Annotated in this window: 45 protein-coding genes, 1 tRNA gene and 2 pseudogenes; 20 read left to right on the top strand and 28 right to left on the bottom strand. The window is 73.3% G+C overall.

Annotation, left to right across the window (positions count from 1 at the left end):
- Positions 1 to 301: 301 nt before the first annotated feature.
- Positions 302 to 376: transfer RNA gene (locus ACZ4UB_RS04290), tRNA-Ala, on the top strand.
- 240 nt (positions 377 to 616) lie between these two features.
- Here the strand turns inward: ACZ4UB_RS04290 and ACZ4UB_RS04285 are convergent.
- The 3 genes from ACZ4UB_RS04285 to ACZ4UB_RS04275 all read right to left on the bottom strand — a co-directional run bounded on the left by ACZ4UB_RS04285 (position 617) and on the right by ACZ4UB_RS04275 (position 2,519).
- The gene (locus tag ACZ4UB_RS04285) at positions 617 to 1,147 is read right to left on the bottom strand and encodes a hypothetical protein (RefSeq protein ID WP_468068133.1); all 531 of its coding nucleotides are present in this window, start codon (positions 1,145 to 1,147) and stop codon (positions 617 to 619) included.
- A 129-nt stretch (positions 1,148 to 1,276) separates the two neighbouring features.
- Positions 1,277 to 2,050, bottom strand: coding sequence for a glycosyltransferase family 2 protein (locus ACZ4UB_RS04280; RefSeq protein ID WP_468068132.1), 774 nt, complete (start codon positions 2,048 to 2,050; stop codon positions 1,277 to 1,279).
- A gap of 331 nt (positions 2,051 to 2,381) precedes the next feature.
- Entirely contained in the window at positions 2,382 to 2,519 is a 138-nt protein-coding gene (locus ACZ4UB_RS04275; protein ID WP_468068131.1) for a hypothetical protein, read from the bottom strand.
- A gap of 179 nt (positions 2,520 to 2,698) precedes the next feature.
- On the opposite strand from ACZ4UB_RS04275, the gene ACZ4UB_RS04270 reads away from it, so the two are divergent.
- A complete protein-coding gene (locus ACZ4UB_RS04270; RefSeq protein WP_468068130.1) occupies positions 2,699 to 4,954 on the top strand; it encodes a tetratricopeptide repeat protein in 2,256 nt (751 codons plus the stop codon).
- 10 nt (positions 4,955 to 4,964) lie between these two features.
- On the opposite strand, the gene ACZ4UB_RS04265 is transcribed toward ACZ4UB_RS04270, so the two are convergent.
- The 4 genes from ACZ4UB_RS04265 to fusA form a co-directional block, all read right to left on the bottom strand.
- Positions 4,965 to 5,747 carry a TIGR04222 domain-containing membrane protein gene (locus ACZ4UB_RS04265; RefSeq protein ID WP_468068129.1) on the bottom strand — a complete coding sequence of 261 codons (783 nt, stop codon included), beginning with the start codon at positions 5,745 to 5,747 and terminating at the stop codon, positions 4,965 to 4,967.
- A 63-nt stretch (positions 5,748 to 5,810) separates the two neighbouring features.
- On the bottom strand, positions 5,811 to 6,563 hold the full coding sequence (locus tag ACZ4UB_RS04260; RefSeq protein ID WP_468068128.1) for an SOS response-associated peptidase: 753 nt from the start codon (positions 6,561 to 6,563) through the stop codon (positions 5,811 to 5,813).
- Between the two features lie 42 nt (positions 6,564 to 6,605).
- Entirely contained in the window at positions 6,606 to 7,940 is a 1,335-nt protein-coding gene (locus tag ACZ4UB_RS04255) for a pyroglutamyl peptidase (protein WP_468068127.1), read from the bottom strand.
- Positions 7,941 to 8,076: 136 nt separating this feature from the next.
- Positions 8,077 to 10,239: an elongation factor G gene (gene fusA, locus ACZ4UB_RS04250; RefSeq protein ID WP_468068126.1), complete on the bottom strand. Its 2,163-nt coding sequence runs from the start codon at positions 10,237 to 10,239 to the stop codon at positions 8,077 to 8,079.
- A 454-nt stretch (positions 10,240 to 10,693) separates the two neighbouring features.
- On the opposite strand from fusA, the gene ACZ4UB_RS04245 reads away from it, so the two are divergent.
- Entirely contained in the window at positions 10,694 to 13,351 is a 2,658-nt protein-coding gene (locus ACZ4UB_RS04245; protein ID WP_468068125.1) for a SpoIIE family protein phosphatase, read from the top strand.
- A gap of 111 nt (positions 13,352 to 13,462) precedes the next feature.
- Here the strand turns inward: ACZ4UB_RS04245 and ACZ4UB_RS04240 are convergent, their stop codons facing one another.
- From ACZ4UB_RS04240 to ACZ4UB_RS04210, 7 genes are all read right to left on the bottom strand, one after another.
- Entirely contained in the window at positions 13,463 to 13,843 is a 381-nt protein-coding gene (locus ACZ4UB_RS04240; RefSeq protein WP_468068124.1) for a peptidase inhibitor family I36 protein, read from the bottom strand.
- Between the two features lie 232 nt (positions 13,844 to 14,075).
- On the bottom strand, positions 14,076 to 15,488 hold the full coding sequence (locus ACZ4UB_RS04235) for an FAD-dependent oxidoreductase (protein WP_468068123.1): 1,413 nt from the start codon (positions 15,486 to 15,488) through the stop codon (positions 14,076 to 14,078).
- 85 nt (positions 15,489 to 15,573) lie between these two features.
- Positions 15,574 to 16,506, bottom strand: a complete 933-nt coding sequence (locus ACZ4UB_RS04230; protein WP_468068122.1) for a 2-dehydropantoate 2-reductase — start codon at positions 16,504 to 16,506, stop codon at positions 15,574 to 15,576.
- Complete coding sequence (locus ACZ4UB_RS04225; protein ID WP_468068121.1) at positions 16,503 to 17,045, bottom strand: winged helix-turn-helix transcriptional regulator; 543 nt, start codon at positions 17,043 to 17,045, stop codon at positions 16,503 to 16,505. Before ACZ4UB_RS04225 ends, ACZ4UB_RS04230 begins: the two co-directional genes overlap by 4 nt.
- Positions 17,046 to 17,098: 53 nt before the next feature.
- A complete protein-coding gene (locus ACZ4UB_RS04220) occupies positions 17,099 to 18,355 on the bottom strand; it encodes an ATP-binding protein (protein ID WP_468068120.1) in 1,257 nt (418 codons plus the stop codon).
- Between the two features lie 12 nt (positions 18,356 to 18,367).
- Complete coding sequence (cseB, locus tag ACZ4UB_RS04215) at positions 18,368 to 19,093, bottom strand: two-component system response regulator CseB (protein WP_468068119.1); 726 nt, start codon at positions 19,091 to 19,093, stop codon at positions 18,368 to 18,370.
- A 60-nt stretch (positions 19,094 to 19,153) separates the two neighbouring features.
- On the bottom strand, positions 19,154 to 20,071 hold the full coding sequence (locus ACZ4UB_RS04210; RefSeq protein WP_468068186.1) for an endonuclease/exonuclease/phosphatase family protein: 918 nt from the start codon (positions 20,069 to 20,071) through the stop codon (positions 19,154 to 19,156).
- Positions 20,072 to 20,488: 417 nt separating this feature from the next.
- Here ACZ4UB_RS04210 and ACZ4UB_RS04205 point away from each other — a divergent pair, with 417 nt between their 5' ends.
- Positions 20,489 to 21,853, top strand: coding sequence for an FAD-dependent oxidoreductase (locus ACZ4UB_RS04205; RefSeq protein ID WP_468068118.1), 1,365 nt, complete (start codon positions 20,489 to 20,491; stop codon positions 21,851 to 21,853).
- A gap of 256 nt (positions 21,854 to 22,109) precedes the next feature.
- On the opposite strand, the gene ACZ4UB_RS04200 is transcribed toward ACZ4UB_RS04205, so the two are convergent.
- Positions 22,110 to 22,892: an ABC transporter ATP-binding protein gene (locus ACZ4UB_RS04200; protein WP_468068117.1), complete on the bottom strand. Its 783-nt coding sequence runs from the start codon at positions 22,890 to 22,892 to the stop codon at positions 22,110 to 22,112.
- A 140-nt stretch (positions 22,893 to 23,032) separates the two neighbouring features.
- Between ACZ4UB_RS04200 and ACZ4UB_RS04195 the strand changes: the two genes are divergently transcribed.
- From ACZ4UB_RS04195 to ACZ4UB_RS04185, 3 genes are read left to right on the top strand one after another with little or no spacing between them, the layout of a single operon-like run.
- A complete protein-coding gene (locus ACZ4UB_RS04195; RefSeq protein WP_468068116.1) occupies positions 23,033 to 26,374 on the top strand; it encodes an FtsX-like permease family protein in 3,342 nt (1,113 codons plus the stop codon).
- Positions 26,371 to 29,121, top strand: a complete 2,751-nt coding sequence (locus ACZ4UB_RS04190) for a hypothetical protein (RefSeq protein WP_468068115.1) — start codon at positions 26,371 to 26,373, stop codon at positions 29,119 to 29,121. Before ACZ4UB_RS04195 ends, ACZ4UB_RS04190 begins: the two co-directional genes overlap by 4 nt.
- Entirely contained in the window at positions 29,118 to 30,125 is a 1,008-nt protein-coding gene (locus ACZ4UB_RS04185) for an ATP-binding cassette domain-containing protein (protein WP_468068114.1), read from the top strand. The genes ACZ4UB_RS04190 and ACZ4UB_RS04185 overlap by 4 nt, the downstream gene beginning before the upstream one ends.
- Before the next feature lie 38 nt (positions 30,126 to 30,163).
- Here the strand turns inward: ACZ4UB_RS04185 and ACZ4UB_RS04180 are convergent, their stop codons facing one another.
- On the bottom strand, positions 30,164 to 31,663 hold the full coding sequence (locus ACZ4UB_RS04180) for an MFS transporter (RefSeq protein WP_468068113.1): 1,500 nt from the start codon (positions 31,661 to 31,663) through the stop codon (positions 30,164 to 30,166).
- 139 nt (positions 31,664 to 31,802) lie between these two features.
- On the opposite strand from ACZ4UB_RS04180, the gene ACZ4UB_RS04175 reads away from it, so the two are divergent.
- From ACZ4UB_RS04175 to ACZ4UB_RS04165, 3 genes are all read left to right on the top strand, one after another.
- A complete protein-coding gene (locus ACZ4UB_RS04175) occupies positions 31,803 to 32,624 on the top strand; it encodes a helix-turn-helix transcriptional regulator (RefSeq protein ID WP_468068184.1) in 822 nt (273 codons plus the stop codon).
- A 266-nt stretch (positions 32,625 to 32,890) separates the two neighbouring features.
- A complete protein-coding gene (locus ACZ4UB_RS04170) occupies positions 32,891 to 35,626 on the top strand; it encodes an AfsR/SARP family transcriptional regulator (RefSeq protein WP_468068112.1) in 2,736 nt (911 codons plus the stop codon).
- A 71-nt stretch (positions 35,627 to 35,697) separates the two neighbouring features.
- Positions 35,698 to 36,138, top strand: a complete 441-nt coding sequence (locus ACZ4UB_RS04165) for a VOC family protein (RefSeq protein ID WP_468068110.1) — start codon at positions 35,698 to 35,700, stop codon at positions 36,136 to 36,138.
- Positions 36,139 to 36,170: 32 nt separating this feature from the next.
- Here ACZ4UB_RS04165 and ACZ4UB_RS04160 read toward each other — a convergent pair whose 3' ends face one another.
- Both ACZ4UB_RS04160 and ACZ4UB_RS04155 read right to left on the bottom strand, forming a co-directional pair.
- The gene (locus tag ACZ4UB_RS04160) at positions 36,171 to 36,974 is read right to left on the bottom strand and encodes a HEAT repeat domain-containing protein (RefSeq protein WP_468068108.1); all 804 of its coding nucleotides are present in this window, start codon (positions 36,972 to 36,974) and stop codon (positions 36,171 to 36,173) included.
- Positions 36,975 to 37,096: 122 nt separating this feature from the next.
- Positions 37,097 to 37,402, bottom strand: a complete 306-nt coding sequence (locus tag ACZ4UB_RS04155; RefSeq protein ID WP_468068107.1) for an SDR family NAD(P)-dependent oxidoreductase — start codon at positions 37,400 to 37,402, stop codon at positions 37,097 to 37,099.
- Between the two features lie 115 nt (positions 37,403 to 37,517).
- Between ACZ4UB_RS04155 and ACZ4UB_RS04150 the strand changes: the two genes are divergently transcribed.
- A complete protein-coding gene (locus tag ACZ4UB_RS04150; protein WP_468068105.1) occupies positions 37,518 to 37,748 on the top strand; it encodes a cold-shock protein in 231 nt (76 codons plus the stop codon).
- Positions 37,749 to 37,764: 16 nt separating this feature from the next.
- On the opposite strand, the gene ACZ4UB_RS04145 is transcribed toward ACZ4UB_RS04150, so the two are convergent.
- The gene (locus tag ACZ4UB_RS04145; RefSeq protein WP_468068103.1) at positions 37,765 to 38,568 is read right to left on the bottom strand and encodes a DUF6585 family protein; all 804 of its coding nucleotides are present in this window, start codon (positions 38,566 to 38,568) and stop codon (positions 37,765 to 37,767) included.
- A 164-nt stretch (positions 38,569 to 38,732) separates the two neighbouring features.
- Positions 38,733 to 39,494: a class I SAM-dependent methyltransferase gene (locus tag ACZ4UB_RS04140; RefSeq protein ID WP_468068102.1), complete on the bottom strand. Its 762-nt coding sequence runs from the start codon at positions 39,492 to 39,494 to the stop codon at positions 38,733 to 38,735.
- Between the two features lie 210 nt (positions 39,495 to 39,704).
- Between ACZ4UB_RS04140 and ACZ4UB_RS04135 the strand changes: the two genes are divergently transcribed.
- Entirely contained in the window at positions 39,705 to 42,035 is a 2,331-nt protein-coding gene (locus ACZ4UB_RS04135) for a family 20 glycosylhydrolase (protein WP_468068100.1), read from the top strand.
- Between the two features lie 259 nt (positions 42,036 to 42,294).
- Here ACZ4UB_RS04135 and ACZ4UB_RS04130 read toward each other — a convergent pair whose 3' ends face one another.
- From ACZ4UB_RS04130 to ACZ4UB_RS04115, 4 genes are all read right to left on the bottom strand, one after another.
- On the bottom strand, positions 42,295 to 43,518 hold the full coding sequence (locus ACZ4UB_RS04130; protein WP_468068098.1) for an MAB_1171c family putative transporter: 1,224 nt from the start codon (positions 43,516 to 43,518) through the stop codon (positions 42,295 to 42,297).
- A complete protein-coding gene (locus ACZ4UB_RS04125; RefSeq protein ID WP_468068097.1) occupies positions 43,515 to 44,717 on the bottom strand; it encodes an MAB_1171c family putative transporter in 1,203 nt (400 codons plus the stop codon). The genes ACZ4UB_RS04130 and ACZ4UB_RS04125 overlap by 4 nt, the downstream gene beginning before the upstream one ends.
- Positions 44,717 to 45,280, bottom strand: coding sequence for a toxin-antitoxin system, toxin component (locus ACZ4UB_RS04120; RefSeq protein ID WP_468068096.1), 564 nt, complete (start codon positions 45,278 to 45,280; stop codon positions 44,717 to 44,719). Before ACZ4UB_RS04120 ends, ACZ4UB_RS04125 begins: the two co-directional genes overlap by 1 nt.
- 136 nt (positions 45,281 to 45,416) lie before the next feature.
- Positions 45,417 to 46,001, bottom strand: a complete 585-nt coding sequence (locus ACZ4UB_RS04115) for a helix-turn-helix domain-containing protein (RefSeq protein WP_385772385.1) — start codon at positions 45,999 to 46,001, stop codon at positions 45,417 to 45,419.
- A 199-nt stretch (positions 46,002 to 46,200) separates the two neighbouring features.
- On the opposite strand from ACZ4UB_RS04115, the gene ACZ4UB_RS04110 reads away from it, so the two are divergent.
- The 5 genes from ACZ4UB_RS04110 (at position 46,201) to ACZ4UB_RS04090 (ending at position 50,281) form a co-directional block, all read left to right on the top strand.
- Positions 46,201 to 46,704, top strand: a complete 504-nt coding sequence (locus tag ACZ4UB_RS04110; protein WP_468068093.1) for a helix-turn-helix domain-containing protein — start codon at positions 46,201 to 46,203, stop codon at positions 46,702 to 46,704.
- Positions 46,697 to 47,062: a DUF4180 domain-containing protein gene (locus tag ACZ4UB_RS04105; protein WP_468068092.1), complete on the top strand. Its 366-nt coding sequence runs from the start codon at positions 46,697 to 46,699 to the stop codon at positions 47,060 to 47,062. The genes ACZ4UB_RS04110 and ACZ4UB_RS04105 overlap by 8 nt, the downstream gene beginning before the upstream one ends.
- Before the next feature lie 28 nt (positions 47,063 to 47,090).
- On the top strand, positions 47,091 to 48,227 hold the full coding sequence (locus tag ACZ4UB_RS04100; protein WP_468068090.1) for a PP2C family protein-serine/threonine phosphatase: 1,137 nt from the start codon (positions 47,091 to 47,093) through the stop codon (positions 48,225 to 48,227).
- A gap of 115 nt (positions 48,228 to 48,342) precedes the next feature.
- Positions 48,343 to 49,119 (top strand): S1 family peptidase, encoded by a 777-nt coding sequence (locus ACZ4UB_RS04095; RefSeq protein WP_468068089.1) that lies wholly within the window; start codon positions 48,343 to 48,345, stop codon positions 49,117 to 49,119.
- A gap of 61 nt (positions 49,120 to 49,180) precedes the next feature.
- Positions 49,181 to 50,281 carry a M20 family metallopeptidase gene (locus tag ACZ4UB_RS04090; protein ID WP_468068088.1) on the top strand — a complete coding sequence of 367 codons (1,101 nt, stop codon included), beginning with the start codon at positions 49,181 to 49,183 and terminating at the stop codon, positions 50,279 to 50,281.
- Between the two features lie 145 nt (positions 50,282 to 50,426).
- Here the strand turns inward: ACZ4UB_RS04090 and ACZ4UB_RS04085 are convergent.
- Both ACZ4UB_RS04085 and ACZ4UB_RS04080 read right to left on the bottom strand, forming a co-directional pair.
- A pseudogene (locus ACZ4UB_RS04085) lies at positions 50,427 to 50,624 on the bottom strand (ATP-binding protein); the annotation flags it as partial.
- A 249-nt stretch (positions 50,625 to 50,873) separates the two neighbouring features.
- Complete coding sequence (locus ACZ4UB_RS04080) at positions 50,874 to 51,593, bottom strand: ribonuclease H family protein (protein ID WP_468068087.1); 720 nt, start codon at positions 51,591 to 51,593, stop codon at positions 50,874 to 50,876.
- A 192-nt stretch (positions 51,594 to 51,785) separates the two neighbouring features.
- On the opposite strand from ACZ4UB_RS04080, the gene ACZ4UB_RS04075 reads away from it, so the two are divergent.
- Together ACZ4UB_RS04075 and ACZ4UB_RS04070 are read left to right on the top strand one after the other, a co-directional pair.
- Entirely contained in the window at positions 51,786 to 53,372 is a 1,587-nt protein-coding gene (locus tag ACZ4UB_RS04075; RefSeq protein ID WP_468068086.1) for an alpha/beta hydrolase, read from the top strand.
- A 147-nt stretch (positions 53,373 to 53,519) separates the two neighbouring features.
- Positions 53,520 to 54,038: a hypothetical protein gene (locus tag ACZ4UB_RS04070; RefSeq protein ID WP_468068084.1), complete on the top strand. Its 519-nt coding sequence runs from the start codon at positions 53,520 to 53,522 to the stop codon at positions 54,036 to 54,038.
- Between the two features lie 13 nt (positions 54,039 to 54,051).
- Here the strand turns inward: ACZ4UB_RS04070 and ACZ4UB_RS04065 are convergent.
- Both ACZ4UB_RS04065 and nadE read right to left on the bottom strand, forming a co-directional pair.
- Positions 54,052 to 55,026: pseudogene (locus ACZ4UB_RS04065) on the bottom strand (transposase).
- A gap of 218 nt (positions 55,027 to 55,244) precedes the next feature.
- Positions 55,245 to 56,087: an ammonia-dependent NAD(+) synthetase gene (gene nadE / locus ACZ4UB_RS04060; protein ID WP_468068083.1), complete on the bottom strand. Its 843-nt coding sequence runs from the start codon at positions 56,085 to 56,087 to the stop codon at positions 55,245 to 55,247.
- A gap of 273 nt (positions 56,088 to 56,360) precedes the next feature.
- On the opposite strand from nadE, the gene ACZ4UB_RS04055 reads away from it, so the two are divergent.
- Positions 56,361 to 56,555 carry a thiazolylpeptide-type bacteriocin gene (locus tag ACZ4UB_RS04055; RefSeq protein WP_468068082.1) on the top strand — a complete coding sequence of 65 codons (195 nt, stop codon included), beginning with the start codon at positions 56,361 to 56,363 and terminating at the stop codon, positions 56,553 to 56,555.
- Positions 56,556 to 57,109 lie beyond the last annotated feature (554 nt).

Below are 57,109 nucleotides of genomic sequence, written 5' to 3'. Positions count from 1 at the left end.
CCGGATGCTTCTGGTGGCTGCGCAGGGCTGCCGGGCCGTGGCGTGACGGGATCGCCTGCTGCGTGGTCAGGCTCCTGCCGACCTAAAGCGGCTGGTCAGCAAGACCGCTCCCAGCACCGCGGGGATGACCCATGCGTCACGAACCCGACGTACGCTTCCGAGGCCCGGCTACGTGGCTGGCACTGGCGCGCTCTTGCCGCGGCCGAGGGGACGTCCGCAGCGCCTGCGGTGTGACCGTCGGCCCCTCACCCTGGGAAAATGGCTGGCCCGTGGTGGAGCGGGCTGCCTAGGATCACCTCAAGCGGGGTCGTAGCACAGAGGTAGTGCACCTACACAGCATGGAGGAGGACGTCGGTTCGAATCCGGCCGCCCCGCCCTTCAATCTTGAGAACCGCGGTCCATCGACCAGCCGCAGAGAGGTCCGGCAGAGCCGCGTCCTGCCGGCGGCGAAGGCCCCTCACGGCGAAGCGTCCACCAGCAACGGCAGCACGGGTGTGCGGGCGGACAACGACCTCGGTTGCTGGATGACCTGTGCCCTCGGCCAAGGTCCGCAGCCGATCCGAGGCTTCGCAGCATTATTCCAGTACGTCCGAGACCACCCTGACCTCCACAGGCATCAGACGCCTCGCCCGCGTTTCGATTTCGCCCGCACGCGGCCGCGAAGCTCGGCCTGGTAGAAGGCGACCCCGTCACCGCCCAGCCCGAAGGACTCACAGATGTCCGCCACCGTTTCGGCGTCCTCCGCAGTACCGGTGAGCCCGATCTGGAGAAGCCTCCAGAGCCCCTCCCGCACCTGGCGCCTGCACCTTTCGCCCAGACCCGCGCTCCCCGCGGTCGGCCCGTAGTCGCCGGAACCCGCAGCCACGAACCACAACGTCTGCAGCAGCACGTCTCGGGCCAGCGTGGAGAGGTCGCCCGCCAACGCGGCCATGATCACGCCGACCGCAGGTGGAGTGCACTCGAAGATGATCGTGCTCTCCTCGACATGACCATCGAGGGTGTATCCGATCATGTCCTGGGGTGTCTCAGCAGTGACGATCGCCTCGATCAGAAGCGGCACATGCTCCGCAGAAGTACCGCATCCGCACTCCAACGACGCCCAATCGACGCGTCGCAGTTCTGCGCGCACCAGTTCACCGACCACCACCGCGGCCCCCCTCAGCAGGGTAGGCCTCGGGTCTGACGGAGGACGCCCCCAACCGATCTGTCGTCGTAGCAGGACACCCAACGCATCATGGCCGACGCAGGCACAGGTACTCAGCCGCGCGAGCCGGCGCTAGATGCGCGAGTTGCGCAGGGACTGCCACACGGCTCCGGCCAGCGCCCGGGTCGCCCGCGGGACCGAGAGGTGCTCGTGTTCGCGGTACAGGGCCCAGTTGTACCGCACGAGCGACGCCTTGTTGGAGGACAACGATCCGGCTTGGTGGGCCCGGTACACCGCGAGCGGCTCGGCGAGGCCCCGGGCGTCAGCACCGTCGCGCATGATCGACAACCACAGGGCGTAGTCCTGACGCTTGCGCATCTCCGGCATCAGCCTGGTGCCCAAGGCGTTGCGGTCGTACATGGCGGTGAGGGCGCCGATGTGGTCGCGGACCAGCATCGCCCGGTAGTCCACATGCTCGCGGGCACGCACCACCCGCCCGTTCGGGGTCCAGTCGGTGCTCTCTCCGGCGTGGTCGGCGTCCATCTTGAAGTACGAGGTGAAGGTCAGCGGTGCGGTGGCGTGTGCGGCGAAGGCGAGCTGCTTCTCGGTCTTCTCCGGCAGCCACATGTCGTCGCTGTCGAGGAAGGCGACGTAGTCCCCGCGGGCCCGGGCGATCGCGAGGTTGCGGGCCCGGCCCGCGCCGCCCTGCTCGGGCGCGGACTGCACCAGGACGCGCTCGTCCTGCGCGGCGAACTCGCTCAGCAGGTCCATGGAGCTGTCGGAGGACCGGTCGTCGGTGACCAGCAGCTCCAGGTCACTGTGGGTCTGCGTGAGCACCGACCGGACCGCTGCGCCGAGGGTGGCCGCCGAGTTGTACACGGGCATCACGACAGAGACCAGGGGCACAGCGCTTCTCCTTGCCGGATCGGGAACGACGGTCCATTCAAGCACCGTGGTCGAGCGGGAGCTGCCACGGATCGACGTCGACGGTGTCGACCCCGGCGGCCTCAACCACGTGGGCACCAGCACGCCCAGCGCGCCCAGGGGGCCAGGCTGCGCTCGCCGCCGAAGGTGCTCTCGGGCGACGTCCCGTCACGCGAACCCGGTGCGGAACGCTCACGGGCTCCCGTTGAGGGCCGTCCGGTCGGCTGGTCGGCTGGTCGTCCAGCCGAGGCCGCCCCGGCACAGGCCGGGGCAACAGCGGTGGCACGGAATCCCGCTCGGCGACGGACGATCCTCAGGCCGTCTGGCTCCCCCCGTCGTCGTCCTGACCGTTCTTGGCCCGACGGCGGGCGCGGCGGATCTCGAGGGTGATGGTGAGGGCCGAGCCGATCAGGGAGAGGGCGTCGGCGGCGATGGAGAGGAGGTCGTTCACGGGTTCTGTCCTTCGGGTCGGGACCGCGGTGCGGGTCGAAGGCAGACGGTGAAGGGGAGTTGAGCTGTTCGGAACCTGTGGACCGGACAGCGCAGGTAGATTCCGGACAGAGCAGCGGTTGTCCCGAACGGACCGGACAATCGCGCAGCCCGTTGCAAGGAGTGTGGGGCGAGTGCGCGGTGGCAGGAGCTGACAGGCGCGGCGGCCGGTGGCGGACGCCGATCCGGCCGGTCAACGAGCAGGCGCGGAAGCTCGCGGAGGTCCTCCGGGCCCATGTGGACCGCTCGGGCAAGACCCTCGCCGTGCTCTCCCAGGAGATCGGCCTCTCCACGAGCCAGATCAGCACCCACTTGGGCGGGCGGATCCCACCCCCGGAGTTCGTCGCCCGCCTGGTCGCCGCGACGGTCGACCCGGCGTTGCGCGAACGACGCCAGAGCGAGGCGGCCGCGCTGCTGGACCAGGCCGAGCACCCGCCCCGCACCACCGCGAGAGCCGGTCTGCCCGGAGCCGGAGCGCCCGGGTCCGTAGAACTCGTCACGGTCATGGCGCAGCACATCGAGACGTACAAGCAGCTCACTCACGCGATGGAACAGCAGGCGCAGCTCCGCCAGGCCGCCGACAACTACGCGCGGCTCTGCTGGATCCTGCTCGGCATCATCCAGTGGCTTGAGAGGCGTGTCGACCTGCTCAGCCAGGAACGGGAGCCGCTTCCAAAGGCTGTCGGCAGGGAAGTTCAGGAGGAAGCGGAAGCCAAGCTCGCGCGGGCGCAGGTCCAACGCGCCACGGCCGATTCCGAGCTGGCGCGGGCCGAAGCGAGGAGGTCGCAGGCCGAGGACCTCGCCAGCCGTCTGCAGAATGAGATCATCGAGCTCAACCACGAGCTCGACCGGGTGCGCGGGAACGGACCGCCCCCAGGCGGTTTCCCGCTCGACCAGACCGCATCCGCATCCGCATCCGTTTCCGTATCGGCCCTGCTCGAGCCGGAGTCGTCCTCGGTGGACCCGGAGGCCGACGACATCGATGCGGTGCTGGTCCGGGTGGCCACCGTCCACGCTACCGACGGCGACACCGTCGACCGCATCGCCAGGGAAGTCGGCGAGGACGACCCGGGGCGGAGCAGCCGGAGCGGCCGGAGCGGAAACCGGGGGCGGACGACCGAGGGCATCGAAAGCGATGATGTGCCGCCGATCCGGGAAGACCCCGACGAGCCTGGATTCGCCTTCGGCGTGCGCCGCAGAAATGAGGAGGCGGTGGAGACCTTCAGCCGCGCCTTGCAGACCGACCCCGACGATGTCGTCGCGCTCACCGGCCGCGGCCTGAAGTATCACGCGGGCAGGCAGTACGACCAAGCACTCGCGGATCTCAACCACGCCCTGCGGATCGAACCCGACTCCGCGACCGTGCTCTTTCACCGGGCCGGCGTCCTCAACCGAACCGATCGGCACGAGGAAGCGCTGTCCGACCTTGACCGGGCACACCGGTTGCGGCCCGCCAACGCCTCCGTCCTCGCTCGCCGCGGTGACGCCCACCTCGCCCTGAATCGGCTGCCCGCGGCGCTGGCCGACTTCACCCGCGCACTCGCTCTCGCGCCTGGAGACCTCTCGATGCTCACCCGCCGTGGTGATGCGAACAATCGCTCGCACCGCTTCCTCGAGGCACTCGACGACTTCACCCACGTCATCGAGGCAGCACCGGAGGATGTCCGTGTCCTGATCAAGCGCGGTGAGGTCTACACGAACCTCGAACGTTTCGACGAGGCACTGCTCGACTTCGACCGAGCCCTGGATCTCAACCCGGGCTATCACGAGGGCCTCTACCATCGCGCGTACCTCCGTGCCCGGACGCACCGTTATCACGAGGCGGTCACCGACCTCGACCTGATGACGGCCATCACGCACTTTCTCCCCGCACTCGTCATGCGCGCCGAGGTTCATTTCCGCTTGGGGCACTTCGAGGACGCTCTCTCGGACGCGGATCAGGTCCTGGCCGACGCGGACCGCGGCACCCCCGTCCTGCGCACCATCAGCCTCTGCACCCGGGCATCCGTCCTCTTGCAGTACGGACGCTTCGACGAGGCGCTCACCGACCTGGAACAGGTGCTGACGATCGACCCTGACTACTGCGATGCGTACACCTATCGCGGGGCCGCACACCGGCGTCAAGGCCTCTTCGAGAAGGCGCTTGCCGACCATGACCGCGCTGTGGCGATCGACCCCCGAAGCGTTGAGGCGTTCGCCTACCGGGGCGAGACCTACCTCCTGATGGGCAGGTTCACAGCCGCCCTCGACGACTTCGACCGGGCGCTCGCGATCGACGCCCTCGACCCTGTCGCGCTCGCGGGAAGGGAGCGTGCGGTGCGGGGGCACCCCGGGGCGCCGAGCAGCGCCCCAACCTGCCGACGACCCACCACGCGGCAGCCCTACGACAGCACGTGACAGAGCCCTACTAGCCGCCGCAGGACACGGCCCCGCAGGAGGAGCCGCCGCCCCGGTGCATGGGTTCCCTCGGCGGCCGGGTGAGCAGGCCGCTCTCCTCGGTGAACCTCGGCAGCTGCTCGCGCAGCACCGGGGTGCCGAACAGGGCGACGTTCAGGAGGAGTTCGGCGGGTGCGCGGACGGTCGCCCGCCGGACTCCGATCCGTTCACCGCGCAGTCGGGCCAGCAGCGCCGCGCCCTTGTGGGTGCGGCGCGGCAGGACGCCCAGCATCAGGGCGAACGCGCCCGCGGCGAGGGCGAGCACGTGCCACGGTCCGTCCGCCGCATCGGCCACCGACCCGACCACCGCCGCGCAGAGGGCGGGCAGCAGCACGACGCGTACGGCGACCACCCGGCGGCTGGTCAGGAGCAGTCCGGTCCGTTCCGCTTCCCGGGCCTCCGCCGCGACCGCCCGGCTCACCCGCTCGATGACCCACAGGCGCCGCGGGTGCATGTGCCCGAAGAGCACGTTGTACTGGGCCCGGGCGAGCCCGGAGCCGCCCCGGGGCGCCGCGGTGTCGACGCGCTGGACCGCCCCCGGCCACGTCGCCTCCACCGCGCCCGCCAGGTGCAGCTCCACCAGAGCCGTCTGTACCGCCGCCCGGCGGCCCCCGCGCAGCAGGGCGATCTCGACCGGCGACAACGGCCGCTGCCGGGCCGGGTCGGGCGCGGGCCGCGCGCCGAACCCGAACCGCATCAGGGCGGCGGCCACCACGAGCGCCCAGGCCACCCCCACGGACACTTCGGCAATCATGGTCTGCGACCAACTCCCCCACGGTATGGCCCACATGGGCCCGGCCGGGCCCCGGCGCCGAGGCTACTCCGGGGGCGCGGGCGCCGCACCGCCGGCCGGGGCGAGGAGCTGGGGGCCGTTGTTGCGGACGCTGTTGACCTCGGTGGACACCGCGCGCACCGCCAGGAGACCGTCGGCCGGGGTGTGCAGCAGGGCGCGCAGTTCGTGGGTGTCGTGGCGGGTGGGGTCGAGCCAGGCTCCGTAGTCGTCCCGGTGCAGGGCGAGGGGCATGCGCGGGTGCACGCGGCCCGCCGCGTCGGTGGCCTCGGTGGTGATGATCGTGCAGGTGGTGAGCCACGCGGTCGGATCGTCGGGGTCCGCGACGGCCGGATCGCGCCAGTACTCGTACAGCCCCGCCATCGCCATCGGGGCGCCGTCCTCGGGCGCGATGAAGTACGGCTGCTTGTAGGCCTTCGCCCGGTCCGTGGCGGGGACGGCCTCCCACTCGTAGAAGCCGTCGGCGGGCAGCAGGCACCGGCGTTTCGTGAACGCCTTGCGGTAGGCGGGCTTCTCGTGGACGGTCTCCACCCTCGCGTTGATCATCCGGGAGCCGACCCCCGGATCCTTCGCCCACGAGGGCACCAGGCCCCAGCGGAGCGGCCGCAGCCGCCGCTCCACCGCGCCGCCGTCGCGGTCCGCGCGTTCGAGCACGGCCCACACGGGGTCGGTGGGCGCCACGTTCCAGCTCGCGGCGAGCGCCTCACCGGGATCCCAGTGGGCGTCGAAGAGCCCGGCCAGGTCGGCCGGGGCGCGGGTCGAGGCATAGCGGCCACACATGGTGTCCACTGTGCCACCCCGGCACCCCGACCGCCCGCACCGTCAGGGCAGGGTCGGCGTGGAGCCGGGGGCGGCGGGCCGGGACGAGTTCCGGAGGATCGCCAGCACCTCGTCGGCGATGGCCGTCTCGTTCTGCTCGAAGGTGGCGTCGCTCAGCCGGGCCGGGTCCGCGGGCAGCCCGGTCAGGACGGGGGTGTGCAGGTGGCCGCCGGGGAGCCGGGGGTTCAGTTCCGTGCGGAGCCGGTTGGAGCGGTAGGCGACCTCGTTGGAGAGGTAGCCGCCGCCTCCACCCGCGACGGCGCGGGAGCCGGGGGTGGGGCCGTCCTCGCGGTCCACGGGCCGCTGCTCGCCGGCGGGGATCTCGGTGACGGTGGTGTTCAGCCGGACCGGGAAGGGGCTCTGGACGGCGGTCATGGCGTCGGTGGGCAGGGTGGTGCGCAGGAACTCCGCTCCCGGGCCCATGCCCGGCGCCGTGACGGGGTGGTCGTAGGTGCCTCCCGAGAGGGCCGCGGCGTTGTCCGGGTAGGGGTCCGCCGACCGGGCGCGACCGGCCCAGGCCTCCAGCGTGAAGATCCCGGGATAGCCCTGGCTGATGCTGGTGATCATGTCGGCGGCCCGGGGCCCGGCCGCGAGGCGGGGGCCGTAGGCGCGCTCCACGATGCCGGCGTCGAAGTCGGCGTAGCGCACGGGCAGGACGACGGCCCGGATCTCCACGGGCGTGCCGTCGGCGAGCGTCACGCGGCGGCCGTTGAGCCGCAGGACCGCGGAGCCGGAGGGGTTGGCCCGGCGCGGTTCGCTGTCCAGGCCGAAGGGGTCGAATCCGCTGACGAACAGGCGGCGCACGCCGGGGGCGCCGCGGAAGTCGTTGGCGGTGAGTCCCCGGGAGGCGTCCTCGAAGCGGGTCCGCAGGGCCGCCCGGTCCACCGGGAACCCCGGTCGCCAATCGGCCAGTTGGACGGTCATCCGCAAGCGGGTCCAGTACAGCGGGCGGTCGTCCCCGGCGGGCAGGTCCCCGCCGGGGCGCCGCCCCTGGGCCCGGTTCACGGAGGCCTGCCACAGCGCCTCGCCCCAGGCGTCGAGGAGCCGGCCGGCCTCGGCGGCGTCGCGCGCGCCGCAGAGCGCGGCCGGGAAGCGGCGTACGAAGTCACCGAAGGCGGCCCGCTCCGTGAAGGCGGCGGTCCGCGGGTCGGCGAGCCGGGCCTGTTCCGGATCGACGGTGGAAGCGGGGTCCGCGGCGGCGGAGGCGGGGGCCGTAGCGGAGGCGGAGGCGGAGGAACCACAGCCGGACGGGGCCGCGGCGTGCGCGACGGCGGGCGGGAGGACCGCGGTCACGCCCAGCAGGGCGGCGGCGAGGGCCGTACCACGTAAGATCATCATGCCATGTGACATTACATAGCAGGGTGGTGGCGGGGTCAGTCGAATTCGGGGCAACCGCGGGACACCACCGCGGGGCCCCCGCCCGAAGGCGGGGGCCCTGCCCGTTCCCGAGGTTCCCGACGGGAACGAGGGCCCGCTAGCCGGCCGTCAGCACCTGCTCGCGCACCGTCGCCGGTACGGGGGCGTACCCCGTCGGCCGGGAGGTGAAGGTCCCCCGACCCTGGGTCCGGCTGCGCAGGCGCGACGCGTAGCCGAAGAGTTCGGCCAGCGGCACGGCCGCCGTGACGGTCGTGGTCCCGGTCCGGGTGACCGAGCCGGAGACCCGGCCGCGCCGGGCCGCCAGGTCACCGAGCACGCTGCCGACCGCGTCCTCGGCCACGGTGACGACGACCTCGACCACCGGTTCCAGCAGCTCCATCTCGGCCGCGCGCAGCGCCTCGCGCAGGGCGAACCGCCCCGCCGCCCGGAAGGCCATCTCCGAGGAGTCCTTGGAGTGCGTGGCCCCGTCGGTCAGCGTGACCCGCAGCCCGGTCACCGGATGGCCGCCGAGGGGACCCTCGACGAGCGCGTCCCGGCACCCGGCCTCGACCGCGCGGACGTACTCCTGCGGCACCCGGCCGCCGACGACCGACGACCGGAAGACGAGTCCGCCGTCGCCGCGGCCCGCTGCGTCCGGGGCCTCGACGTCCCGGTCCTCGACGTCCAGGGGCTCGACGTCGATCACCACGTGGGCGAACTGACCGGCTCCGCCGTCCTGCTTCACGTGGCGGTAGACCAGCCCGGACACCCCGCGCGCCACCGTCTCCCGGTAGGCCACGCGCGGCCTGCCGACGTCGACGAGCAGGCCGTGGCCGCGCCGGAGCTTCTCCACCGCGACCTCCAGGTGCAGCTCGCCGAGACCCGACAGCAGGGTCTGACCGGTCTCCCGGTCCGTCCGCACGACCAGCGAGGGGTCCTCCTCGACCAGGCGGGCCAGCGCCGTGGACAGCCGTCCGGTGTCCGTGGCGCCGCGCGCCTCGACCGCCACCGACACCACGGGCGCCGCGACCGTGGGCGGTTCCAGGAGCAGCGGTGCGCCCGGTGCGCACAGGGTGGCGCCGGCGCGGGTGGACTTGAGCCCGACCACGGCGACGATGTCCCCGGCCACGGCCCGGTCCACCTCGGCGTGCCGGTCGGCCTGCACCCGCAGGATCCGGCCGATGCGTTCGGTGCGGCCGGCCGTCGTGTCCAGCACGGTGTCCCCCTTCCTCATCGTTCCCGAATAGACGCGCAGGCAGGTCAGCCGCCCGGTCGCCGTCGCGTTCACCTTGAAGGCCAGCGCGGCGAACGGCGCCGAGGGATCGGCGGCGCGTTCCTGCTCCGTCCCGTCCAAGGTGCCCCGGACCGGCGGTACGTCCGTCGGTGCGGGCAGGTACGCCACCACGGCGTCGAGCAGCGGCTCGACGGCCCGGTCGCGGTACGCCGATCCGCACAGCACGACCACGCCATCGCCCCCGTGGGTCAGCTCGCGCAGGGCGGTGACCAGCGTGGCCGGGGTGAGCGCCGCGGTGGCGCAGTACTCCTCCAGGGCGACCGGGTGCAGCTCCGCCACCTGCTCCTCCAGCAGGCGTCGTCGGCGCAGCGCCTCCTCGCGCAGCTCCTCGGGCACGGCGAGCACCTCGCAGGTCTGCGGACCACTGCCGGTGGCGGCGGTGGCGGCGCTCCAGACCAGCGCGCGCATCCGGACGAGGTCGACGACGCCGGTGAAGCCGTCCTCCCGCCCGATGGGCAGCTGGACCACCAGCGGGACGACGTGGAGTCGCTCGCGCAGCGAGGTGACGGCCGCGTCGAGGTCGGCGCCGACGCGGTCCATCTTGTTGACGAACGCGATGCGCGGCACCCGGTGCCGGTCGGCCTGACGCCACACGGACTCGCTCTGCGGTTCCACGCCCGCGACGGCGTCGAAGACCGCGACGGCCCCGTCGAGCACGCGCAGGGACCGCTCCACCTCGTCGGAGAAGTCGACGTGTCCCGGTGTGTCGATCAGGTTGATCCGGTGACCGTCCCAGGTGCAGCTGACCGCCGCCGCGAAGATGGTGATCCCCCGGTCGCGTTCCTGCGGGTCGAAATCGGTGACGGTGGTGCCGTCATGGACCTCGCCGCGTTTGTAGGTGGCGCCGGTGGCGTAGAGGACCCGTTCCGTGAGGGTGGTCTTCCCCGCGTCGACGTGCGCCAGGATGCCGAGGTTGCGGATCGCGGCGATGCCGTTCGCGGTGCTCGCGGTGGTCGTCATGATCGTGGTGGTGGGTTCGGTGCGCATGGCCCGAGGCCTTTCCGAGGTGTGCGGCAAGAGGGCTGCGCGATGGCGGGCGGAGCTGCGGCGGCGGCCCGCGGGCACGCCGCGGGACCGGATCACCGGTCGGAGGGGAGGAAACCTGCACCCGTCGCCCGGACGTCCGGTGACGGCCGCGCAGCCGTCACCGGGAAACCGAGGACACCAAGATCACGTCGTACCGCGACCGGGGAACGAGGACGGTGGTGTGCTCACACACGGCCCTGCTCCCCTCGTTCGGTGGATCGACGACATGCGCACCGCGATCTCGTGGCGGCACGCAGTAGCGAGTGTAGGGAACCCGTCCGGGCACGGCACCGGGTTTTTCCGGCCCGTCCGCGCCACCGGACCGCGTGGGAAACGCCGTCGGTCGTACCCCGGGCGCCCGGCAGTGCTACAAAGGGTTGGTGACCCATCCTTGCAACCCGTACCGGGGACGTCGGTGCGGTCACTGAGCCGGAACCGCCGGCGCAGCGTCGCCCGACAGGTCTTCATCCTCCAGGTGGCGATCGTGGTGCTGCTCGCGGCGGGTGCGGTGCTGGCCCTGCTGCTCCAGTCCCGCCACGACGTCGACCGCGAGGCCCGCAACCGGTCGGTGGCGGTCGCCCAGACCTTCGCGCACTCCCCCGGCCTGCTCGACGCGCTCCGCGCTCCCGACCCGTCGAAGATCCTCCAGCCGCTCACCGAGGTCGCCCGGAGGGACGCGGGGGTGGACTTCATCGTCGTGATGGACACCCACGGGATCCGCTACACCCACCCGCTGCCCGACCGGATCGGGAAACGGTTCGTCGGCACGATCGAGCCCTCCCTGGCCGGCCGGGTGCAGACCGAGAGCGTGCGGGGGCCCCTGGGCAAGGAGATCCAGGCCGTGGTGCCGGTCTTCACCGACGGCGACAGCGGGCCCGTCGTGGCCCTGGTCTCCGCCGGGCTCACGGTGAACAACGTCACCGGCGTCTTCGACCGGCAGCTCCCCGTCATCCTCGGGGCCAGCGCGGCCGGCCTCGGTCTGGCCACGGCCGGCGCGGCACTGATCAGCCGGCGTCTGCGACGGCAGACGCACGGGCTCGGGCCGCTGGAGATGACACGGATGTACGAGCACCACGACGCGGTGCTCCACGCCGTCCGCGAGGGCGTGCTGATCACCGACGGCACGGGACGGCTCCTGCTGGCCAACGACGAGGCGAAACGGCTGCTGCGGCTGCCCGCCGACGCCGAGGGACAGCTCGTCGGAGAGCTGCCGCTGGACGGGCACGTGGCGGACCTGCTGCTGTCCGGCCGGGTCGCCAGCGACGAGGTGCACGAGGCCGGGGAGCGGCTGCTGGTGATCAACCAGCGGCCGACGCGTCCCGGCGGCGGGCCCGAGGGCGCGGCGGTCACGATCCGGGACTCGACCGAGATGCGCGTGTTGAGCACCCGCGCCGAGGCGGTCCGGCGGCGGCTGAAGCTGCTCTACGACGCCGGTGTGGGGGTCGGCACGACCCTGGACGTGGAGCGGACGGCCCAGGAGCTGGCCGACGTCTCCGTACCGCGCTTCGCCGACTTCGCGACCGTGGAGCTCGCGGAGGCGGTCCTGCACGGTGACGAGCCCACCAACGCGGCTCCGGACCTGCGCCGCACCGGGTTCAGCGGGATCCGGGACGACGTGCCGCTCTACCCGCGCGGCCGGCTGATCGTCTTCGCCCCCTCCACCCCGCAGGCACGGGCCCTGGACACCGGGCGGGCCGAGCTCATCCCCCGGCTCGCCGACGCCGCGGGCTGGTACGCGCAGGAGCCGGCGCGGGCCCAGTCCATCCTCGACTACGGGGTGCACTCGCTCATCACCGCGCCGCTGAAGGCCGGGGGCGTGGTCCTCGGACTGGTCAACTTCTGGCGCTCCGACAAGCCCGAGCCCTTCGACGAGGAGGACCTCTCGCTCGCCGAGGAACTCGTGGCCCGGGCGGGGATCACCATCGACAACGCGCGGCGCTACACCCGCGAGCACGCCCTGGCCGTGACCCTCCAGCGCAGCCTGCTGCCGCGCGAGCTGCCCGAACAGAGCGCGGTGGAGGTGGCGCACTTCTACCTGCCCGCCCAGTCCGGCGTGGGGGGCGACTGGTTCGACGTGATCCCGCTGCCCGGCAGCCGGGTCGCGCTGGTGGTCGGCGACGTCGTCGGCCACGGACTGCACGCCGCGGCTGCCATGGGGCGGCTGCGCACCGCCGTGCTCAACTTCTCCTCCCTGGACCTTCCCCCCGACGAACTGCTGTCCCGGCTGGACGACCTCGTGCAGTACATCGGCCAGGGCGGCGAGGGCGGGGCCGACACCGGCCTGCTGGGCGCGACCTGCCTGTACGCCGTGTACGACGCGGTGACCCAGACGTGCACGGTGGCGCGGGCGGGGCACATGCCCCCGGTGCTGGTGCGGCCGGACGGCGCCGTGGAGATCCCGGAGCTGCCCGCGGGGGCGCCGCTGGGACTGGGCGGTTTCCCCTTCGAGTCCACGGAACTCCAGCTGGGCGCGGGCACCCAGCTGGTGCTCTACACCGACGGCCTGATCGAGGACCGCAGCCGTGACATCGACGAGGGGCTCGACCTGCTGCGGACCGCCCTGGCCCACACCGATCCGGAGTCGAAGCCGCAGGACACCTGCCGGACGGTCCTCGCGGCGCTGCTGCCCGCGCGGCCCCGCGACGACGTGGCGCTGCTGGTCGCCCGTACGTCGGCCCTGGACCCGGACCGCATCGCCGAGTGGGAGGTGCCGTTCCACGCGAGCGCCGTCGCGTCGATGCGGGCCCGCGCGGTGGCGAAGCTGGCGGACTGGGGCCTGTCGGAGCTCTCCTTCGCCACGGAACTGGTGCTGAGCGAGCTGATCACCAACGCCATCCGGCACGGCGCGCAGCCGGTCCGCGTGCGGCTCCTCTTCGACCGTGTGCTGACCTGCGAGGTGTTCGACGCCAGCAGCAGCTCGCCCCGGCTCCACTACGCCACCACCACGGACGAGGGCGGTCGTGGACTGTTCCTGGTCGCCCAGCTCAGCCGCCGCTGGGGTGCCCGGTACACGCCCGAGGGCAAGGTCATCTGGTCGGAGCAGCCGCTGCCGGGGCCCCCGCAGGACGACTGAGGCCGGGTGCCGGCCGGGGGTTCCCGGCCGGCACCCGGCCACGGGCCGGAGCCCGCCGCATTCATCACCACCACGCATTCGGTAATTCAATGCTGGATTACCGAAGGGGCGTCATTGCGGCTTGAAGGAACGGATCTGATAACTGCCCTGGAGATTTCCGCTGCCGCCGGAGGGCGTCGAGCCGACGCGGTTGTTGTAATTGGTTCCGGTGTAGTACTGCTTGCGCTGGCCCGTGCTGTTGGCGACGGACCGGACGTTCTGGCCGCTCCGGATGAAGCTGCAGTCGTCGGCCGTGTTCGCGCGCTGGGCGCTCTGCCACTGACAGCGCGTTCCGGTGCCGTCCCAGCCGCTGTAGATGCAGAACCAGCCGGTGGAACAGTTGTAGGCGGTCGGGCCGGGCGGAGCGGCCGGGGCCGCGAAGGCGACGGGGGCCGTGCCGAGGGCGGCGACCAGGGCCAGGGAAGCCATGACGAGGGGACGGGCGATGCGCATGATGGAATCGATCCCTCTTCCATTTCGAAGCGAATGTTTCGTGGATCGTTCGCATCATGGAGGCGTCCGCGGCGCGCGCCCAGTGCCCCTTTCGTGAGAACGACGCATTCGCGCCGCGCCCGGATCCTGGGTAATATCCCCGGACCTGCCGCGCAGGCGCGTCCGGGGATTTCCGTTCCGTCCGAAAAACCATCCGCCATATGGGTTCGCACCCCCGTGGGTGCGCCCCCGGTCAGCTGGGCGTGCGCCGGGGCGCTCCGCGCTGGGACAGCGCCTGGGCGACGACCTTGCGCACCACCGAGGGGTGGAAGAGCGTCGCGGGCGAGGCCACCATGTTCACGACCCCGACGAAGCGGGTCCACACGCGCGGGTCCCGGGCCGACACCGCGAAGAGGTGCTTGTTGTACCAGTGGGCGATCCGGGCCGGGAGCGGCTGGCCGTCGCGGTTCCACATCAGGTCGGAGTTGCTCGACAGCGTCCAGGGGGCGACCAGCAACCGGGCCACCCGCCCCTGGTAGCGGCGGCTGAGCCCGTCCAGACCACGGCCCTTGACCCGCAGCTCGGTCACCATGCCCTGGAGGAGCTCGGCCTCCATCGCGGCCACGGTGAGCCCCTGACCGTAGACCGGGTTGAACACGCAGACCGAGTCCCCCACGGCGAGCAGGCGCTCGGGCCAGGCCTTGCTCCGGTGGAAGAGGTTCCACTGGTTGTTGACGTTGACGTAGCGGTGGACGCTCTCCGGGCGCTCCCGCTGTTCGAGCTGGCCCGCGAGGTGGGGGTTGCCCAGGCTCCGGGCGAAGCCGAGGTAGCCGTCGTCGTCGGTGGGCGGCGCCTCGTCCCCGAAGCCGAACAGGGAGCACATCCAGCGGTTGTTCTCGACGGCCAGGATGACGCCGCCACGGGAGATCCGGGGCGCGAACGTCATCTGGTAGGCGATGTCGAAGTCCGGCGGGTTCTTCTCGGGCCGGTCGAAACTCATCGAGGTGTAGGTGATCTTCGCCTTGACCACACGTCTGCCGGGCACGGGCACCCCCAGGTCGGCGAGGCGGCGGTCCAGTCCGCCGGCGCGCCCCGAGGCGTCGACGACCAGGTCGGCCGCCAGCTCGACGCTCTCCCCCGCGCCGTCCGAGCCGTCCGCGTCGTCCGCGCCGACCACCCGGTAGGTGACGCCGCCGACGCTGCCGGGCCGGCCCGCGACCAGGGCCTCGCAGCGGGCCGAGGGCACCAGCCGCACACCGGGCAGGGCCATCACCCGCCGCCGCAGCCTGCGTTCGAGCTCGTCGCGGGTGAAGGACTGGACCCGCACCCCCGTCCGGCAGCGCGGCGCGAGCCCGGCGGGCAGCAGGAAGTCGATGCGCTCCCCGTAGTCGAAGACGGGCGCGCCCCGCTCCTCCATCTCGGCGCGCAGGCCCGGGAAGAGCGCCTCCAGGACCTGTGAGCCCTTGGCCAGTACGGCGTGGGCGTGGTAGCCCTGCGGCGCGTGCGGATGGGTGCCGGTGTCCTCGTCGACCGCGTCCCGCTCCAGGATCACCACCTCGCGGAAGTGATCCGCCAGGACGCGGGCCGTGACCAGCCCCGCGTGCCCACCCCCGACCACCACGGCCGTGCCCCACCGGTCGCCCCGCGTGCGCATGCGTTTCCCCATGATCCCCTCCCTCTCCGTCGACTTGTTACCCGACGACTACACCGGGTAACCCGCACGGGAGGGGGACGCGGTCGCTCGGCGCGCGCTACTCCTTCGTCACGCGACGCTGGTGCACGCGCAGGTGCAGGGTCGCCAGTTCCAGCAGCGGGACCGGGACCGACAGGGCGCGGGCGCGCGCGATCAGGTCGCCGAAGAGGTGCTCGACCTCGGTGGGACGACCGCCCTGCAGGTCGCGGTAGATCGAGGGGGTGAGGGGGGAGCCCGCGGTGGTGACGGTCGCGGCCGTCGCGGCGCGTTCGGCTTCGGGGACCGGGTACCCGGCGGCGGCCGAGACCGCGGCGGCCTCCGCGAGGACCGCCCGACCCAGCTCCGCGCCCCCCGGGGCCGCGTTGACCTCGCCGACGGAGCCCCGCATCAGGCAGGTGACGGCCGCGAGGGTGGTGATGAAGACCCACTTGTGCCACATCGCGGCGACGATGTCCTCGACGTCGGGGCTGGTGATCCCGGCGCCGTTCAGTGCCTCGCGGATCTCCCGGACGCGGGCGGAGGGGATCGCGGACGTGGGGCCGCTCTCCCCGACGAGCAGGGCCCGGGGCGGTGCCATGCGCAGGATGTCGCCGTCGTCGTCGAGGGTGGTGACGACCTTCGCCACGCCGCCCAGCACGGCCCGCTCCCCGAACCGCGCGCCGAGGGAGTCGAGGTGGGCCATGCCGTTGAGCAGCGGGACGATGGTCGTGCCGGGGCCGACGGCCGGGGCGAGGTCGTGCGCCGCCGCCGCGAGCGCCGTCGACTTCACCGAGAGCAGGACCAGGTCGTAGCGGCCCGAGAGCGTGTCGGCCGTGGCGAGCCGGGGTTCGAGGACGAACTCCTCGCCCTGTCCGCTCACCCGCAGCCCGCGCGCGCCCAGCGCGGCGGCGCGGCCGGGGCGCACGAGGAAGGTGACGTCCTGCCCGGCCCGGGCGAGGAGGGCGCCGAAGTAGCCGCCCGCGGCGCCCGCGCCGACTGTCAGGATTCTCATCTGGAAGGTCCTTTCGTGAGGGGCAGCGGCCGCAGCAGGCGGTGCGGCCGGTGGAGGGCGGCGGTGACCGGGTCGTCGTCCGGGGACGGCGGCGCCAGCCCCGGGCCGGGCACCAGCACCAGGTCCGCCGCCTCGACGGGGGCTCCGCACCCGGTGCACCGGCCGTCGGGGGCGACGTACGCGTCGTCGTCGGCGTGCCGGAAGGCGCGGCGGGGGCCACCGGGCGCGGGGTGGTGTTCCTCGCCCCACAGGGTGAGGGCGCGGACGGCCGGCCAGAGCCCGACGCCCTTGTCGGTGAGCACGTAGACCTCGCGCTTGCCGCCGTCGGGCACCCGGGCGAGCACCCCGGCCCGGGTCAGGCCGGTGAGACGGTCGGTGAGGACGGCGCGCGGGACGCCGAGGTGGGCGACGAAGTCCGCGAACCGGCGCACCCCGAGGAAGGCGTCGCGCACGATCAGCAGCGTCCAGCGCTCGCCGATCACCTCCAACGAGCGGGAGAGCGCGCAGGCTTGGCCCTGGTAGTCGCGAGGGAGCGTCATGGCGCCACCCTACCCAAAGAGTTCGGTGACCGAACCGAATTTTCGTACCCGGATCAGGCCTTCGGCGCCGCGGAGGTCAGGTCGAGGGTGGCGACCGCGCCGCCGTCCGGAGCGTTCGCGAAGTCCAGCCGGGCGCCCAGGACTTCGGCCTGACCGGCCGCGACGGTCAGCCCCAGGCCCTGGCCGCGCCCCCGGTCGGCGGCCCCGGTGCGAAAGCGCTGCGGCCCCTCGTCGAGCAGGATCGCGGGGAAGCCGGGGCCGTGGTCCCGGACGACGATCCGCGCGCCGGTGACGGTGATCTCGACGGGGGCCGCGCCGTGCCGGTGCGCGTTGGTGACGAGGTTGACCACGATCCGTTCCACCCGCCGCGGGTCCGTCTGCACCACGCGGTCGTCCTCGACCGCGACCCGGTCGCCGGCGGCGGTCCGGCGCACCACGTCCACGACCAGCTCGCCGAGCGGCACCGCGTCGAGCCGGGCCCGCTCCGCCCCGGCGTCGAGCCGGGAGATCTCCAACAGGTCCTCGACCAGGGCGCCGAGCGTGCGCACCCGGTCCCGGACCAGCCCGGCCGCCTCGTCGTCGTCGGGGAGCAGCCCCGCTGCGGTGACCAGGCCCATCAGCGGGGTGCGCAGTTCGTGCGCGACGTCGGCGGTGAACCGCCGCTCGGCCTCCAGCTTGCGTTGCAGCGCGGCGGCCATCTCGTCCATGGCGGCGGACATCTCGGCGATCTCGTCCCGGGCCCGTCCCCGGACCCCGATCCGCGCGTCGAGGTCGCCGTCGGCGATCCGTCGGGCGACCCGGGCGCCGCCGCGCAGCCGCCGGTTCATCGGCTCGGTGGCGAGGGCCGCGAGCGGAACGACGACGGCGAGGGCGGCGAGTACGGACGTGACGATGCTGCGGTCCAGGAGTTGGAGGCCGCGCACCTCCATGCTCATGTCCGTCCGCAGGACGAGCACCCGGTCGCCGGCGACGGGCCTCGCCGCCCACAGCCAGTACCAGTTGGGGGCCTTCACGTCGTACCAGGTCGCGTAGAGGGCTCCCGGTTCCTTGCGCGCGAGCTCGCGCGCGAGCGGGGCGTCGAGCTTCCCGGGCGCCAGCACCTCGACGTCGAGCGGCACCTTGCCGGTACGGTCGTACTCCCGCTCCGCCGCGGCCAGTCGGGTGGAGATCCGGTCGAGGCCGGCCTGCCGCCCGCGCTGCGCCGTCGCGTCGTGCACGAGCACGCCGATGACGGCGGCGACCGCGCAGCAGGCGGCGGCGGTCAGCGCGGCGACCTTCCAGCGCAGGGCGCGGGGGTTGAGGAACGCCATGGCGGCCGGCCCTCAGCCGCGGACGAGCTTGTAGCCGAAACCGCGGACGGTCTCGATCCGCTCCGCGCCGATCTTCTTGCGCAGCCGCAGCACGCAGAGGTCGACGACGCGGGTGTCGCCCTCCCAGCCGTAGTCCCAGACGTCCCGCAGCAGTCGCCGGCGGTCGAGCACGGCGCCGGGCGAGCCCGCGAACTCCAGCAGGAGGCGCAGCTCGGTGGGGGTGAGCGGGACGGGCAGGCCCGCCCGGTGGACGGCCATCCCGAGGGTGTCCACGGTGAGGTCGCCGAAGGTCAGCACGGCGGGCGGCGGCGGGGCCGCGGCGTCCGCCTCCGCCGGCGACCGGGTCGGGACGAACGTCGCGCGGCGCAGCAGGGTGCGGATGCGGGCGACCAGGACGGCGGTGTCCACGGGCTTGACGACGTAGTCGTCGGCGCCCGCTTCCAGCCCGGCGACCACGTCGAGCGCGTCACCGCGCGCGGACATCATCAGGATCGGTACGAGGCTCTCCTCGCGGATCCGGCGGCACAGCCCGATCCCGTCCAGCTGGGGCAGCATCACGTCCAGGATCAGCAGGTCGTGCCCGCCCGCCCGGAACGCCTCCAGGCCGTCGAGTCCGTCGCCGGCGACCGCGACCCGGTATCCGTAGCGCTCCAGGGCCAGTTGGACGGCGCGCCGGATCGTGGCGTCGTCCTCGACGAGGAGGATGCTGACGGGGTCCGGGCCCCGGGTTTCCGACATGTCATCCACCTGTCGGTATTCGGACGTCGTCCCCCGCATCGTAGCCAGGGTTCCCACCGGTCAGAGCCTCAGCGCGGCCGCGACCGGCAGGTGGTCGCTGCCGGTGGCGGGCAGGGTCCAGGAGGAGACGGGGGCCAGCCCCTTCGTCATGACGTGGTCGATGCGGACCACGGGGAAGGACGCGGGCCAGGTGAAGCCGAAGCCGTCGCCCGCCTCCCGCTGCGCCGACCGCAGGGGCGAGGTCAGCGCGCCCAGGGCCGAGTCGTCGACCGAGCCGTTGAAGTCGCCGAGGACGATCACCCGGGGCAGCGTTTCCGCGCGCAGCGCCTGCGCCAGCTTTCCGGCGGCTTCGTTGCGGCGCGCCGTGGTGAAGCCCGCGGTCGGGAGGACCCGTACCGAGGCGAGGTGCGCGGCGTAGACGGCGACGGGCCCCTTCGGGGTGTCCACGGTGGCGCGCAGGGCGCGCGTCCACGGCATGATCGGCACCGCCTCCACGTCGGTCAGGGGGCGCTTGCTCCACAGGCCGACCCCTTCGCGCACCTCGTGGTAGGGGTAGGCGCCCGCCAGTTCGCGCGCGTAGGTCGGCGCGGACTTCCTGGAGAGTTCCTCCAGGGCCAGCAGGTCGGCGCCGGAGGCGGCCAGGGAGCGGGCGGTGCCCACCGGGTCGGCGTTCCCCTCGTCGACGTTGTGGCTGACGACGGTGAAGTCGCCGCCCCCGGCGCGCTTGTCGATGAGCGCCGGTCCCTGGACGCAGGCCCAGGCGACGGCGGGGACCAAGGCGGCCGCGGCCGCCGGCCGGGAGCGGCGTACGGCCGCCAGCGCGAGCAGGACGGGGACGGCGAGCCCCGTCCAGGGCAGCAGGGTCTGGAGCAGGCTGCCCAAGTTGCCGAAACCGTTCGGTACCAGGTCGGGCAGGACCATCAGCAGGGCGCAGAGCAGCGCGCCGACCACGATCGCCCGACCCCGGCGGGGCGGCACGGCGCGCGGACCGGTCGGGTCGGGGCCGGTCGGATCCGTCGGGGTCGGAGCGGACGGCTCCGTCGAGGGGTTCGGGGAACTCGGTGGAGAACTCAGCACGGAAACAACCGCCTCCTGGTGTCGTGTACACCGGCCGCCGGGTACCCCCACAGCCTGGTGGAGGATGCCTTCTGGCTGGTCAGGGGCGTGCTTCGGGCACCGCACGACCGTGTTTCAGCCGGGTATCGGCGGCGGCGCGGGCGCGCCGGAGATTGTGTCACTTACCGCCATTTGCTTATGTCTGACATTCTTGTTTGGATTTTGGCGGCGGGTCATAAGCGCGAGTTATGGACCCATAGGTCGCCACCGGCTACCGGGGACCCGTCGAGCGAGCTTGTCTCGAACCATCCGTCCCCGTTGCCTGGAGGAACGTCTCGCATGTCCCGCCCCATCCGTGTAGCGATCGTCGGCGCCGGTCCGGCCGGCATCTACGCCGCCGACGCCCTCCTGAAGTCCGACGCCGCCCAGGCTCCGGGGGTCTCCATCGACCTCTTCGAGCGGATGCCCGCCCCGTTCGGGCTGATCCGCTACGGCGTGGCGCCGGACCACCCGCGGATCAAGGGCATCGTGACCGCGCTCCACCAGGTGCTCGACAAGCCCCAGATACGCCTGTTCGGCAATGTGGACTACCCGGGCGACATCGCCCTGGACGAGCTGCACCGCTTCTACGACGCCGTGGTCTTCTCGACCGGCGCCACGGCCGACCGGGCCCTGGACCTGGCCGGCTCCGACCTGGACGGGTCCTACGGCGCCGCGGACTTCGTCTCCTGGTACGACGGCCACCCGGACGTCCCGCGCACCTGGCCCCTGGAGGCCGAGAAGGTCGCCGTCCTCGGCGTGGGCAACGTGGCCCTGGACGTGGCCCGGATCCTGGCCAAGACCGCGGACGAGCTGCTGCCCACCGAGATCCCGCCGAACGTGCACGCCGGGCTGGGGACGAACAAGGCCGTCGAGGTCCACGTCTTCGGCCGGCGCGGACCCGCGCAGGCCAAGTTCAGCCCGATGGAGCTGCGCGAGCTGGACCACTCCCCCACCATCGAGGTCATCGTCAACCCCGAGGACATCGACTACGACGAGGGCTCGATCGCCACCCGCCGCGCCAACAAGCAGGCCAACATGGTGGCCTCCACCCTGGAGAACTGGGCCATCCGCGACCCCGGCACCCGGCCCCACAAGCTGTTCCTGCACTTCTTCGAGTCCCCCGAGGAGATCCTCGGCGAGGACGGCCGCGTGGTCGCACTGCGCACCGAGCGCACCGAGCTCGACGGCACCGGGAACGTCCGCGGCACCGGCCGCTTCACCGATTGGGACGTCCAGGCCGTCTACCGGGCGATCGGCTACTACTCCGACGAGCTGCCCAAGCTGCCCTTCGACCCGCTCTCGGGCACCGTCCCGCACGAGGCGGGCCGGGTGATCGGCGCCGACGGGACCCATCAGAGCGCCGTCTACGTCACCGGCTGGATCAAGCGCGGCCCGGTCGGTCTCATCGGCCACACCAAGGGCGATGCCAACGAGACCGTCGCCTGCCTCCTGGAGGACCACGCCGGCGGGCGCCTGCCCGGCGCGACCGACCCGGAGCCGGACGCCGTGACGTCCTTCCTGGGCGAGCGCGGCGTGCGCTACACCACGTGGGACGGCTGGCACCTGCTCGACGCCCACGAACGGGCATTGGGCGCCGCGGAGGGCCGCGAGCGCGTCAAGGTCGTCGAGCGCGACGAGATGCTCCGCCACAGCGGCGCCTGAGGGACGGAGCCTGCGGGACGCGGCCCGGGGCGGGCGGTCCGGGGGCGGGCGGCCCGGTTCACGGCCGGCCGCTCCCCGCCGCGGTGGGCGCCCCGATGGGGTGATGCTCCGGCGACGGAAGGGCTACGGACGGGATCCGAACGGGCTCGGCGCCAGTCCCGGCGCGCGTCCCCGCACGCGTCAAGCGGAATCCGGCCGGGGCAGGCCGGATCGGCAGGCTGCGCCGGGTGGCGGGCGGGGCCCGGGCCCGGGCCGGTCAGGCGTGCGCGCCCGCGCCCACCGCCGCGTTCCCGTCGCCGCCCAGCGCCGGCGCCCCCTCCTCGCCCGTCTCCACCACGCGGCCGTCGCGCATCTCCACGACCCGGTCCGCGAGGTCCATCAGGGCCGGGTCGTGGGTGGCGACCAGAACCGTCACGCCCTCGCTGCGCACCACGGCGCGCAGCAGCTCCATGATCGCGTGGCCGGTCTCGGAGTCGAGCTGGCCGGTGGGCTCGTCGGCGATGATCAGGTCGGGGTCGTTGGCCAAGGCGCGTGCCACGGCGACGCGTTGCTGCTGGCCGCCGGAGAGTTCCCCCGGCCGCTGCGCCGCGTGGTCGGCGAGGCCGACGAGCGCGAGCAGGGTACGTACCCGCTCCTCGCGCTGCGCGGCCGCGACCTTGCGCAGTCGCATCGGCACCCCGACGTTCTCCGCGGCGGTCAGCACCGGTATCAGGCCGAAGGACTGGAAGACGAAACCGATGCGCTCGCGGCGCAGGGCCAGCAGCCCGCCCTCGTCGAGTCCGGTCAGGTCCGTGCCGTCGAGGCGAATGGCTCCGCTGGTCGGGGCGTCCAGGCCGCCGACCAGGTTCAGCAGGGTCGTCTTTCCGGAACCGGAACGCCCCTTCAGCGCGGTGAGCTCGCCTCTTCGCAGCTCGAAGGAGACTCCGCGCAGGGCGTGCACGGCCTGTTCGCCGGTGCCGAAGCTGCGGTGCACGTCGTCGACCACCACCATGGGCGTCGCCGATTCGCTCCCGTGCTGCGTGGTCGTGGTCGTGGTCATGGAGCCCCCAATGTGGTTACCGATATCCGCATTTGCTCATCCCTTTCCCGCGGAAACAAGCCCTTCCCATGCCCGTTCGAATCTGACAAGATCCTCCGCTATCCGGTACCTATGGTCCGGTAGTAGGAGGAATATCACGCATGCTCGCCTTCGTCATGCGTCGTCAGCGCGGGCGTGTGTCCCTCGCTGCCGCCGTGTTGTTCACCGTTCTGATCACGACGACCGTGCTCACCGCTCTGTTCGCCTTCACCCGAGGCGTGGGTGAGGCGGGGCTGCGCCAGTCCCTCCTGGGGCGGGACCACACCCGGTCCACGGTCGTCGTCACCGGCTACCACCCGGTGGCCGACCGGCCCAAGGACGACGAGGCCCTACGGGGCTTCGCCCGCGGGCTGTTCGGCGAGCTGCCGGTCGCCGTCGACAGCGTGGCCCGCAGCCACGCCTACGGCCTGCCGGGGAGTACCGCCGTCGCGCCCGGGGGGCCCGTCCCCGAGGCGGACCTGACCCTGCTCGCCGCCTTCGACAAGGCCCGGACCCGGCTGGTCGCCGGCCAGTGGCCGCAGCCCGTCGGCGCGGGCGCCGTCGCCTCCCGCGTGCCGGTGGCCGTGCCCGAGGCGGCGCTGAACCGCCTGGGGCTGACGGCGGCGCAACTGCCCGCCGAGGTACGCCTCGACGACCGCTTCCAGGGGCCTCAGCTCACCGTGCTGATCACCGGTGTGTACCGGGCCGCGGACCCCGCCGCCCCCTACTGGCAGTTGGACCCGGTCGGTGGTCGCGGCTTCCAGGTCAGCAGCTTCACCACCTACGGCCCGCTGCTCGTCGACGACTCCGCCTTCACCGTCGGCGGTGTGGCGCAGGACAGTCGCGTCACCCTCCTCAGCCCCGATTTCGCGGGGGTCCACACCCCCGAGGCCGAGGCCATCGGGGAGCGGACCGCGGCCTTGACCGCGGCGCTCAAGACCTCCTCCGCCCTCAACGCGCGGACCGAACTACCCAAGGTCATGGCGGAGTTGCGCTCGGCGCGCACCGTCGCCTGGTCCACCCTGTTGATCGGCGAGCTCCAGCTCGTCGTGCTGACCGCGGCCACCTTGCTGATCGTCGGGCACACCCTGATGAAGCACCAGGAGGGCGAGCGGAACCTGCTCCTGGCCCGCGGCGCCTCCCGGCGCAAGCTGGAACTGCTGACCGTGGTCGAGGCGCTGCTGCTGGCCCTGCCCGCGGCCCTGCTCGCCCCCTTGCTCGCCCCCCTGTTGCTGCGCTTCCTCGACGGCGCGGGGGCCCGCGCGCACGGGACCTCGGTCACCGCGAACGCCGGTGTGTGGGAGACGAGTTGGCCGCTGTGGCCGGTGGCCGCCGCGTGCGCGCTCGGCTGCGTACTGCTGAGCACGCTGCCCGCCCTGCTGCGGGGCGCCTCGGCCGTCGTACAACGGCACGGCGGCAAGCGGCAGGAGCTGGTGGCCGGGGCCGCGCGTTCGGGTGCGGACATCGCGCTGCTGGCGCTGGCCGCCCTCGCCTACCAGCAGTTGGACCGCTACGACGGCGCCGCGCCCGCCACCGACGGCAGCGGTTCCTCCGGCGTCGACCCGGTCCTCGTCGCCGCGCCGACCCTGGCACTGTGCGCGGGGGCGGTGCTCGTCCTGCGGATCCTGCCGCTCGCCGCACGCCTCGGCGGCCGGCTGGCGGCGCGCGGATCGGGGCTCGGTCCGGCGCTCGTCGGCTGGCAGCTGGCCCGTCGACCCCAGCGGGCCACCGGCCCGGTGGTCCTGCTCGTGCTCGCCGTGTCCAGCGGGGTGCTGGCCCTCGGTCAGCACACCGCGTGGTCGGACTCCCAGTACGACCAGGCCGACTACCGCACCGCCGGGGGCCTGCGCATCACCAACAGCCAGCTCACCCAGCTCGGTCAGGCCGGCCGCTACGCGGCGCTGCCCGGCGGCGACCGGGTGGTGCCGGTGATCCGCGGGCAGCAGCCGCTGCCGGACGGGCGCACGGCGCAGCTGCTCGCGCTGGACACGGCGGGCGCGGGCGACCGGGTCCCGCTGCGCTCCGACCTGCGCGACGGACAGCCGATGAACAAGGTGTTCTCCGCGCTCGCCACGGTCACCGGGCCCGCCGCCACCGCCAACCCCACCACCGGCATCCCGCTGCCCGCGGGGGCGCAACGGCTCGACTTCGACCTGACCCTGCGCGCCACCGGCACGCCCAGCGGCACCCCCAACCTGAAGCTGCTGCTGCGCGACCGGTTCGGGATGACCTACCGGACCCCCGTCCCGATACTCCCCGTGGGGGGCGGGCGGGCCACCGTCCCGGTGGACCTGGCCGCACTGGCCGACGGTCCGGTCGGCAAGCCCGCGGGGCCGCTGACGCTGCTCTCGGTGGTCCTCTCCTACGGCGCGCAGAAAGCCGACGAGATGGACCCGCCGCCCCTGGTGGGCGGCGAGCTGACGGTCCACCGGCTCGCGGTCGCCGAGACGGCGGACGGCCCGGCCGTCCCCGTCCAGCCGCCGGGTGCGGGGGCCTCGGGCTCCGCCGACTGGACCATGTCGGACCCGCCCAAGGGTGCGAGCGCGGCCCTCCTCGCCGAGGCCGCACCGGGTGCCCCGACCGGGCCCGCGCTGCTGCGGATGCGCTACACCACCGTGCCCAAGCGGGAAGAGACCTCCATCGTGCTGACCGCGGGCGCCGCGGTTCCCCCCGCGGAGCTGCCCGCGGTCGCCACCCGCGGCTACCTCGCCGCCATCGGCGCGAAGGTCGGTGACGTGGTGCCGGTCCCCTTCGCGCAGTCCACCGTCCGGGTGCGGATCGCCCGCGCCGTGGGCACGCTGCCCGTAGCCGGTGACACCGCGCTCGCCCTCGACCTGTCCTTGGTCGGTCGGCTTCCGGCCGCGGACGGCGCCCGCGCCCTGCCGGCGGTCACCGAGTGGTGGCTGCCCGGCACCTCCGCCGACGATCCGGTGCCGGCGCGCGCCGCCGCCGCGTTGCGGACCGGGGCCGGGGCCGGGGGCCAGGACGTGCTGCTGCGCGACGAGGTGGCCGCCACGCTGCTCGACGACCCGCTCAGCACCGCCCCGCAGCGGGCGCTCGCCGTGCTGGCCGTGGCCTGCGCGGTGCTCGCCGCGATCGGATTCGCCGCGGCCGCCGCGGCGGGCGCCCGGGAACGCTCCCGTGAATCCGCGGTACTGCTGGCCCTCGGTACGCCGCGGCGTTTGCTGGCCCGTACCGCCGCGGCCGAGGGCCTGGTCCTGGCCGGGCTCGGCAGCGCCGCCGGGGTGGGCATCGGCGCCGCCCTCGTCCATCTCGTGGTGCCGCTGATGGTGCGGACACCCGCGGGCAGCCGCCCGTTCCCCGAACTACTGGTCGACCTGCCGGCTGGCCGGACACTGCTGCTGACCGTCGCGATCGCCGTCGTCCCCCTGCTGGCCGCCACCCTCGGTGGCCGCCGCAACCGGAACACGGCCGCTCGGCTGCGGCAGGTGGAGGAGTCATGATCCGCACTGCCCGTACGGCCTCACGGGCCACACGACCCGCGTCCTGGGTGCGGACCCGGCTGCGCGCCATGCCGTCGGCCGCCGTCCTGGCCGCCGTACTCGCCTTCGCCGCCGTGTTCCTGAGCGCGGCCCTGCCCCGCGCCCTGGACCGGGGCGCGGACCAGGCCCTGCGCGCCTTCCTGGGCGGCAAGGGGCCGGGCCAGACCAGCGTCCTGGTCTCCGGCAACTCCTCCAACGGGTCGGGGACCCCGGAGGACCTGGACCGGATCCTGGGCCTGCTCAAGACCCGGACCGGCGGCAACATCACGCTGGCCGCGAGCGGCCCGGTGCACGGCACGCTGGGCGACAAGCCCCGCTCGCTCAGCACTCCCGGGCTGGCCGCGCCGGACGACGTTCCTCCGCAGCTCAGCCTGTTGTATCTGCGCGAGGCCGAGGGGCACCTGAAGATGGTGGCGGGCCGCTGGCCCAGCGGCGCCAACACCGAGGGGCCGGTGCCGATCGCCCTCTCGCAACGGGCGTCGCAGGCCCTGAAGGCCCCGCTCGGCACGGTGCTCCGGACCGAGGCCGACGGCCCGCAGGCCCCGGACGCCGACCGGGCCGTGGTGGTCGGCCTCTACGCCGCCAACGACGAGGCCGATCCCGTCTGGACCGGCCTGCCCTGCATGGCCCGCGCCTGCACCGGCTACACCGTCACCAAGGAACCGCGCTCCTACTGGCACGCCGGCGCCCTCGTCGGCGCCCAGGACCTGCCGCGGGCCGCGGCCTGGGGCAAGGGCGGCACCGACTTCTGGCGGCTGCCGCTGGACACCGGCAAGCTGCGCGCGGACCGACTGTCCGACGCCACCGGCCAGATCACCTCGTACGTCTCCGGGTCCACCGCCGCCGAGCTCCTCGGCGAGTCGGGCCGGCTCGACCTGACGATCACCTCCCCGCTGCCCGCCCTGCTGGCGGAGGCCAAGCAGCGGCAGCAGGCCGCCGCCCCGGTGGGGGTGAGCGGCCCCGCGGGGGTCGCCGGAGTCGTCTTCGTCGTCCTGTGCCTGGCGGCGGCGCTCGCCGGGGAGCGGCGGGAGTTCGAGCTGCGGCTGCTGCTGGCCCGCGGCGCCTCGCGCGGCGGACTCGTGCGCAGACTGCTCGCGGAGGGCGCGGTGACGGTCCTCCCCGCGGCCCTGGTCGCGATGGCGCTCGCCTTCGCCCTGCTGCCCACGCCACGGCTGCTGCCCTCGCTGTCGACCGCGCTGGCCGCCACGCTGCTGGCGTGGCTGGCCTTCCCGGTGCGGGCCCTGGTCCTGCTGGCGCCGCCGCGGCCGCGCAACCGCTGGCGGCGCCCGGTGGGCGAGTTGTTGGTGTTCCTGGCGACCGGCGCCGCCGTATCGGAGGTCCGCGGGCGAGGCATCGCCCAGGCCGGCGCCGACGTCGACCCGTTGTTGGTCGCCGCCCCGCTGCTGCTCGCGCTGTGCGGCGGGCTGTTCCTGGCCCGGCTGCTCCCGCTGCTGGTCTCCCTGCCGGCCAAGATGGCCGCGCGGAGCCGGGGGGTGATCGGCTTCCTCGGTCTGGCGCGCGCCTCGCGCGGCGACGGGGGCCGCAGCCGCACTCCGGTGCTGCCGCTGGTCGCGCTGCTGCTGGCCGTGACCACCGGCGGCTTCTGGACCACCGTGTTGAACGCGGCCGACGAGGCCCGGCTGTCCGCGACCCGGGTGAGCGTCGCCGCCGACGCCCAGATCGCCGCGCCCCCCGGCCAGACCCTGCCGACCGAGCTGGTGAAGGCGGCGGACAAGGTGGCCGGCGTACGGTCCTCCGTCAGCCTGTGGACGAACGACGACGCCTTCGTCGACGCTCCGGCCTCGCACTTCACCACGCAGGTGAGCGTGGTCGTCGTCGAACCCAAGGCCTACGCCGCACTGTCCAAGGGCGCCAACATCGGGCCCTTCGACCCGGCCCTGCTCGCCGGGAAGGGCAACGGCACGGCCGACTCGCCGCTGCCCGTGCTGTTCAGCTCCGGGCTGGCCAAGCTGGCGCCCGGCGGCACCCTGCGGCTGCGGCTCGGGGACGGCCAGCTCCAGGTCACCTCGCGCGGCACGGTCGACGGCACGCCGGTGCGGCCCGGCGCCGTCGGGGCCACGGTCATCGTGCCCGCGGGTCCGGCCACGGCCGCCATCGCGGGAATCCAGCAGCCCAACTACTGGTACGCGGTGGGCAATCCCCCCGAGGACAAGCTCAAGGTGCTGGTGCGCTCGCTCGTGCCGGCCGCCCACGCGAACGAGTTCCGGGTGCGCACCAGCGCCGGGATGGCGGACGAGTTGGCCGACGACCCGCTCCAGGCGGCCGCGGTCCGGCTGTTCACGACCTCGATCATCGGCGCCGCGGCCTTCGCCCTGCTGGCCGTCCTGCTGTCGCTGGTACGGGCGGCACCCGAGCGGGCCGCGCTGCTGGCCCGGATGCGCACGATGGGCCTTCGACCCCGGCAGGGCATGCTGTTGATGCTGACCGAGTCGTTGCCGCAGGCCGTGGCAGCGGCGCTCGGCGGAGCGCTGACCGCGACGGCCGCGGTGCTCCTGCTCGGCCCGGCGGTGGACCTCTCCACCCTGGTCGGGGCGCCCGTGGCGGACGGCCTGCGGTTCAGCGCGCGGCCCGTACTGGTCCAGGCACTGGGCCTGGCCGCCCTGGTGGCGGTGGCCGTACTGGCCGAGGCCGCGGTGTCGGGACGACGCCAGATCACTACCGAGTTGAGAGCGGGAGACCAGCGATGAGCGGCGAGCGGACAGACGGGGCGGTCGCCCAGGCGGCGGGCGAGCGGGAAACGGACGGCCGGGCCGGCCCCAGCTACGAGGAGCTGCGCCAGCGCGCGCTCGCCGCGACCACCGCCCCGCCGCCCGAGGCGGGCACGGCCATCGTGTGCGACCGGCTGGTGCGGGTGTTCAGCGGCGACGGGATCGAGGTACAGGCGCTCCAGGGGCTGGAGTTGACGGTGGCCCAGGGCGACCTGGTCGCCCTGGTCGGCGCCTCCGGCAGCGGCAAGTCGACGCTGCTGAACATCCTGGCGGGCCAGGACCGGCCCACGGCGGGCACGGCCCGGGTGGCCGGGTACGACCTGTTGGAGATGGGCTCGCGGGACCGGCTGCGCTACCGGCGCGAGGCGGTCGGCTTCGTCTGGCAGCAGACGGCGCGCAACCTCTTGCCGTTCCTGACGACCACGCAGAACATCGCCCTGCCGCTCCAGTTGACCAGTGGCGGACGCGGTGCGGCGAAGCGGCACGCGGCCCGGACGGCGGAGCTGATCGAGGCCCTGGACCTGGGCCCGCTCGCGGGCCGGCGCCCGTCGGAGCTCTCCGGCGGACAGCAGCAGCGGGTGGCCGTCGCGGTGGCGATGGCGGGGGCCCCGAAGGTCCTCCTCGCCGACGAACCGACCGGCGAGCTGGACTCCGAGACCGGCGCCGCCGTCTTCGAGGCCTTCCGCACGGTCAACCGGGAGCTCGGGGCCACCGTGGTCATCGTCACCCACGACCCGATGGTCGCGGGCGAGGTGCGGCGCACCGTGGCCATCCGGGACGGCCGCACCAGTAGCGAGGTGCTGCGGCGCACCGTCACCGACGAGCACGGCGCGGAGTCGGTCAGCGAGCGCGAGTACGTGATGCTGGACCGCAGCGGCCGGGTCCAACTCCCGCGCACCTTCCTGGAGGCGCTCGGGATGGAGGACCGCGTGGCGGTCGATCTGGCCCCGGACCACATCGCGGTCCGCCCGGACTCCGCGTAGCGCCGGAGCCCCGGGGCGCCCGCCCCGGGGCCACCGGTTCAGCGGCTCTTCGCCCCGTCGCGCAGGCCGAGGGCGATGAGCGCTCCCACCACGAGCAGGATCGCCGCGTCGAGCGCCACTACCGTGCGCACCCCGTCGAAGAGCGAGGTGCCCGTCGTCGCCAGCACGCCGAGCAGCGGGATGCCGATGGTGAGGCCGACCTGCTGGGTGGTGGTGACCAGACCGGTGGCCAGGCCCTGCTCCTCGTCCGGCACGCCGCTGGTCACGGTGACGCCGTACGAGATGATCGCGCCGAGGTGGCACATGCTGGCCAGCGAGACCGCGACGGTCGCCAGCAGCGCGCCCGCCCCCGTGCCCACGGCCAGCAGGGCCGCGGTGAACACGCCCTGGCCGAGCAGTGAGAGCGCCAGCGTGCGGCGCGCACCGAGCCGGCCGATCACCCGGGACGCGTAGGAACCGGCGAGGGCCGACATGACGCCCTGGACTCCGAAGACCAGGCCCGTCCGGAAGGACGAGAGCCCCAGGGTCTCCTGGAGGTAGAGGGTCAGCACGAAGACGACCGTCGACATCATCGAGAAGGTCACCAGGCCGCCGACGTTGCCCCAGGCCACCGTGCGCCGCCGCAGCATCGGCAGCGAGACCAACGGGGCCGGGGACTTCGTCTCCACCACGACGAACGCGGTGAGCAGGGCGGCGCCGGCCACCAGCGTGCCCCAGACGTCGGCGCCGCCGAAGCCCTCCTGGGCCGCCGTGGACAGGGAGTAGATCAGCGCGAGCAGACCACCGGTGACGGTGACGGCGCCCGGCACGTCCAGCCGCGGCCGCTCGGGGGTCCTCGACTCGGGCAGCAGCCGCGGGGCCAGGCCGAGCACGATCAGCGCGGTGACCGTGAGGAGCCCCATCGTGGAGCGCCAGCCCAGCGCGTCGGTCATCACGCCGCCGAGCACCATGCCGACGGTGAAGCCGAGGGAGAGCAGGGTTCCGGAGATCCCCAACGCCTTGGCGCGCAGCGGCCCTTCGGGGAAGGTGGTGGTCAACAGGGACATGCCGGTGGGCACGATGAGCGCCGCGCCGAGACCCTGGAGGGCGCGCCCGGCCAGGAAGGACGCCGGGTCCCAGGCGAGGGTGGCCAGCAGCGAGGCGAGGCCGAAGAGGACGAGGCCCGTCAAGAAGAGCTTCTTGCGCCCGTACAGGTCGGCGATCCGACCGAAGAGCAGCAGGAAGCCGCCGGAGGGCAGCGCGAAGGCGGTGACCGCCCACTGGAGCTGGGACCGGCCCAGGCCCAGGTCCTTGCCGAGCACCGGCAGGGCCACGTTCAGCACGGAGAAGTCCAGGGCCACCATGAACTGGGCGGCGCACAGGACGAAGAGGACCAGTGCGGCCCGGCCGGTGAGCCGGTCGCCGCCGGCCTCCGCGGCCGCCGCCGCGGCGGGGGCCGTCGTATGGGGAGCTGCGGCACGGGGGGTCGTCTCATCGTGGGCCGTTGCCTCGGGGGCCCGCCCGGGCCCGCTGCGGGAAGTGCGCGTGTCGGTCGTCATGGCTCCACCCTCGCCGCCCGGGAATGTGCGTGGAGAGAGGGAACTTATGCTGGTGGTGGCACCACCAGGCAGCCAACAGGGGGAATTCGTGGCCACACCGATCGACCAGCACCGGCGCTCCGAGCTGCGCGAGTTCCTGATGAACAGGCGGGCGCGGATCACCCCGACGGAGGCCGGATTGCCGGACGGCGGGGCCCGCCGCCGCACCCCGGGCCTGCGTCGGGAAGAGGTCGCCGTGCTCGCCGGGGTCGGGGTCTCCTGGTACCAGTGGCTGGAGCAGGGACGTGACATCACGGTGTCCGCGCAGGTGCTCGACGCGGTGGGCCGGGTCCTCAAGCTGACCAGCGCCGAACAGCGCCACCTCTACGTCCTGGCGGGGCTCAACCCGCCGGCCCTCCAAGTGGCGCCGTCCGCGCGGAACATGTGCGACGGGCTGCAGCGGCTGATCGACGCGTGGATGCCCTTCCCCGCGCACATCATGGACGTGTACTGGAACACGGTGATGTACAACGACGCCGCCTCCATCGTGCTCGGCATGCGGCCCGAGATCGTGCAGAACTGCCTGATCGCCTTCTTCACCGACCCCCTCTACCAGGCGCGCAACAAGGACTGGGAGGAGATCGCGGCTCACGTGGTGGCCCAGTTCCGGGCGGCCTGCTCGGAATCGCCCGACGACGACGGTTTCCGTGCGGTCGTCGAGGAGGCCAAGGAGGCCAGCCGGCTCTTCTCGGACCTGTGGGAGCGGCGGGACATCGAGCCGGGCGGCCAGATGCAGAAGGAGTTCCAACACCCCTTGGTGGGAACGCTGTTCGTCGAATCGACTTCCCTGCGCGTACCGGCCCGCCCCGACCTCGCGATCGTCCTGCACACTCCGCTGCCGGGCACCGACACGGCCGAGAAGTTGGAGTGGTTGGCGTCCCCGGAGGGCCGCCGCGGGGCCATGTACCCGATCGCCGGCTGAACATCGGGCGGGCCCTGCTCCCATCCCCGGCAGGGGAGCAGGGACCCGACGCCGCGCCACCCGACCCGCAGAGGGTCCCACCACCGGCCAACGTTGCCCTAACGGGGTGCTAACGGAGCATCACCCTATGATCACCGAGCGCTCCGCCGGGGCGGTCGATGGCCGGCACCGCCGAGGCACATGGCCGGGAACCCACTCATATCCCGAAATGCGCCGACGTAGGCTCGCCCAGGGGGCCGTGCCGCCGTGAACGGAGTGGGGATCACATGGAGTTCCGCGTACTGGGTCCCGTGGCCGTGGTGACGGGGCGCGGGGAGCCACTGCCCCTCGGCCCGGCCAAGCGCCGCAGCCTGCTGGCCATGCTGGTGCAGTGCCCCAACGCGGCGGTCGCCGTGGACCGGCTGACCGAGGCCATGTGGTTGGAGGACCCGCCCCGGCACTCCCGGACCGTGGTGCAGGGGCACGTGTCCCAACTGCGGGCGCTCCTGGCCGCGCACGACGCCCGGGCCCACGGCGTCGAGCTGCGCACGCACGGGGCGGCGTACCTCCTGCGGGTGCCCGAAACCCTGGTCGACGCGCACCGTTTCGAGGAGCTGCTGCGGCTCGCCCGGGCCCGGCGGACACCGCGGGACGCCGTCCCGGTGTTCCAGGAGGCGCTCGCCCTGTGGAAGGGACCCGCGCTCGCCGGGACGGTACACAGCCCGCTGCTGGAGCACGCCGCGCACGCGCTGGAGGAGCTGCGGCTCACCGCGGTGGAGGAACTGGCCGACGCGCACGCGGCCCTCGGCGAGCACGCCGCGGCGGCGGCCGTCCTGCGCGCCGAGGCCGTCGCCCACCCGATGCGGGAGCCGCTGATCGCCGCGCTGATGCGGGCCCTGGGCGGGGCCGGCCGGCAGGCGGACGCCCTGCACTGGTTCCACCGCACCCGCAGGCTGCTCGCCGATCAGCTCGGCGTCGACCCCGGATCGGCGCTCAGCGACGCGTACACCACCCTGCTGCGGACCGCGCCCCCGGCGGCCGGCACCGCGGGCCAAGGCGCGACCCCGCGGACCACTCCCCCGCGGACCGCTGCCGCGAAGGCGCCGGAACCGGCGCCGACCCTGACACCCGTGTCCGTCACGGCGGGGGCCGCCCCGCGCCCCCAACTGCTGCCGCGCCGCCCGCGGGCCTTCACCGGGCGCGAGGAGGAACTGGAGGCTCTCGACCGGGCGGCGACCGCCGCCCCCGGCGCCGTCGCGCTCATCACCGGCAGCGCCGGCGTCGGGAAGACCGCGCTCGCCGTGCACTGGGCACACCGGCGCGGCGCGGACTTCCCCGACGGGCGGCTCTTCGTCGATCTCCACGGCTACAGCACCCTCCCGACCCGCGGCGCCACCGTCGTGCTCCGCGAACTGCTGCTCGCCCTCGGCCTGCCCGCCGAGCAGATGCCCGGCTCGCCCGACGCACTCGGCGCCCGGTACCGCGAACTGACCGCGGCGCGGCGGATGTTGATCGTCCTGGACAACGCCCATGATTCCGGACAGGTGCGTCCGCTACTGCCCGGCGGGGACCGCTGCGTCACCGTCGTCACCAGCCGGGACCGGCTCGGCGGCCTCGTGGCATCGGACGCCGCGTGTCCGGTGCCGCTCGCGCAGCTGCCCGCCGTCCAGTCCACCGCGCTCCTGGCGGCCGTCCTGGGCCCGGACGCGGTCGCGAACGAGCCGGAGGCCGCCGCCCACCTCGCGGAGCTGTGCGACGGTCTGCCGCTCGCCCTGCGGGTCGCCGCCGCGCGGCTCGCCACCCACCCGCACCAGGGCCTGGCCGCCTTCGTGCGCGAACTCTCCGACGAGCACCGCAGACTGGACCTGCTGAAGGTCGACGACACCGGCGTCGGCGCCGCGCTCGGCCTCAGCGTGCGGCAGCTGCCGGAACCGGCGCGCCGGATGTTCCACCGGCTCGGGCCGCACACCGGCGCCACCCTCGACCTCTGTACGGCCGCGGCGCTCGCCGACTGTCCGGCGGGTCAAGCCGCCGTGGCGCTGGACCAGTTGGCCGCCGCCCAACTGGTCGTCGAGGCGGGTCCGCAGGCGTACGTACTGCACGATCTGGTCCGTCTCTACGCCCGCAGCCTGGACCCCGGGCACGATCCCGAGGGTCTGCCCCGGCTGCTCGACCACTGGCTGCGCACGCTCCTCGCGGCGAGCGCCGCCGCGGAACCGGGCAGCGAACCCTGCTGCGCGCTGCCCGCCGCGGCCCGGCGGCCCGCCGCCGAGATCCGGACCTTCGCGGACCGGACGAGCGCGCTCGCCTGGTACTCCGCCGAGCGGGACACCCTGCGCGGGGCGGTCGACGCCGCCGTCGCCGCGGGCCTGCACGACCGCGCCTGGCGCCTCGTGCTCCTGCAGTGGCCCCTCATCCTGTGGCAGGTCCGCGACGGCTGGGTGCCGCTCCTCGAACAGGGCCTGGCCTGCGCCGAGCGGGCCGGCGACCACGGCGCGCAGTCACGGGCACGGGCCCTGCTCGGCTGGGTGCTGGCCGAGGAGGGCCGCTCCGAGGAGGCCCTCGGCCACCTGGAACGCGCCCCCGACCTCTCCGCCCTGGCGGGCGACCGGGCCGGTGAGGCCGTGGCCCGGATCAACCTGGCCGTCGCGCTCATCCGGCGCGGCACGCCGGAACGGGCCCAGGAACTGCTGGTGCGCGCCCTGGCCCTGGCCGAGGAGGCCGGACGCACCGAGACCGTCACCCTCGCCCACCAGCACCTCACCCAGTACCTCCTCGCCGTCGGCGCCCACGACGAGGCCGCCTGCCACGCCGCGCGCGGGCTGGCCCTCGCCGCACCCCCGTTCGCCGCGCCCCGGCGCGTGGTGCTGCGCACCCTGTACGGCGAGGCCCTCGCCGCGGCGGGCCGCACCCCCGAAGCGGTGCGCCAACTGGACGACGCCATCAGCGAGGCCCGGGCGAGCTCCTACGAGGAGGGCGAGATCGCGGCACGCGCCGTCCTGGCCGGCCTGGCGGGGGCCTGAGGCGATCGAGACCGCCAGGGGCGCGCGCCGCCTTCGCCGCGGTGTCGGTGGCCCGCCCTATCCTCGGGCGCATGACCCTTGTGCGCATGGACAACGTCGGCATCATCGTCGAGGACCTCGACGCCGCCGTGGCCTTCTTCACCGAGCTCGGCATGGAGGTGGAAGGCAGGACCCCGATCGAAGGGGACTGGGCGGGAAGGATCGTCGGGCTCGACGGCATGCGGTCCGAGATCGCGATGATGCGCATCCCGGGCGCCCCGGGCCGGCTCGAACTGGTCAAGTACCACAGCCCTGAGGCGATCGCCCCCGAGCGGGAGATCACCCCGGCGAATACCCTGGGCCTGCACCGCGTCATGTTCGCCGTCGACGACCTCCAGGACACCCTCGCCCGACTCCGGCCGCTCGGCGCCGAACTCGTCGGCGAGGTCACCCGCTTCGAGGACAGCTACCTGCTCTGCTACCTCCGCGGGCCGAGCGGGATCGTCCTCGCGCTGGCCGAGCAACTGGGCTGAGGAGAGCGGGGGTCGCTGACCGCGGGACCGCGTCAGCGCCCCTCGCGCGCCTCCCGCACCGCCTCCCGGACCTCCGCTTCCGGGTCGTCGGCGAGGGAGTCCAACAGCTCGGTGACCCCGGGCGTGGACCAGCGGGCGACGGCCCACACCAACTCCTCGCGCACCGTGGGATCGGGGTGCGAAGCCAGCCGGCCCACCTGCGCGAGCGGACCCCGCCGGCGCATCCCGAGCCACTCCAGGGCGTCCCGCAGCGCGGCCGGGTCCCCGGGGTCACCGGCCGCCGCGATCCGGGCGAGCAGGACCGGGGTGGGCGGCGGCGGAGCGTCCGACGGGAGCGGCAGCCGCTCGCGCAGGCGCCGTGACCCGTACCGGCCCCGGCCCTGACACCCGACGCAGGTGCAGGGGCGCACCCCGTGCGCGTCCGGCACGTACCGCCAGCCCGCCACCTGCGGCGCCGTGCGCACCCGGTGCACCGCGCCCGACCGGATCGCCCCGGGCACGAAGACCTCCCAGCCGCGCGGATCCTCCAGCGCCGCGATCCGCCGCACCGCCTCCGCCGCGGTGACCGCCTCCTGCGTCCCGCCCGCACGGTCCCGGTAGTGCCCGACCAGCACGTCCTGGGCGTCGTCCAACCGCACGTGGACGGCCACGAGCCCGCCCCGGGTACCGAAGCGGGCCAGCTCGCGCAGCCACTGGTGGGTGAGGGTGTAGGACGGCAGCACCGGGAAGCAGAAGACGCCCCGCCGGCCGCCCTGTCCGTAGCTCACCGCCCGGACTCCGGAGCGCCGGATGCGCGGCGCGTTCGCCGCCGAGGTCAGGTGTACGAACATCGCCATGTCCGGGGATCCTATGACCTGTCGGCCACCTCGCGTGCGCCCGCTCGGGTCCCGGCTCGGGTCCCGGCTCGCGTCAGCCGGTGGCCGGGTCCGTCGGGTCAGGAGGCGACCGCCGAGGGCCATCAGCGGGTTGAGGCCACCGGGTATGACGCTGGGCGGCGGGTTGCGGCGGTCGAGGGTGCGCAGCGCCGTAGGGCCCCGGTGAAGCTCGGGACGAAGGCCTTGCTCGCGCCGTGGACCGCCATCGCGGGGACGGGCTGGTGGGCGGCCGTGCTCGCGACGTCGACGAGGACCCCCTCGCCGTGGGCGCGCAGCCGGTCGACGAAGGCACCGCTGATGCCGACCACCGCCGCCACGTTCACCGCGATCTCCTGGCGCGGCCGCTCCGGGTCCCCGCGGTGGAGCGCCCGTGCGTACGGCGGACTCACCCGACTGCGCCGCCCGGCGCGCGGCCCCCGCCCGTACGCCCCACAGTGGACGGCACGCACCGCCCCGGGCGCCGTCCCGGGCACGCGGCCGCGGCTCCGACGCGAAGGAGGCTGCATGGACGACACGTGCGAGGAGCCGGGCGGGGCCCGGGTCAAGGGGTTCGTCCAGTCCTTCAACCGCGACCGCGGCTACGGCTTCCTCGTCCCCTACGGAGCCCAGGACGCCGTGTACGTCGAGCGTGCGGACATCGAGTCCGGTGCCCGGACCCTGTCCGAGGAGCAACAGGTCAGCTTCACGATCGAGTTCGCCGCCGGACGCTTCGTGGCCAAGCACGTCCAGCCCTGAGCCGCGGCGCCGCGGGCTACGAACGCCGGAGCCCGTCCACGATGGTCAGGAAGACCAGCAGGTTGGGCACCTTGGCGGCCTGGGGCGCCGCCCACGCCTTGGTCAGGCCGGTCCGCCAGACGCAGACCATGCCGCCACGGGCGGCGACCTCGCTGACCTCCGCCCAGGGCAACGTCCCGCGGGACTCGTGCGTGACGCCGGAGCGGGACAGCGCGAGCGGACCGAACCGGACCGTCCCGCCCTCGCTCACCCGCTTCCACACCTTCTCGGCCTGGGCGCGGCCGACGGCTTCCGCGAGCAAGGGGGCCCAGGTGACCGAGCCCGCGTAGACGTCCGTGATCCGGGCCCGCTCCCCGCCCGGCGCGACCAGCACGGAGGCGTGGGAGCGCCCGACGGGCGTCCGCGTGCCCTTGTAGTCGATCACCTCCTGGACGGTCTCCTGGTAGAGCACCGCCCGCTCCCAGCGGACCGCGAACAGCGCGCTGCCGGTCTTGTTGACGACCAGCCCGTGCTCGTAGAGGTGCAGCCGCTTGGCGGCCAGGCCCTTGCGGAACAGCGGGCTGCTGGCGACCGCCCCCGCGGCCAGCACGCCGATCCACAGGGGGTACATCGCGACCACCCAGCTGACCTCCAGCCAGAGGACGACCCCGCCGCCGAGCAGCGCGGCGATCCCGACCAGTGAGCCGACGACGAACCAGATGCGGTACTTCTCCGTGACGCTGACCTCGCTCTCGGGCCGGAAGGTGTGCTCCAGGGCGCCCAGCCGGTGGCGCGCGGCGAGGGCCTGCGCGGCTCGGGAGGGCGACGTCGGGACGGTCATGCGCGGCCTCGGCTCCACGGTCACGGCGACCCCTCAAGGCCACCTGAGCGGTGCGGAGTTGACCGGACGACACGTAGCCGCCGCCCGCACGAACGACCCCAGCAGCCAACACCACGATCAGGGCCCGGGCAAGCCCTCCCGACCCCCGGTCGCCGCGCCGCCGGTCAGCGCGCCCGGGCCGTGGTGACCACCAGCGGCGGCGCGGCCCGTTCCGCCGACCACGGGCGGCCGCGGGCGAGGTCGGGGTCGGCGACGAGCAGCGCCTGCGCCACGGTGGGGTGGTGTGGAGCGACCCCCTCGAACCCGGCGCGTTCGAGCAGCGGCGGGAGGACGTCCACGGGCCACGCGTGGTTGGGCATTTCCTGCCAGGTGCCGTCCGTGCGCAGGAGCCGTACGGTCACCGGCTCGCCGGGGCCGTAGACCGCGCCCGGCTCCCCGATGCGCAGCGAGGCGTACTCCGTCCCCGCGCACGCGGGGTCGGTCGCCAGCAGCACGAACAGGCCGCCCGGGCGCAGCAACCGGCGGACCTCGCCGAACACCGAGAGCAGGGCCTCCTCGGTCGGCAGCGAGGCCAGCACGTGGTTGCACATCACCGCGTCGGCGCAGCCGTCCGCGAGGCCCACCGCCCGCCCGTCCCGGACCAGGTGGTACTCCGCGACCGCGCTCTGCGTGGCCCGGGCCAGCTCCAGCATCTGCGGGGAGGTGTCCACGCCGATCACCCGGGCGCCGAGCACCCGCGCGGCGTGCGCGGCGACGGTGGCGGGCCCACAGCCGTAGTCCACCAGGACGCGCCCGGGGCCGATCCGCTCGGCCAGGGCCCGCAGGACGAAGGGGTACCCCAGCAGCCAGTCCGTGGCCGCCACCACCGAGGCGAAGGCCCGCGCCCCCTCCGGCCCGGACCACGCAGCGCGTTCTCTGTCGCTCACAGCACCCACTATCGGGCCGCGACCACCGGGCGCACGGGTTACGACACGACGGGGCGTGCGGCGGGGGCGGAGGCCGGGCGGGGCGCGCGATCGTGCGTGATCGTGCGCGCAACCAGCCCACTTCGAGCACCTATTGACATGAACGCGGCACTGCGCTGCACTTTGCCCGCCACACGCACTCCCCTTCCCACCCACCGTTCGGGGACTTCCATGCGTCTGCTCAGACTCCTGATCGCCGCCGTGCTGGCCCTGGCCGCACTCGCCGTACCCGCGATCGCCGCCCCCACGACCGCCCCCACGACCGCCGCCGCGGCCGCACCCGCCGCCGGGCCGCCCCGGACGATTCCGGCGCTGCGCCAGTGGACGGCCGGCTCCGGCGCCTACGCCTTCACCGGCGCCAGCCGGATCGTCGTCGATCCCGCCTCCGCGGACCGGCTCCTCGACGAGGCGCGGACCCTGGCGGAGGATCTGGAGGCCCTCGCGGGGCGTCCGGTGGCCGTCGTCACGGGCACGGCCGCCACCGGTGACATCGCGCTCGCGCTCGGGGACGCCACGCTGCCCGCCGAGGGCTACCGGATGACCGTCGCGGCGACCCTCTCGCTACGGGCCGGCACCGACGCCGGCGCCTTCTACGGCACGCGCAGCGTGCTCCAGCTGCTGCACCAGTCCTCCTCGATCCCCGCCGGAACCGCGGTGGACTGGCCGTCCAAGGCCGAGCGCGGCCTGATGATCGACCAGGGCCGGAAGTTCTTCACCGTGGAGTGGGTCGCGCAGCACATCAAGGAGCTGGCCTACCTCAAGCTCAACTACTTCCACTTCCACCTGTCGGACACCTTCGGCTTCCGGCTGGAGAGCGCCACGCACCCCGAGATCGTCTCCGCCGACCACTACTCCAAGCAGGACGTCGCCGACCTGATCGCGCTCGGGCAGAAGTACCACGTCACGATCGTGCCGGAGATCGACACCCCGGGGCACATGAACCCGATCCTGGCCGCCCACCCCGAACTGAAGCTCAAGAGCAGCTCGGGCGCGGCCAGCGCCGAGTTCATCGACCTGTCGCTGCCCGCCTCGTACGCACTGATCAAGGACCTGGTCACCGAGTACCTGCCGCTCTTCCCGGCCCCCTACTGGCACATCGGCGCCGACGAGTACGTCACCGACTACGGCACGTACCCCCAGCTGCTCAGCTACGCCCGCGCCCACTACGGCGCGGGCGCGACCGCCAAGGACACCTATTACGGGTTCGTGAACTGGGCCGACGACCTGGTGCGGGCCGGCGGCAGGACCACCCGCATGTGGAACGACGGCATCAAGGCCGGGGACGGCACGATCGCCCCGCACCCGGGCATCCTCGTCGAGTACTGGTACAGCTACGGGCTGACGCCCCAGCAGTTGGCCGCGGCCGGGCACCAGGTCGCCAACGAGTCCTGGACGCCGACCTACTACGTGCTCGGTGGCGCGAAGCCCGACACCCGGTGGATGTACGAGACCTGGACCCCCGACCGCTTCGAGGGCGGCGCCACCCTCACCGACCCCGCGCGGAACCCCGGTTCGCTGCTCCACGTGTGGTGCGACAACCCGGGCGCCGAGACGGAGGCCCAGATCGCCGCGGGCATCGCCAACCCCCTGCGGGCCCTCGCCCAGCAGACCTGGGGGTCGCCGAAGCCGGTGGGCGACTACGCCTCCTTCACCCCGATCATCGCGACGATCGGGCACAACCCCGCCTGGCCCGGGCTCGCCCAGCCGGGGAACCTCGCCCGCAACCGCCCCACCACCGCCTCCAGCACCGAGACGGCGAACTTCCCGGCGGCCACGGCGACCGACGGCGACCCCGCCACCCGCTGGTCGAGCGCCTACGCCGACCCGCAGTGGCTCCAGGTCGACCTGGGCTCCACCCAGGCCGTGAACCGCGTGGTGCTGCGCTGGGAGGCGGCGTACGGCAAGGCGTTCCAGATCCAGCTCTCCGACGACGGCGCGACCTGGCGCACCGCGTACACGACGACCAGCGGCGCCGGCGGGGTCCAGGACCTCGGCGGCCTCTCCGGATCGGGCCGCTACATCCGGATGTACGGGACCCAGCGCGGCACCGCCTACGGCTACTCCCTGTACGAGTTCGAGGTGTACGGAGGCCAGTTGAGCGGGACCCGGACCCTGAGCGCCGCCGGCCGTGCCCTCGACGACCCGGCGAGCTCCACCGCCCCCGGCACCGGGCTGATCACCTGGACCCCGCACGGCGGCCCCAACCAGCAGTGGCAACTGGCGCTGGGCGGCGACGGGAGCTACACCTTGACCAACGTCCTCTCGCACCTCTGCGCGGATGTGGAGGGCGGATCCACCACCGCCGGCGCGGCCGTCGTCCAGGCCGCCTGCACGGGCGGCGAGGGCCAGCGCTGGCTGTTCACCGCGCTCGGCGGCGGCGACTACTCGGTGGCCAACCGGAAGAGCGCACTGCTGCTCACCACCGCTTCCACCGCGGACGGCTCCCCCGTCACCCAACAACCGTCCGGCGGGACCGGGATCCAGCGGTGGCAGCTCGGTTGACGGCAACCTTACCAACGATCGTTTCTCTGGACGAACCGATTAAACCCCGGTTCCCACCTCGGGCGAATCACCCCCTCCGCTGGTCAAGTACCTGACCAGCGGGGGTTTTAGGGTCCCAAGGCACGACGAATCCGCCCGTGCCGGACGCGGAGAGTCCGAAAGGTCAAATTCAAGGATCGTTTCGCTTGCACAATCGATCATTGACATGTTCTAGTGGCCACGAAGCCCGGGGAGGAAGTTCTCCCCGGGTCGGAGACGGCTAGCGTTGCGGCACCGGTATATCGGGGGTGTGCCGCAGCGCGGCCGCTTCTCGGAAGGACCGGACGACGTCCGAGGACAGCGCGCGGGACATCCGCACCAGACCGGAGGGATCGTCGGGAGAGACCAGTACGGAGCGGTGGTTCTGCCGCAGCGGGTCCGATCCCTCGGGCAGCGGGACGCGACGGGCCCACACCACGACCGCGTGGGCGAGTGCCGCCGCGTCCGCGGTGGCCTCGGCCTCCTCGGCGCACCCGGCCGTTTCGCGCGCGCGGAGCAGGGCGCGGGCGCGCAGTTCCGCGTCCAGGTGGGGGCTGACCGTGAGGATCCCGTCGTGGATGTCGGCTTCCAGCTGGGTGACGCGCAGTTCGATGGAGGCACGGGGGCCCTCGGCGAGTTCGCGCGTGTGCTGGGTGGCCGCGCTCAGCTCCTTCCAGAGGGGCCGCAGCTGACGGAACCGGCGCCACTGGTCCCAGTGGGTCGAGCACCGCTGCGAGGCCAGCGGCAGCACGAACCCGCCGCCGATCAGGATCACGGACAGCGAGGCGACGACGGGGGCGACCCCGGCGCTGAGGTAGTCCCGGTCGTGACCGAGCCAGCGCGAGACGATCGCGGTGAACTTCAGCCCGTCGTAGGCCAGGTTGAAGAGGTGCCCGATGCAGATGAGGATCAGTCCGGCGCGCAGCGCGCCGTGCACCTGCCGCGCCCACACCCAGCACAGGGCCGTCACGATGATGCCGTTCGCCGTGTGGGCCAGCAGGTAGAGCAGGAGCATCTCGCGGATGTAGGGCGTGGTCGCGTAATAGGTGTCCATGTCGGTGAGCCGCTCCACCGGAGCGTCGCCCAGCACGAACAGGACGTTGATCGCGACGACGACCACCGCGGTCACCCGGTAGCAGCGGCGCGTCCACCGGGCCGCCCAGGCGGCCTTCTCCGGACCGGCGTTCCACCGGATGATCAGGACGATGCTCGCCCCGCAGAACGCGGTCAGCAGCGAGTACACGAGCGGCGCGGCGGCGTTCGCCACACCCGTGAAGCGGTTGATCGCCACGAGCGAGGGCAGGGCGGTGGAGAAGTCCACGCAGACCGCCAGGGCGAGCACCGCGCAGACGGAGCGCAGCAGTTCGTTGCGCGGGTCACGCCACAGCGCGGGGAGCCGGAGCAGCAGGATGACGACCAGGAAGGCGCCCGGTATGTAGAAATCGAGGCCTTGCGAGCGCATCATCGTGCGACCTTCCGTGCGGGTGCGGGGGGCTGGACGGGCCCGGTGGTCACCGTCCGGCGGGAGAGCACCCCATAGTGCCGGGCCACCCGCGCGATGTCGTCGCCGCCCCCTCCCAGGAGGAGGGAGACCGCTTCGAAGCCGGCGCCGCGGTCGGCCCCCTCGACGGGGTCGGGCTCCTCCCGTTTGGCCGCGATGGCGGCGGCGATCATGGTAGCGGCTCCGGTGGCCCGGGCCGGCCCGGGCTCCTCGCCCGCGCGCAGGGCCGCCGCACGCCCCTGCGCCATGAGCTCCGGATCGCAGTACGGGGCGAGGGCGATCAGCTGGTCGTGGACGTCCGTCTCCCGGTACGCGAGCCGGTCGTCCAGCGACGGCCGGCCCAGCGTCAGCGTCAGGTCCGGCTCCCGGGCGACCTCGCGCAGGTCGCGCCAGAGCGGGGCCAACTCCCGGTAGCGCCTCCAGGTGTTCCGGAGGGCGTCGATCCGCTCGCCCTGCGGCAGGAGGAACCCGGCCGCGCAGAGCAGGGACCCGAGCCCCGCGGCGGGCGGGGCGAGATCACTGCTCAGGTAGTCGAGGTCGCCACCCGCCCAACGGGCACCGAGCGCCACGGCCTTGGCGATCCCGAAGGCGGCGCCGAGCCCGAATCCGGCGACCAGGCAGCTCAGGCCGGCCCGGAGCCAGCCCTCGGCCTCGCTCAGCCACCGGCGGCAGGTGTGGGTGAGCGTGGCGTAGATCGCGGTGTGCCAGAGCAGGTAGAGGACGATCATTTCGCGGATGCCCGGGGAAGACGCGTAGTAGGTGTCCAGGTCGCGCACCCGCTCGCTCGGCGCTTCCCCGGAGGCGAACAGCGCCGAGATGGACACGATGACGAGCGCGCCACCCCACAACCACCCGCGGACCTGGCGCCGGACCTTCTCACCGAAGCCGCTGCGCCAGTAGGTCAGGAGCACCATCGCCATGGTGCTGCACGCGCTGAGGAGCGAGTAGACGAGCGGGGCCGAGACGTTGTCGACGCCGGTGGTCCGGTTGACGAAGCGGATGGTGGAGGGAGCCGCGAAGAAGAACCCGGCGCCGATCAGGAAGGTCAGCGCGGCGACTCCGCGCACCATGGGGTTGCGCCACCTGCGGGTCAGGTTCGGCAGTTTGGCGAGGAAGACCAGGGCGAGCGCGACGGCCGGTATGTAGTAGTCCGCATTGGCCATCAGTCCTCAGAGCCTCCGAGGGAGGACTGGATCCGCTGCCCCGGGCCGTTGAGGGGGCGCTGGCCGGCGTGGGGCTCCACGTGGCGGCGCAGCCGGCTGCCGAACCGGCGTCCGAACGCCTCCGCCTCGGCTTCGTCGCCGGGCACGGCGTGCGTGCGCGCGGCGACGCTGAGGATGGCCTGGTCGAGCGGGCCGGGGCCGAGGACGTCCACGAGCAGCCGGGTCGCGGCCTGCGAACCGTGTTCGTGGGTGCCGCAGTGGCCGCGCACCATGTGCCAGATCTCGTGTCCCAGGATGACCAGGGAGTGGAAGGGGCTGGTGCTCCGCACGACGACGATGACGTCCTCGTGCTCGCGGTCCAGCCACAGCCCGGACAGGCCGGGCGGGAAGTTGCGCCGCAGCACCCGCACGGGGCGGCCGCGCATCTCGGTGAGGTAGCCGGCCACCATCGTGAACAGCTCGTCCACATCGGCCGGGGCCGGCCCGCGCAGCGCGGCGTCCAGCTCGCCGCACAGCTTCGCCATCTCCTCCTCGAGCTGGTGCTGCCGACGCCTGTTGCGCAAGATCCCCACCCGGAAAACCCCTCGAAAAGCACACCGCTCGGGCGCGGTGTGCGGTGCCCTCTCCCCGTGCCCGCGCCGAGTGGCGGAGCCGATTCCCACGTACTGCCTCCGCGCGCGGTACCCCGCGCGCAGCACTTCAGGCGTCCAGCTGGTCCTCTTCGATCGAGTCGATCAGGGCCTGCATCACGGCGCGCGTCTTGGGCGACGTGCCCCGCAGGGCGAATCCGTTGAGCTGGTTCTTGCGCTTGAAGTCCTGGAGCTCGGCCAGCTGGCGCGACTGCTCCTCCTCCAGCTTCTCGCGCAGGGCCCGGTCCAGGGCCTGGGAGGGGGTGGCCGTCAGGAATCCGCGCGACACCTGGAAGAAGTCCTCGATCCGGGCCGCGTGCTCCAGCGAGGGCGCCTTCTCCCCGCGCAGGAAACGGCCGAACCACTGCGGCGTCAGACCGGCCCCGTGCGCGATCTCGGCCTGCGTGTACGGCCGGCCCGCAGGTCCCAGCCGGGTCCGGCGCAGGAATTCGAGCCGCTGGGTGACCTGCTGGAGGAAGTCGCTCTCGGGCAGCGGGCGCCGGTGCAGGCCCGCCACCACCACGGACTCGGGCAAACCGGTGCTCCGGGCCAGCGGCTCCGGGTCGAGGGTCACGGCCCAATCCAGCTCCGCTTCCTCGATCAGCCCCTCGAGAAGCGCCAGGCTCTTCAGGTGAGGGCTTTCCTCGTCGGTCACGTTCACTCCTGGCTGGCTTGCTTGTCCCGTACGCGTAGCGGCCGACGGGCAGCGCCCGTACCGCCTCGTCACTGAATCAGATCAGCGATCGGTTCTACAACCGAAACGATCGTTGAATTCACCTCCCCACCCCTCCCCATCACTCCCTATCGTCATTCATTTTCCATACATAGGGATGTTTGCAGTATGATCCAGCCCCATGGAGAGTGCTGAACGCGAGCTGTATTCGGTGGGCGAGGTCGCCGAGCGCCTGGGGCTCCACGTGCGGACCGTCCGGAACTACGTGCGCGACGGACGCCTCAAAGCCGTCCGGATCGGCAAGCAGTACCGGATCGCCCGCGAGGACTTCGAGGCGCTGACCCGGCTTCCGCTCACCGACCCGGATCCCGCCCCGGCCCCGAAGCCGGTCGCGGCCCCGCGCGGACACCTGGAGGTGTCCAGCATCGTGCTGGTCGAGCCGATCGGCCCGGAGGGCGCCGGCCGGCTGAGCACCCTGGTCACCGCCGCCGTACAAGGACCGCGGGACACCGCGGAAGCACTGCGCGTCCAGACCGTCTACGACAAGGAGCGGGCCCGTATGAAGATCGTGATCCTCGGCGGTGCGGTCGACACCGCCGATCTGCTGCACCTGATCGACGGCGCCCTGGAACCGGACAACGGCCTGTTCTCCTCCGGCGCCCGGCAGGGGGCCCACCGTGCCTGACCGCCTCGTGACGCACCACGGCGTGCCGGTCCTCGTCTGCGCCGCCGACGGTCCCCCGATCGCCACCGAGCAGGACGCCCTCGACCACCTCATCGGCGCCGCCTACCACCACGCGCCGGACGTGATCGCGGTCCCGGCCGAGCGGTTCGACGACGCCTTCTTCGACCTCAGCAGCGGGGTCGCGGGAGCGATCCTGCAGAAGTTCGTGAGCTACGGGCTCCGCCTGGTGGTCGTCGGGGACATCGCGCACCACCTGCGGGCGAGCAAGGCCCTGCCGGACCTGGTCCGCGAGTCGAACCGGGGCACCCACGCCTGGTTCGTCGACGACCTCGACGCGCTGGCGGACCGACTCGCGTGAGCCGCCTCCCCCGGTGTATGCAGGAGCCATGGGTCATCGGCTGCGCCACCCGGGGCGGGGCGGGGGCCGGGAACCGCGCCCGGCGCTGCTGCCGGTTCCCTTCGTCCTGATCGCCCTCGTCACCGTGGTCGACATCCTGGCTCCGCCGGGCGTCCACCTCGGCCCGTTCCTGGTCGCCGCGCCCGCGCTGGCCGCTTCCTTCACCGGGCCCCGGATGACCGGGTTCGTCGGCGCCGTGGCGGTCCTCGCCCAGGCGGTGGTGGCCGTCGTACGGACCAACCTGACCGATCTGAACCACACCATCCAGCTCATCGCGCTCGTGTTGATCTCGGTGTTCGTCACCCTCTTCGCCCATCTGCGCGAGGTCCGCGAGCGCCAGCTCACCCAGCTGCGCTCGGTGGCCGAGGCCGCGCAGCAGGTCGTCCTGCGGCCCCTGCGCGAGCGGATGGGCCCGCTCCGGCTCGCCTCCGTGTACCTCGCCGCCGAGGCCGAGGCGCAGATCGGCGGGGACCTGTACGCCGCCACGCGCACCCCCGACGGCACCCGGCTGATCATCGGTGACGTCCGGGGCAAGGGGTTGGCGGCCGTCGGGGACGCCGCCCTGGTGCTCGGGGCCTTCCGGGCCGCCGCCCACCAGGAGGCCGACCTGCCGGGCCTGGTCGGTCATTTGGAGGCCGCCGTCGCCCCGGACCCCTACGACGACGGCAACGGCGGCGGCGCACCCGGGGAGCCCCCCGAGCACGACGGGCACCGCGAGCAGTTCACCACGGCCGCCGTGCTCGACGTCCCGGACCGCGAGACGACCCTGCGCCTCATCAGCTGCGGGCACCCGCCGCCCCTGCTGCTGCGCGGCGGGAAGGTCCTCCCGCTGGAGGTGGACCACCCCGCGCCGCCCCTGGGCCTCACCGAGTTCGCCGACGGCGGCCTCGCCGTGCAGTCGTTCCCCTTCGAGCCCGGGGACGTCGTGCTCCTCTACACCGACGGGGTCATCGAGGCCCGGGACGCGCGGGGCGCCTTCTACCCGCTGGCGGACCGGGTCGCCGACCGGGCCGGCGACGGCCCGGAAGCCCTGCTGCGCCACTTGTGCGCGGACCTGCTCGCCCACTCCCCCGGCGGGCACCTGGGCGACGACGCGGCGATGGTGGCCATCGAGCGGCTCGGCTGACGTTTCCGGCCATTTCGGCGCCGCCGCGCAACCCCGCCGCCGGTTCCCCCCTCCTCCTGCACGACATCGACGCCGCGCGCCCCCAGGGTCGCGCACCGTGCCCCGGGGGGATCACATGCTCAGGTTCAACAGGCGTACCGCAGCGGCCGCGTGCGCCGCTTCCGTACTCGCCGCGGCCGGACTCGCGGCCACCGCGACTCCGGCCGCGGCCGTCCACGGCGGGCAGAACGCCACGGTGACGGACCACCCGTACGCCATGCTCATCGAGACCGCGGACGGACAGCCGTTCTGCGGCGGCACGCTCGTGGCCCCCACCAAGGTGCTGACGGCGGCGCACTGCATGAAGGACGCCCCCGCACCGCTCGACCTGCTGGTCATCGGCGGGCGCACGACGGTCGCGAGCACCAAGGGCACGGTCCGCCACGTCTCCTCGGTGAAGGTCCACCCGAAGTTCGAACAGGGCACGCTGACCTACGACGCGGCGGTCATCACCCTCTCCGCGCCGATGCCGTACGCAGCCCTGCCGGTGGCGGGCCCGAAGGACTCCGCCCTCTACGCCTTCGGCACGAGCGCACGGACGGCGGGCTGGGGCCGCACCGCCACCAACACCCCCGCGACGCGGCTGAAGTCGGCCACCTTGACCCTGGCTCCGCTCACCGGCTGCGCGCCCTTCGCCGAACCCGGCGAGTCCGACGCCCTCAAGGTGTGCGGGGTGCCCCGCGCCGGTACGCACGACAGCATCTGCCGCGGCGATTCCGGTGGCCCCCTCGTCGCCGGGGGCAAGGTCATCGGCATCGTCTCCACCGGGAACAAATACTGCGACGACCAGTACCCGGTGTCCGTCTACACCAAGGTCAGCGCGATCGCGGCGGGCCTGGGCCTGCCCACCTGAGCGGGGACCGCCCGACGGTCCGGCGGTCCCGCGCCTCGGTGCGGCGGATACCCTTGCCCGCATGACGATGCCCAAGACCGTCCCCGTGAGCGTCGACGCGATGCTCGAAGACCTCCGGACACTCGTCGAGACCGAATCTCCGTCGCGCGAGCGCGACGCCCTGAGCAGCTCCGCCAAGGTCGTCGCCGCCGTCATCGAGAGCCGCCTCGGCGGGCAGGCCGTCCTCATCGAGAGCGCGGCCGGGCCGCACGTCCACTGGTCCGCGGGCGGCGATCCCAAGGTGCTGATCCTCGGCCACCACGACACGGTGTTCCCGCTCGGCACCCTGGAGCGCCGCCCGTTCGCGGTCGCCGACGGCCGCGCGACCGGCCCCGGGGTCTTCGACATGCTCGGCGGACTGGTGCAGGCCGTCCACGGCCTGGCCGCCCTCGACGACCGGTCGGGCGTCGAGATCCTGGTGACCGCGGACGAAGAGGTCGGCTCCCACACCTCCCGGTCCCTCATCGAGGAGCGCGCCCTCGCCTGCGGCGCCGTCCTCGTCTTCGAGGGCGCCGCCGACGGCGGGGGCCTCAAGACCGGGCGCAAGGGGTGCGGCACCTACCAGGTGGCGATCACCGGCCGCGCCTCGCACGCGGGTCTGGAGCCCGAGGCCGGCGTGAACGCCCTCGTCGAAGCCGCGCACCAGGTCCTGGACATCGCGGCGCTCGGACGCCCCGAGCTCGGCACCACCGTCACACCGACCGTCGCGTCCGCGGGCACCCTGGACAACGTCGTCCCCGCCGGGGCGACCGTGATCGTCGACGTCCGCGTCGAGTCCGCCGAGGAGACCGCGCGCGTGGAGTCCGCCTTCGCGGCGCTGTCCCCGCACCTCGCCGGGGCGCGGATCGAGGTACAGGGGTCCATCGGCCGTCCCCCGATGCCCGAATCGGCGTCGACGTCCCTCTTCGCGCTGGCCCGGCGGTTCCTGCCCCATCTGGAGGGCAAGGCGGTCGGCGGCGGCAGCGACGGCAACTTCACCGCCGCCCTCGGGGTGCCCACCCTCGACGGCCTCGGCGCCGTCGGCGGCGGCGCCCACGCCGACCACGAGTACCTGTTGGTCGACTCCATGACCGAGCGGGCGAACCTCGTCACCCAACTGGTGCGGGCGATCCAGCACGGGTAGCCCGGCCCCGTAACCCCCTCGCGATCCGCTCGTTGAACGGGCAGGTCAAGCGAAGAGCACGGAGTCCCGGCCCCCAGGGTCCGGGACTTCGTGCTGTCCCGGCAGAACGGCGGCGACTCCCCCACCGCCCGGCAGGCGCAGGTCCAACGGCCGCACCGTGACCGGGTTCCGCTTCGACGGTGACGGTGCCCGCGAAGCGCTCCGTACGGGCGTGCGCCCCGTCGAGGCCGAAGCCCGCGGCGGCGCTGCGGGGCGCCACGTCCTGCGGGTCGAAGCCGCGGCCGTCGTCGCGGACGTCCAGGGAGACCTCGTCCCCCATGAAGGAGAGGGTGACGCCGACCCGTGAACGCCAACGGCCGCCAGTACGCGGGGGCTTCGTGGCAGGCGGAGTACCGGGCGGGCGCCTCGCGGGCGGTCGGCTTGGCCGGGAGTCCGCTCTCCTGACGCCGCGCGCCGAGGACGCGGGTCGTCAACCGATCGGCTGATCGGGCGGTACGACCAGCTGCCGCCGCTGGGCGACCCGGGGGTCACGGGGACCTGCCCGTGACCCGTCGGGACCGCTGAAATGGACCGGGTGGCCCCGGTCGGGGGGTCAGGCGGGCGCGTCGGCGGGGGCCGCGGCGGCGCAGTCCGCGTGGCCCCAGCGCGCCCCGAGCTTGGCGATCATGTCGCCGGCCGCGTAGGGCTTGCCGCACGGGCAGCTGCCGGGGAACTTCGCCTTGATCGCGCGCCCGCCGCCCTTGCCCGACGCCGCACCCGACGCCGCGGTGCGCTTCGCCGGGGCGGCCGACTTCTGCCGCGCCGGTCCGCCGCGGGCCGGGGCCGGCACCGGGACGGTCTCGCTGCCGAGGGCCGTCCCGGCCGCCTGCTGCGTCACCGCGGCGTCACTGGCGGCCTGGTCGGCGATCGCGTTGAGGTGATCGCCGTCCTCGCGGTGGGCGGGGACGTAGCGGAACTCCACGTCCCGGTCCGCCAGCAGCACGTCGATGCTCTCGACCAGTTCGCGGTTGGCCACCGGCTTGCCCGCGGCCGTCTTCCAGCCGTTGCGCTTCCAGGCGGGCAGCCACTGCGTCACGGCCTTCATCGCGTACTGCGAGTCCATCCGTACCTCGATGGACGTGCCCGGCGCCACGGCCTCCAGGAGCCGCTGGAGGGCGGTGAGTTCACCGACGTTGTTGGTGGCGCGGCCGAGCGCGCCGGACTCCCAGCGCTCCGGACGGCCCGCGGAGTCCGCGATGACCCAGGCCCACCCGGCAGGCCCGGGATTCCCCTTCGCCGCCCCGTCGCAGGCGGCAATGATGCGATCTGACATCCCCCGATCATGCCCCACCGGTCCCGGTATCCGGGCATCGGCGGACGGCCCGACGACGGGGCCGGGCGGCCCGACCCCGGCCGCGGGGTGGCACTACTGCCACCTCCAACCCTGGTAGCAGTGGTATCGAAGCCGGGGCGGCCCGCGGGCGAGGATCGGAAGCGACCGAGAACGTCCGACGGGGAGTACCGCATGAACCTGTTCAGCAGGAAGAGGAAGACCGCACGCCGGGCCGGAGCGGCCGCCGCCTGCGCACTGCTCGCCGCCGCCGCGCTGCCCGCGGCGGCCGCGAGCGCGAGCACGGCCGCCGGATCGGGTCCGTCCACCGGGCCCGGCGCCACGGCCCCGCCCGTGCCGGAGCGCTACCGCGCCCAGCGCCTCGACTGGCACCCCTGCGCCTCGGGGCCGCTGGAGTGCGCCACGATGGCCGTGCCGCGGGACTGGTACCACCCGGACGCCGGGCCGAACCTGAGCATCGAGGTGTCCCGGCACCGTGCGACGGACCCCGCGAAGCGTCGCGGGGTCCTGATGATGGCGGCGGGCGGGCCGGGTTCCTCCGGACTGGGACGCCCGGCGGGGCTGGCCGCGTACGGGCCGAAGCTGGCGGCGGCGTACGACATCGTCGGCTTCGACCAGCGGGGCGTGGGCGCCAGTACCCGGGTGGTCTGCTCCGACCAGGACGCGGTGGACGCGCTCTTCACCAGCGGCGACCTGCGCGACCGGTCCCCGCGGGCCCTCGCCCGCACCGTGGAGCGCGCCCGCGCCTTCGTCCGGGACTGCGAGCGCAACTCGGGCGGACTGCTCCCCTACATCACCACCGACCAGGCCGTGCACGACATGGACCTGTACCGGGCGCTGCTGGGCGAGGACCGGATCTCCTACTTCGGGCCGTCGTACGCGACCGTCCTCGGGGCGTACTACGCGACCGAGTTCCCCCGCCGGGTGGACCGGGTCGTGCTCGACAGCAACGTCGACTTCACCAGCACCTGGCAGTCCTTCCAACTGGGCCAGCCGGCGAGCTTCCAGCGCCGCTACGAGCAGGACTTCCTCCCGTGGCTGGCGGCGAACGACGCCACCTACCACCAGGGGAGCACCCCGGCCGCCGCGCAGGCGTCCTACGAGCGGCTGCGGGCCGCCCTGAGCGCGCACCCGCTCGACATCGAGGGGACGGTGGTCACCGCCAACCATCTCGACGTGGCGGCGAGCGACGCGATGTACAGCGCGGGCGGCCGCTTCGCGTCCTTCGCCTCGCTGCTCGGCGTCCTGGAACACCCGGAGCAGGCACCCGCGCCGGTCCGCACCGCGGTGGCCGCCCGGCTGAAGCACCTCATGGGGGCCCCGTTCGTGGCCGACTACTTCGCCGTGACCTGTGCGGACACCCCGTGGAACAGGGACGGGCGGTTCTGGCTGGCGCAGAGCGGCGCGGCGACCCGCGACGCGCCGCTGGTCGGGGCCCGCGCGCTGACCTTCGCCTCGATCTGTGCGAACTGGCCCCGGACCACGACGCCGCGGGTCAAGGTCACCGGCGCGGGGCTGCCGCCGGTGTTGATGCTCAACTCGACGAACGACCCGGCGACCTACTACGAGGCGGCCGTCCGCGCCCATCGCGGGCTGGCCGGCTCCCGGCTGGTGACGGTCGACGGGGGTGACCACGGCCAGTACCAGAACGGCAACGCCTGCGTCGACGCGCACGTCGAGGCGTACCTGTTGGACGGCACCCTGCCGGCCGAGGACACCCGCTGCCCCGGCACACCGCTCCCGAAGCCCGCCACGCCCTAGCTTGAGTTTTAACTTGCCGAAGGTCCTCCGTCACAGTGGAACCGGGAACGACCCTGGTCGATGTGACGGAGCCCCCGACGGCACGACTCCTGCACGGGCCTGATGGGGGTAAATTCGGGCAGGGGAACACATGATCAACAGGGGAGCATGATGCAGCACCTGGGGCCGCTGGAACTGGTCGGGAACCGATGGATCATCGGGGACCCAAAGCGGAACGATGGGTCGTGCCTGGTGCTCGCCACCGAAGGCATCGAGCATCACATGCGGGGAGAGGTGGAACCCCGGGACGTCGTCCCGTGGAGCAGCCTCCACACCGTTCGGCTGAGGGCCACCATGAAGCCATGGATGGCCACCCGCACCGGGGGTGTCATCGTCGCGGCAGGCGGCTACATGGACGGTGGCCGCGATGGCTGCTCCCTGTCCGGCATTCGTGATCGGTATAAGCCCTGGTCGGTGAACTACACCCACCACGACCGCACTTACACGTCCATGCACATGGCTCTGGTGATCGACCTGGTCGCGAAGATATCCGAGGCGAAGGCGCTGCACCGCCTCGGAGACCCAGAGTGGCTCAGCGCAGTGGTCTCCCGGCTGGCGCCAACGCCCCGGTGGACCCCCCTCCCCGCCCGCCGGGTGAGCGAAATCATCGAGCTCCTTGGTACCTGAGCTTGTTCTTTGCCTACCAAGATCTTCCGGGCTTACCGATGGCCTTGAGGGTCTCGGGGCGTTTGACGGTCTTGCCGACGTCGTAGCGGGGTGCCCGGTGTTTGTTCTTGGTGCCGGGTGGCCGTCCGGGGCCGGCGCCTGTCGGTTTGGGAACGTGGGTCGGGCAGGCGAGGTGGGCGCGGATGTTCCTGAACCCTCGGCGGACCCGGGCGGGGGTGAGCGGGTCTGAGGTGGTGGGCTTCTCCCAGGGGCGGCGGAGGTCTGCGGCGAGGGGCCGGGCAAGTCGGAGCTGGGTGTGGGCGACGATCAGGATCCAGGTCCAGCGGTCCGCAGCCTCGGGCGTGCGGAGTTTCGGGGTGGTCCATCCGAGGGTCTGTTTCGCGAACGGAAGGTGTGCTCCAGATCGAAACGACGGAGAAACGCCTGCCAACAACGGTCCACATCGTCGGGGGCGGCACCGGTCTTCGAGGACCACAACCACACTGGCGGCGCGTCCCGTTCTTTCGACAGGTGCTCGACCTTCAGTCTGATCAACGTGCCCTCCATCAAGGGTAGTTCGCCGTCGTGGTCGAGCCAGGCGGAGCGGTGGGTGAGTCGGGGATGGACCCGGTCCCATGCCTGAGTTTCGACCTTGCCGTAGTTGCAGCCGCTCAGCCGAGCACGGCGCGTCCGAACGCGGCGACACATCGACCGCCAGCACCAGGCGCCCGCCGTCGAAACGCGGCAGCGCTAGCCCGGCCAGCACCGCCCTCAGCCGACCGACGTCGATCCGGCCGTGGTTCGAGCCTCCGTACATCGCTCCGTGCCCACGACGATGCTCGGGCGGCAGCGTCAAGTCCACCGGGGACTTCACCGCACCGTCCGCACACAGCACCGCGTCCACCAACTCGAACAGTTCATCGCGCCGGGTGGTCAGACACTCGCAGAACTCGCCTCGGAAGCGTGACGCTTCTGCGAACGCTTCCCTCCGGACAGCATCAGGCAGCAAGACTCACCTCACGGCCTTCGTCGTGGTCACGTGCACCTTGGTCGGAGCACATGATCAGACGAAGGCCGCCCCCACGTCCGGAGAATCCCCAGGTGAGCCACCCAGTTCGATACACCGTTCGAAGTCGGAAGAAAAAGAACAAGTTTAGGGCCTGTTGCGAATGTCCCTCCTGGCGTTCGGGCGCCCGGCGCTACGTTCGAAACACGTCCTAGGTGCGCTCAGGCGCGCCACCAGTCGTCGAGCGGGGTGACCGGGACGGTCCGCTTGTGCCGGGTCGCGAGGAAGATCGACTCCAGCTTGGCCGCCACCTCCGGCGCGACGTCCTCGCCCTCCAGGTAGTCGTCGATCTGTGCGTACGTGAGGCCGAGCGCCACCTCGTCGGGCAGCGCGGGCCGGTCGTCCTCCAGGTCGGCGGTCGGCACCTTCTCCCAGGTGCTGGGCGGTGCGCCCAACTCCTGGAGCAGGGCCGCTCCCTGACGCTTGGTCAGTCCGGTCAGCGGGGTGACGTCGACACCGCCGTCGCCGAACTTGGTGAAGAAGCCGGTGACCGCCTCGGCCGCGTGGTCGGTGCCCACCACGAGCATGCCCAGCTGTCCGGCGATCGAGTACTGGATCACCATGCGCTCGCGGGCCTTGATGTTGCCGCGCACGAAGTCCCGCAGCGCGGTCTCCTCGCCCAGCAGCTCGCGCAGGCCGGTGGCCGCCTCGACGGCGACGGCGTCCGCGCTCGGTTTGACGTTCACGGCGATCGACCGGTCGGGCCGGATGAATCCGAGCGCGATCTGCGCGTCGTGCTCGTCCGCCTGGACGCCGTAGGGCAGCCGCACCGCGACGAAGGTGGCCTCGTGCCCCTCCGCACGCAGCTCCTCGGCCGCCAGCTGGCAGAGCCGACCGGTGAGCGTACTGTCCTGGCCGCCGCTGATCCCGAGGACGAAGCCCTTGGCCGGGGTCGACCTCAGATAGTCCTTGAGGAAGTCGACCCGCTGCCGGATTTCGACTTTCGGCACGACGGCCGCCTTGACACCGAGCTCGACGCGGATCTGCTGCCGTAGGTTCACCATCCACGTACTGTACTGGCCACCATCGGGCCGGCGAAAACCGGTCGCCCCGGGGGCCGGAGGCAGAGGCCGCGTGCAGCGCCGCTGGAGCCGGCGGCCGCGCGGCCGGAACCCGTCGGCGTGTCGGCCAACCTCGTTGGTTTCGGCTGGAGTTACGCCGGAAGAGCGGAAATCGCCCGCTGCGCGCCGAACGCCCCCGGAGCTACGGTTGCGCTCGTCCGTCCCCCACCACGGGACAGGCGGTTACCAGCCAACCCCACCACCCTGGGAGTTCTCATGGCAGACATCAACGCGGCCACCACCTTCGAGGCCACCGACCTGGACCTCGGCGGTATCACCGTCACCACGATGCGCGACACGGCGGGCGTCTCGGCCTTCTCGGCCAACACGTCCACCTCCGGCTGCGGGTTCCCCGGAGCCTCCTCCTGCGCGTGCGTCCAGCAACCGCAGGTGCTCCCCAGCGTCGCCTGAGGCCGTTCCGCCGGCGTCCGACCCGGCTCCGCGCGCACCGCGGGGCCGGGTCGGACCCACCCGCCGAGCCGAAAGGGAATCCGGACCCCATGCCGCCCTCCGCGCCCTTCCCGCGCACCGCCCCCTACCTCCAGGTACGCGCGACCGTACTGCACCACCCCGCGCAGTCCCCGGACGCCGCCGCCTTCCGCGCCGGGACGCGGGCGCTGGCGGAGCTCGAAGGCGTGCTCGCGGAACTCCTCCCCCGGCTCACGGACGCCCTCTACCTCAGCCGCGACGGCCACCCCGGGGCGTTCCACCGGGACGTGGTGCTGCCGCTGCGCCGGGCGCTGCACAACGGGCGCGCACCGCGGACCGCGCTCCTCGAACGACTCGGCGGACTGCCCGAGCGGGTGCCCGAGCTGCGGGCCTGGCTGGAGCTGCGGGGCCGCCTGGACGCGGCGCGCGCCCGGGTCGGGGGGGGGGGGGGGGGGGGGGGGGGGGGGGGGGGGGGGGGGGGGGGGGGGGGGGGGGCGGGGGGGGGGGGGGGGGGGGCGCTCTCCTCTCCCCACTCC

The organism is Streptomyces sp. NPDC028419 (assembly GCF_055565515.1).
The sequence above is the reverse complement of the archived record's forward strand: the minus strand, read 5'-3'. Positions and strand labels throughout refer to the sequence as shown.

Bases quoted from the DNA above. Each gene is read 5' to 3' on its own strand.
- ACZ4UB_RS04175 (WP_468068184.1), top strand. From the start codon at position 31,803: ATGAACAGGCGGGCGCGGATCACCCCGACGGAGGCCGGATTGCCGGAC.
- ACZ4UB_RS04075 (WP_468068086.1), top strand. From the start codon at position 51,786: ATGAACCTGTTCAGCAGGAAGAGGAAGACCGCACGCCGGGCCGGAGCG.
- ACZ4UB_RS04055 (WP_468068082.1), top strand. From the start codon at position 56,361: ATGGCAGACATCAACGCGGCCACCACCTTCGAGGCCACCGACCTGGAC.
- ACZ4UB_RS04070 (WP_468068084.1), top strand. From the start codon at position 53,520: ATGATGCAGCACCTGGGGCCGCTGGAACTGGTCGGGAACCGATGGATC.
- ACZ4UB_RS04220 (WP_468068120.1), bottom strand. From the start codon at position 18,355: ATGGCGTTCCTCAACCCCCGCGCCCTGCGCTGGAAGGTCGCCGCGCTG.
- ACZ4UB_RS04195 (WP_468068116.1), top strand. From the start codon at position 23,033: ATGCTCGCCTTCGTCATGCGTCGTCAGCGCGGGCGTGTGTCCCTCGCT.
- ACZ4UB_RS04255 (WP_468068127.1), bottom strand. From the start codon at position 7,940: ATGATGATCTTACGTGGTACGGCCCTCGCCGCCGCCCTGCTGGGCGTG.
- ACZ4UB_RS04190 (WP_468068115.1), top strand. From the start codon at position 26,371: ATGATCCGCACTGCCCGTACGGCCTCACGGGCCACACGACCCGCGTCC.
- ACZ4UB_RS04225 (WP_468068121.1), bottom strand. From the start codon at position 17,045: ATGACGCTCCCTCGCGACTACCAGGGCCAAGCCTGCGCGCTCTCCCGC.
- ACZ4UB_RS04090 (WP_468068088.1), top strand. From the start codon at position 49,181: ATGACGATGCCCAAGACCGTCCCCGTGAGCGTCGACGCGATGCTCGAA.
- ACZ4UB_RS04230 (WP_468068122.1), bottom strand. From the start codon at position 16,506: ATGAGAATCCTGACAGTCGGCGCGGGCGCCGCGGGCGGCTACTTCGGC.
- ACZ4UB_RS04240 (WP_468068124.1), bottom strand. From the start codon at position 13,843: ATGCGCATCGCCCGTCCCCTCGTCATGGCTTCCCTGGCCCTGGTCGCC.
- ACZ4UB_RS04150 (WP_468068105.1), top strand. From the start codon at position 37,518: ATGGACGACACGTGCGAGGAGCCGGGCGGGGCCCGGGTCAAGGGGTTC.
- ACZ4UB_RS04125 (WP_468068097.1), bottom strand. From the start codon at position 44,717: ATGGCCAATGCGGACTACTACATACCGGCCGTCGCGCTCGCCCTGGTC.
- ACZ4UB_RS04130 (WP_468068098.1), bottom strand. From the start codon at position 43,518: ATGATGCGCTCGCAAGGCCTCGATTTCTACATACCGGGCGCCTTCCTG.
- ACZ4UB_RS04080 (WP_468068087.1), bottom strand. From the start codon at position 51,593: ATGTCAGATCGCATCATTGCCGCCTGCGACGGGGCGGCGAAGGGGAAT.
- ACZ4UB_RS04160 (WP_468068108.1), bottom strand. From the start codon at position 36,974: ATGGCGATGTTCGTACACCTGACCTCGGCGGCGAACGCGCCGCGCATC.
- ACZ4UB_RS04100 (WP_468068090.1), top strand. From the start codon at position 47,091: ATGGGTCATCGGCTGCGCCACCCGGGGCGGGGCGGGGGCCGGGAACCG.
- nadE (WP_468068083.1), bottom strand. From the start codon at position 56,087: ATGGTGAACCTACGGCAGCAGATCCGCGTCGAGCTCGGTGTCAAGGCG.
- ACZ4UB_RS04135 (WP_468068100.1), top strand. From the start codon at position 39,705: ATGCGTCTGCTCAGACTCCTGATCGCCGCCGTGCTGGCCCTGGCCGCA.
- ACZ4UB_RS04095 (WP_468068089.1), top strand. From the start codon at position 48,343: ATGCTCAGGTTCAACAGGCGTACCGCAGCGGCCGCGTGCGCCGCTTCC.
- ACZ4UB_RS04110 (WP_468068093.1), top strand. From the start codon at position 46,201: ATGGAGAGTGCTGAACGCGAGCTGTATTCGGTGGGCGAGGTCGCCGAG.
- ACZ4UB_RS04200 (WP_468068117.1), bottom strand. From the start codon at position 22,892: ATGACCACGACCACGACCACGCAGCACGGGAGCGAATCGGCGACGCCC.
- ACZ4UB_RS04185 (WP_468068114.1), top strand. From the start codon at position 29,118: ATGAGCGGCGAGCGGACAGACGGGGCGGTCGCCCAGGCGGCGGGCGAG.
- fusA (WP_468068126.1), bottom strand. From the start codon at position 10,239: ATGCGCACCGAACCCACCACCACGATCATGACGACCACCGCGAGCACC.
- ACZ4UB_RS04170 (WP_468068112.1), top strand. From the start codon at position 32,891: ATGGAGTTCCGCGTACTGGGTCCCGTGGCCGTGGTGACGGGGCGCGGG.
- ACZ4UB_RS04205 (WP_468068118.1), top strand. From the start codon at position 20,489: ATGTCCCGCCCCATCCGTGTAGCGATCGTCGGCGCCGGTCCGGCCGGC.
- ACZ4UB_RS04235 (WP_468068123.1), bottom strand. From the start codon at position 15,488: ATGGGGAAACGCATGCGCACGCGGGGCGACCGGTGGGGCACGGCCGTG.
- ACZ4UB_RS04260 (WP_468068128.1), bottom strand. From the start codon at position 6,563: ATGTGTGGCCGCTATGCCTCGACCCGCGCCCCGGCCGACCTGGCCGGG.
- ACZ4UB_RS04145 (WP_468068103.1), bottom strand. From the start codon at position 38,568: ATGACCGTCCCGACGTCGCCCTCCCGAGCCGCGCAGGCCCTCGCCGCG.
- ACZ4UB_RS04180 (WP_468068113.1), bottom strand. From the start codon at position 31,663: ATGACGACCGACACGCGCACTTCCCGCAGCGGGCCCGGGCGGGCCCCC.
- cseB (WP_468068119.1), bottom strand. From the start codon at position 19,093: ATGTCGGAAACCCGGGGCCCGGACCCCGTCAGCATCCTCCTCGTCGAG.
- ACZ4UB_RS04165 (WP_468068110.1), top strand. From the start codon at position 35,698: ATGACCCTTGTGCGCATGGACAACGTCGGCATCATCGTCGAGGACCTC.
- ACZ4UB_RS04265 (WP_468068129.1), bottom strand. From the start codon at position 5,747: ATGATTGCCGAAGTGTCCGTGGGGGTGGCCTGGGCGCTCGTGGTGGCC.